This is a genomic window from Citrobacter sp. Marseille-Q5395, assembly GCF_947057495.1.
In the GTDB taxonomy this organism is placed as follows: Bacteria; Pseudomonadota; Gammaproteobacteria; order Enterobacterales; family Enterobacteriaceae; genus Citrobacter; species Citrobacter murliniae.
Window position 1 is genome coordinate 115343 of record NZ_CAMSEL010000007.1, and the last position, 57671, is coordinate 173013.

The 57671-nt window shown below is 49.6% G+C and carries 53 protein-coding genes (2 of these 53 running past the window's edge); 22 read left to right on the plus strand and 31 right to left on the minus strand.

What is annotated here, in order from left to right; translation table 11 throughout:
• Window positions 1-715, minus strand: partial view of a DUF3100 domain-containing protein gene (locus OH663_RS10200; protein ID WP_200012753.1) — the 5' portion only. Its footprint begins 122 nt before the window's first position; 715 of the gene's 837 nt are visible here — the first part of the coding sequence; the start codon lies at window positions 713-715; the stop codon falls past the left edge of the window.
• Window positions 716-1003: 288 nt separating this feature from the next.
• On the opposite strand from OH663_RS10200, the gene tdcA reads away from it, so the two are divergent.
• Together tdcA and OH663_RS10210 are read left to right on the plus strand one after the other, a co-directional pair.
• Window positions 1004-1942 (plus strand): transcriptional regulator TdcA, encoded by a 939-nt coding sequence (tdcA, locus tag OH663_RS10205; protein WP_200012754.1) that lies wholly within the window; start codon window positions 1004-1006, stop codon window positions 1940-1942.
• 170 nt (window positions 1943-2112) lie between these two features.
• Window positions 2113-2445 (plus strand): RcnB family protein, encoded by a 333-nt coding sequence (locus OH663_RS10210; protein WP_200012760.1) that lies wholly within the window; start codon window positions 2113-2115, stop codon window positions 2443-2445.
• Window positions 2446-2512: 67 nt separating this feature from the next.
• On the opposite strand, the gene OH663_RS10215 is transcribed toward OH663_RS10210, so the two are convergent.
• From OH663_RS10215 to apbC, 6 genes are all read right to left on the minus strand, one after another.
• Window positions 2513-3496 carry a fimbrial protein gene (locus OH663_RS10215; RefSeq protein ID WP_200012761.1) on the minus strand — a complete coding sequence of 328 codons (984 nt, stop codon included), beginning with the start codon at window positions 3494-3496 and terminating at the stop codon, window positions 2513-2515.
• An 11-nt stretch (window positions 3497-3507) separates the two neighbouring features.
• Window positions 3508-5991, minus strand: a complete 2484-nt coding sequence (locus tag OH663_RS10220; protein WP_200012762.1) for a fimbrial biogenesis outer membrane usher protein — start codon at window positions 5989-5991, stop codon at window positions 3508-3510.
• Between the two features lie 14 nt (window positions 5992-6005).
• Window positions 6006-6686 carry a fimbrial assembly chaperone gene (locus tag OH663_RS10225; RefSeq protein ID WP_200012763.1) on the minus strand — a complete coding sequence of 227 codons (681 nt, stop codon included), beginning with the start codon at window positions 6684-6686 and terminating at the stop codon, window positions 6006-6008.
• A 65-nt stretch (window positions 6687-6751) separates the two neighbouring features.
• The gene (gene yehD / locus OH663_RS10230) at window positions 6752-7288 is read right to left on the minus strand and encodes a fimbrial protein YehD (protein WP_200041991.1); all 537 of its coding nucleotides are present in this window, start codon (window positions 7286-7288) and stop codon (window positions 6752-6754) included.
• A 274-nt stretch (window positions 7289-7562) separates the two neighbouring features.
• On the minus strand, window positions 7563-7844 hold the full coding sequence (locus OH663_RS10235; RefSeq protein ID WP_045444945.1) for a DUF2574 family protein: 282 nt from the start codon (window positions 7842-7844) through the stop codon (window positions 7563-7565).
• 261 nt (window positions 7845-8105) lie between these two features.
• Window positions 8106-9215, minus strand: coding sequence for an iron-sulfur cluster carrier protein ApbC (apbC, locus tag OH663_RS10240; RefSeq protein ID WP_200041992.1), 1110 nt, complete (start codon window positions 9213-9215; stop codon window positions 8106-8108).
• A gap of 164 nt (window positions 9216-9379) precedes the next feature.
• On the opposite strand from apbC, the gene metG reads away from it, so the two are divergent.
• The gene (gene metG, locus OH663_RS10245) at window positions 9380-11413 is read left to right on the plus strand and encodes a methionine--tRNA ligase (RefSeq protein WP_045444951.1); all 2034 of its coding nucleotides are present in this window, start codon (window positions 9380-9382) and stop codon (window positions 11411-11413) included.
• A gap of 66 nt (window positions 11414-11479) precedes the next feature.
• On the opposite strand, the gene OH663_RS10250 is transcribed toward metG, so the two are convergent.
• Genes OH663_RS10250 through OH663_RS10260 form a run of 3 tightly spaced genes read right to left on the minus strand, consistent with a single transcriptional unit; the run spans window position 11480 to window position 14398 of the window.
• Window positions 11480-11950 carry a YehS family protein gene (locus OH663_RS10250; RefSeq protein WP_045449699.1) on the minus strand — a complete coding sequence of 157 codons (471 nt, stop codon included), beginning with the start codon at window positions 11948-11950 and terminating at the stop codon, window positions 11480-11482.
• A 46-nt stretch (window positions 11951-11996) separates the two neighbouring features.
• On the minus strand, window positions 11997-12716 hold the full coding sequence (gene btsR / locus OH663_RS10255) for a two-component system response regulator BtsR (RefSeq protein ID WP_045444954.1): 720 nt from the start codon (window positions 12714-12716) through the stop codon (window positions 11997-11999).
• Window positions 12713-14398 carry a sensor histidine kinase gene (locus OH663_RS10260; RefSeq protein ID WP_045444957.1) on the minus strand — a complete coding sequence of 562 codons (1686 nt, stop codon included), beginning with the start codon at window positions 14396-14398 and terminating at the stop codon, window positions 12713-12715. The genes btsR and OH663_RS10260 overlap by 4 nt, the downstream gene beginning before the upstream one ends.
• Window positions 14399-14623: 225 nt before the next feature.
• Here OH663_RS10260 and mlrA point away from each other — a divergent pair, with 225 nt between their 5' ends.
• On the plus strand, window positions 14624-15355 hold the full coding sequence (gene mlrA / locus OH663_RS10265) for an HTH-type transcriptional regulator MlrA (RefSeq protein WP_045449701.1): 732 nt from the start codon (window positions 14624-14626) through the stop codon (window positions 15353-15355).
• 51 nt (window positions 15356-15406) lie between these two features.
• A complete protein-coding gene (locus OH663_RS10270) occupies window positions 15407-15514 on the plus strand; it encodes a protein YohO (RefSeq protein ID WP_003027354.1) in 108 nt (35 codons plus the stop codon).
• Here the strand turns inward: OH663_RS10270 and OH663_RS10275 are convergent.
• The 5 genes from OH663_RS10275 to bglX all read right to left on the minus strand — a co-directional run bounded on the left by OH663_RS10275 (window position 15495) and on the right by bglX (window position 21744).
• Window positions 15495-16226, minus strand: coding sequence for an ABC transporter permease (locus OH663_RS10275; protein WP_200012769.1), 732 nt, complete (start codon window positions 16224-16226; stop codon window positions 15495-15497). The genes OH663_RS10270 and OH663_RS10275 overlap by 20 nt on opposite strands.
• Window positions 16210-17157, minus strand: a complete 948-nt coding sequence (locus OH663_RS10280; RefSeq protein ID WP_200012771.1) for an ABC transporter ATP-binding protein — start codon at window positions 17155-17157, stop codon at window positions 16210-16212. Before OH663_RS10280 ends, OH663_RS10275 begins: the two co-directional genes overlap by 17 nt.
• Complete coding sequence (locus OH663_RS10285; protein ID WP_200012780.1) at window positions 17150-18259, minus strand: ABC transporter permease; 1110 nt, start codon at window positions 18257-18259, stop codon at window positions 17150-17152. The genes OH663_RS10280 and OH663_RS10285 overlap by 8 nt, the downstream gene beginning before the upstream one ends.
• A 72-nt stretch (window positions 18260-18331) precedes the next feature.
• Window positions 18332-19249 (minus strand): glycine betaine ABC transporter substrate-binding protein OsmF, encoded by a 918-nt coding sequence (gene osmF / locus OH663_RS10290; protein ID WP_045444969.1) that lies wholly within the window; start codon window positions 19247-19249, stop codon window positions 18332-18334.
• Window positions 19250-19446: 197 nt separating this feature from the next.
• Window positions 19447-21744, minus strand: coding sequence for a beta-glucosidase BglX (gene bglX, locus OH663_RS10295; protein ID WP_200012772.1), 2298 nt, complete (start codon window positions 21742-21744; stop codon window positions 19447-19449).
• 231 nt (window positions 21745-21975) lie between these two features.
• Between bglX and dld the strand changes: the two genes are divergently transcribed.
• Complete coding sequence (gene dld, locus OH663_RS10300; RefSeq protein WP_200012773.1) at window positions 21976-23715, plus strand: D-lactate dehydrogenase; 1740 nt, start codon at window positions 21976-21978, stop codon at window positions 23713-23715.
• 66 nt (window positions 23716-23781) lie between these two features.
• Here dld and pbpG read toward each other — a convergent pair whose 3' ends face one another.
• Window positions 23782-24729: a D-alanyl-D-alanine endopeptidase gene (pbpG, locus tag OH663_RS10305; RefSeq protein WP_045444975.1), complete on the minus strand. Its 948-nt coding sequence runs from the start codon at window positions 24727-24729 to the stop codon at window positions 23782-23784.
• A gap of 179 nt (window positions 24730-24908) precedes the next feature.
• Complete coding sequence (locus OH663_RS10310) at window positions 24909-25496, minus strand: Yip1 family protein (RefSeq protein WP_045444978.1); 588 nt, start codon at window positions 25494-25496, stop codon at window positions 24909-24911.
• Between the two features lie 163 nt (window positions 25497-25659).
• Here OH663_RS10310 and OH663_RS10315 point away from each other — a divergent pair, with 163 nt between their 5' ends.
• Complete coding sequence (locus OH663_RS10315) at window positions 25660-26229, plus strand: DedA family protein (protein WP_045444981.1); 570 nt, start codon at window positions 25660-25662, stop codon at window positions 26227-26229.
• Between the two features lie 37 nt (window positions 26230-26266).
• Here the strand turns inward: OH663_RS10315 and mdtQ are convergent, their stop codons facing one another.
• Complete coding sequence (mdtQ, locus tag OH663_RS10320) at window positions 26267-27706, minus strand: multidrug resistance outer membrane protein MdtQ (protein WP_200012774.1); 1440 nt, start codon at window positions 27704-27706, stop codon at window positions 26267-26269.
• 169 nt (window positions 27707-27875) lie between these two features.
• Between mdtQ and OH663_RS10325 the strand changes: the two genes are divergently transcribed.
• Together OH663_RS10325 and yohP are read left to right on the plus strand one after the other, a co-directional pair.
• Window positions 27876-28610, plus strand: coding sequence for a class I SAM-dependent methyltransferase (locus tag OH663_RS10325; RefSeq protein WP_200012775.1), 735 nt, complete (start codon window positions 27876-27878; stop codon window positions 28608-28610).
• A 71-nt stretch (window positions 28611-28681) separates the two neighbouring features.
• Entirely contained in the window at window positions 28682-28765 is an 84-nt protein-coding gene (gene yohP, locus OH663_RS10330; protein ID WP_015572324.1) for a small membrane protein YohP, read from the plus strand.
• Window positions 28766-28887: 122 nt separating this feature from the next.
• Here the strand turns inward: yohP and dusC are convergent, their stop codons facing one another.
• A complete protein-coding gene (dusC, locus tag OH663_RS10335) occupies window positions 28888-29826 on the minus strand; it encodes a tRNA dihydrouridine(16) synthase DusC (RefSeq protein ID WP_045444989.1) in 939 nt (312 codons plus the stop codon).
• Between the two features lie 217 nt (window positions 29827-30043).
• Here dusC and OH663_RS10340 point away from each other — a divergent pair, with 217 nt between their 5' ends.
• From OH663_RS10340 to preA, 7 genes are all read left to right on the plus strand, one after another.
• Window positions 30044-30442 (plus strand): CidA/LrgA family protein, encoded by a 399-nt coding sequence (locus tag OH663_RS10340; RefSeq protein ID WP_045444991.1) that lies wholly within the window; start codon window positions 30044-30046, stop codon window positions 30440-30442.
• Complete coding sequence (locus OH663_RS10345; protein WP_045444993.1) at window positions 30439-31134, plus strand: CidB/LrgB family autolysis modulator; 696 nt, start codon at window positions 30439-30441, stop codon at window positions 31132-31134. The genes OH663_RS10340 and OH663_RS10345 overlap by 4 nt, the downstream gene beginning before the upstream one ends.
• Window positions 31135-31282: 148 nt before the next feature.
• Window positions 31283-32167 (plus strand): cytidine deaminase, encoded by an 885-nt coding sequence (gene cdd, locus OH663_RS10350; RefSeq protein WP_048221050.1) that lies wholly within the window; start codon window positions 31283-31285, stop codon window positions 32165-32167.
• Between the two features lie 130 nt (window positions 32168-32297).
• On the plus strand, window positions 32298-33017 hold the full coding sequence (gene sanA, locus OH663_RS10355; RefSeq protein ID WP_045449709.1) for an outer membrane permeability protein SanA: 720 nt from the start codon (window positions 32298-32300) through the stop codon (window positions 33015-33017).
• 2 nt (window positions 33018-33019) lie between these two features.
• Window positions 33020-33259: a DUF2542 family protein gene (locus OH663_RS10360; protein WP_048221049.1), complete on the plus strand. Its 240-nt coding sequence runs from the start codon at window positions 33020-33022 to the stop codon at window positions 33257-33259.
• A gap of 245 nt (window positions 33260-33504) precedes the next feature.
• On the plus strand, window positions 33505-34746 hold the full coding sequence (locus tag OH663_RS10365) for an NAD(P)-dependent oxidoreductase (protein WP_200012776.1): 1242 nt from the start codon (window positions 33505-33507) through the stop codon (window positions 34744-34746).
• Window positions 34740-35975 carry an NAD-dependent dihydropyrimidine dehydrogenase subunit PreA gene (gene preA, locus OH663_RS10370; RefSeq protein WP_200012777.1) on the plus strand — a complete coding sequence of 412 codons (1236 nt, stop codon included), beginning with the start codon at window positions 34740-34742 and terminating at the stop codon, window positions 35973-35975. The genes OH663_RS10365 and preA overlap by 7 nt, the downstream gene beginning before the upstream one ends.
• Window positions 35976-36034: 59 nt before the next feature.
• On the opposite strand, the gene mglC is transcribed toward preA, so the two are convergent.
• The 6 genes from mglC to folE form a co-directional block, all read right to left on the minus strand.
• Window positions 36035-37045, minus strand: coding sequence for a galactose/methyl galactoside ABC transporter permease MglC (gene mglC, locus OH663_RS10375; protein WP_003027393.1), 1011 nt, complete (start codon window positions 37043-37045; stop codon window positions 36035-36037).
• Between the two features lie 15 nt (window positions 37046-37060).
• Complete coding sequence (gene mglA / locus OH663_RS10380) at window positions 37061-38581, minus strand: galactose/methyl galactoside ABC transporter ATP-binding protein MglA (RefSeq protein WP_045445012.1); 1521 nt, start codon at window positions 38579-38581, stop codon at window positions 37061-37063.
• Between the two features lie 195 nt (window positions 38582-38776).
• Window positions 38777-39775: a galactose/glucose ABC transporter substrate-binding protein MglB gene (gene mglB, locus OH663_RS10385; RefSeq protein ID WP_045445015.1), complete on the minus strand. Its 999-nt coding sequence runs from the start codon at window positions 39773-39775 to the stop codon at window positions 38777-38779.
• 296 nt (window positions 39776-40071) lie between these two features.
• Window positions 40072-41094 (minus strand): HTH-type transcriptional regulator GalS, encoded by a 1023-nt coding sequence (gene galS / locus OH663_RS10390; RefSeq protein ID WP_045445018.1) that lies wholly within the window; start codon window positions 41092-41094, stop codon window positions 40072-40074.
• Between the two features lie 144 nt (window positions 41095-41238).
• Window positions 41239-42396: a DUF418 domain-containing protein YeiB gene (gene yeiB, locus OH663_RS10395; protein ID WP_048221045.1), complete on the minus strand. Its 1158-nt coding sequence runs from the start codon at window positions 42394-42396 to the stop codon at window positions 41239-41241.
• 15 nt (window positions 42397-42411) lie between these two features.
• Window positions 42412-43080 (minus strand): GTP cyclohydrolase I FolE, encoded by a 669-nt coding sequence (gene folE / locus OH663_RS10400; RefSeq protein WP_043000121.1) that lies wholly within the window; start codon window positions 43078-43080, stop codon window positions 42412-42414.
• Between the two features lie 321 nt (window positions 43081-43401).
• Here folE and fghA point away from each other — a divergent pair, with 321 nt between their 5' ends.
• Both fghA and OH663_RS10410 read left to right on the plus strand, forming a co-directional pair.
• Window positions 43402-44238 carry an S-formylglutathione hydrolase gene (gene fghA, locus OH663_RS10405; protein WP_045445026.1) on the plus strand — a complete coding sequence of 279 codons (837 nt, stop codon included), beginning with the start codon at window positions 43402-43404 and terminating at the stop codon, window positions 44236-44238.
• Between the two features lie 460 nt (window positions 44239-44698).
• Window positions 44699-46684, plus strand: coding sequence for a ligand-gated channel protein (locus tag OH663_RS10410; RefSeq protein WP_048221043.1), 1986 nt, complete (start codon window positions 44699-44701; stop codon window positions 46682-46684).
• A gap of 106 nt (window positions 46685-46790) precedes the next feature.
• On the opposite strand, the gene lysP is transcribed toward OH663_RS10410, so the two are convergent.
• Window positions 46791-48260, minus strand: coding sequence for a lysine-specific permease (gene lysP, locus OH663_RS10415; protein ID WP_045445033.1), 1470 nt, complete (start codon window positions 48258-48260; stop codon window positions 46791-46793).
• Window positions 48261-48467: 207 nt separating this feature from the next.
• Window positions 48468-49349: a DNA-binding transcriptional regulator YeiE gene (gene yieE, locus OH663_RS10420; RefSeq protein WP_045445036.1), complete on the minus strand. Its 882-nt coding sequence runs from the start codon at window positions 49347-49349 to the stop codon at window positions 48468-48470.
• 131 nt (window positions 49350-49480) lie between these two features.
• Between yieE and OH663_RS10425 the strand changes: the two genes are divergently transcribed.
• Both OH663_RS10425 and nfo read left to right on the plus strand, forming a co-directional pair.
• Window positions 49481-50530 carry a YeiH family protein gene (locus tag OH663_RS10425; RefSeq protein WP_048221042.1) on the plus strand — a complete coding sequence of 350 codons (1050 nt, stop codon included), beginning with the start codon at window positions 49481-49483 and terminating at the stop codon, window positions 50528-50530.
• 65 nt (window positions 50531-50595) lie between these two features.
• Complete coding sequence (nfo, locus tag OH663_RS10430; protein ID WP_048221041.1) at window positions 50596-51453, plus strand: deoxyribonuclease IV; 858 nt, start codon at window positions 50596-50598, stop codon at window positions 51451-51453.
• Between the two features lie 47 nt (window positions 51454-51500).
• Here the strand turns inward: nfo and hypT are convergent, their stop codons facing one another.
• On the minus strand, window positions 51501-52406 hold the full coding sequence (gene hypT, locus OH663_RS10435; protein ID WP_075261762.1) for a hypochlorite stress DNA-binding transcriptional regulator HypT: 906 nt from the start codon (window positions 52404-52406) through the stop codon (window positions 51501-51503).
• 339 nt (window positions 52407-52745) lie between these two features.
• Here hypT and cuyB point away from each other — a divergent pair, with 339 nt between their 5' ends.
• Window positions 52746-53465, plus strand: coding sequence for a cysteate racemase (cuyB, locus tag OH663_RS10440; protein ID WP_045445049.1), 720 nt, complete (start codon window positions 52746-52748; stop codon window positions 53463-53465).
• Window positions 53466-53542: 77 nt separating this feature from the next.
• Complete coding sequence (locus OH663_RS10445; RefSeq protein WP_045445052.1) at window positions 53543-54841, plus strand: anaerobic C4-dicarboxylate transporter; 1299 nt, start codon at window positions 53543-53545, stop codon at window positions 54839-54841.
• A gap of 109 nt (window positions 54842-54950) precedes the next feature.
• On the opposite strand, the gene fruA is transcribed toward OH663_RS10445, so the two are convergent.
• The 3 genes in view from fruA to fruB are tightly spaced (at most 16 nt apart) and all read right to left on the minus strand, a layout consistent with a single transcriptional unit that may run on beyond the window.
• On the minus strand, window positions 54951-56639 hold the full coding sequence (gene fruA / locus OH663_RS10450) for a PTS fructose transporter subunit IIBC (protein WP_045445055.1): 1689 nt from the start codon (window positions 56637-56639) through the stop codon (window positions 54951-54953).
• A gap of 16 nt (window positions 56640-56655) precedes the next feature.
• Window positions 56656-57594: a 1-phosphofructokinase gene (gene fruK / locus OH663_RS10455; RefSeq protein ID WP_003027446.1), complete on the minus strand. Its 939-nt coding sequence runs from the start codon at window positions 57592-57594 to the stop codon at window positions 56656-56658.
• On the minus strand, window positions 57594-57671 hold the 3' end of the coding sequence (gene fruB, locus OH663_RS10460; RefSeq protein WP_048221038.1) for a fused PTS fructose transporter subunit IIA/HPr protein. It continues 1053 nt past the right edge of the window; 78 of the gene's 1131 nt are visible here — the last part of the coding sequence; the start codon falls outside the window, past its right edge; it ends in the stop codon at window positions 57594-57596. Before fruB ends, fruK begins: the two co-directional genes overlap by 1 nt.

A 57671-nucleotide genomic window follows, 5' to 3' on the forward strand; every position in this document is an offset into this window, starting at 1 on the left:
TTGCAGCGAATGCCAGAATTTGCGAGGACATTGCAGGTACGGCGGCGGCAAGTGAGGCGGAAGCTGCGGCCATCATACTTCCGGAGCCCAGTCCACAAGCGACAGCCAGAGATAAGGGGTTCAGTCCAATTTGCAGCCCTAATGGACTAATGATCCCGAAATAGACTGTTCCGATAACCGAGCCGACGAGGTAAGTACCAAGAACACCAGTGCCTTCCGGACTCTCGATACCATATTTTTCGCCAATAACGCCCAGTGAAGGTTCACGAGAAATACTTGAGCAAGCACCAATAGATTCCCGGCGCATCCCTAGCATCAGGGCAACTGGCATGGCGATTAACACTGAACCAAGGTTGCCAATTTCCTGGAGGATAAGAGCAGGCCCCGCATTAATCACCGCCCTAATGTTTGGTCCCACCAGAGTGCCATATTTAACGCCCAGGGGAAGCAATGCCAGCATCACCACATTGCCGGTGATGCTTATTTCTTTACGAGAAATAAATTTCCCGAGTGGTTTTATATAGTTGCCCAACAAATCAGGGGTTATTATAACGCCAAGGATAACGGCGTAGAGCATCGGTAAAAAATTAATAGTTGTTTTACCGATGTGTATTGAAGTCACTCCAATCCATTCAGATACAACCACGATAATTAACACTGCGATTATTATTTTAACCAATGAACGTTCATTTTCACTTTTATCATATGAACTCATGATCAGACTCCATGATAGAGAACTAAGGGGTACGGGTTTATCATGAAGTCAAATAATCCAGAGCATAAGACTGTGAAAAACTATAGTGATAAAAAAAAGTTATCACTGTTTCCGTTATTTTGATTTAAGTCAAAAACGAAGAAAAAATAGATATTATTTTACGAACAAAATCAACACTATAAAGCAAATCGTTATCTGTATCACAAAATAAAAAAAGCCATTTTTGCTTAGTCTGCGCATTTGTTTTATGGGAATATAAGTATAATTACTTTGTATGAGAGCTTATTTATGCATGCCCTGCCAAAGACACAATATTTTATCGTGTTTCAGGAAGTCGTTCGCTGTGGGAGTATCCGGGCTGCAGCAAGATCGTTGGGACTCACACAGCCCTCGGTTACTAAAACCATTCATGATATTGAAGACTATTTTGGTACAGAGCTAATAATCAGAAATAACACCGGCATTGAATTAAGTGATGCTGGCAAAATATTACTTCCGCATGCCAGAACGGTTCTTAAAGATTTATCGCTGGCCGTCAATGATATGCGCAGGATCCTCGATGAACCGGTTATGGAACTCGCTTTTGGATTTTCATCTCTGATCGGTTTTACCGCAATGCCGGATATTATTACGCAGTTTACCCGGCGCTATCCGATTGCTCAGATATCAATGAAGGAAGCCCAACTCTCATCCCTGCTACCGGATTTGCGGGAAGGCAGACTTGATTTCGCTATTGGAACAGTGACATCAGATATGCCAGTTCAGAATTTGTATGTCTGGCCACTCTTTAGTGCAGAGTTTGCATTCATTTCCCGGCAAGATCACCCCCTTGCAGCATGTGAAACATTGAACGCTCTGCGACAAGCTCGCTGGGTATTGCCCCAGACAGATATGGGATACTACCAGGCGTTGTCCGAGTTGTTAGAGCATAACGTCGTCAACACTGACCGGGTAATACATACTGACTCAGTGATCACTATTTTTAATCTGGTGATGCATGCTGGGTATATCACGGTACTGGCGCGAGCAATGTCATCCCCTTTCGAAGGATTTCAGTTGCGGGAGCTACCTGTCAGGGAAATTCTTCCTCAGGCCCGTTACGCCCTGGTTTGTCCCCGGAATAAAAGAATGAGTTCAGGTGTTGAGGCACTGGTTTCCGTTATCCGAAATTATGACTGGTCGCGGTTTGCTGGACTCAATGTTACGGAGAATTCTCCCTCATCCTGATTAGCCCGATTCAACGCCTTACCGACCTACATCATGAGTGGCGTATCTCTACGTTTTTATTTACACTTTTTACGAAATTCTGGGAGTCATAACAAAATAGTGCTTGTCAGAAGCCCTGTACGATGAGAATGATACACGACTGATTTTGACGACCCGAATAAGTAGAGAGGATGGGTATGAAGAACAAAACGTTGTTGGGTGCATTATTACTCACGACCAGCGTTGTTTGGGCCGCGCCAGCCGCAACAGCTGCCCCCAAGGGGATTGATAAGTATGAGCTAAGTGGTTTTATTGCCGACTTTACCCATTTCAAACCAGGAGACACAGTCCCTCAGCTGTACCGTACTGATGAGTACGCCATTAAGCAGTGGAATCAGCGCAACCTGCCAGCACCAGCCGCAGGCACACACTGGACCTATATGGGTGGCGCATATGTACTGATTAATGATGCCGACGGGAAGATCATGAAAGCCTATGACGGCGAGATTTTTTATCACCGGTGATAAAATACATACACGTACTTTCGGAATGAAAGTACGTGAGTTCACCAGACTGTCATAATAATATTAATTAATCATAGGATACAGCAAATATCACTTTGCTCTGCATTTCACCTGGTTGCAATGGTTCCTCTGCGACTCGCACGTACTTTGCGATAATCGGAAACGTGTACTGATTACTGATTGCTGCCATTTTAACAATCCTGTTCATTAATATATCTCCGCGTCTTAATGGCGTAGTCGCAGTGCTATTATATATTTGGAAGCCAACGCCTTTTGCACCATTAATGAAGGTATTTTTCAATATTGTACCACTCTCGTTCCAGTCACCACGTGAAACGATAAAACTTACCGGATTAGTAGTAACGTTGTACACACTATCGCAGTTCAATACCAGATTTGCAGTACCTGATTTGGTATTAGTCGTGCCTACTATGTCATTTAATGTGGTCTCTGGCATTTGGATTTTGTATGTAGATTCTGAAAACCGGCAGGTTGTAGGTTTGTGTGTCACAGTAAAATTAATATTCTGAGTAAAGGCTGAAGAGTTTGACAATCGTCCTGTAATCCAACAATAGAGATAACTTAACCAGTTGGATGTACAGGTGTTTTCTGAGGTAATGCTCACAGAGGGATCGCTCAGATTAAATGCATTGCCAGATACCGTCTGCTTTGCAGTTCCTGAATTTACATAAGATGCCGTCACTGTAAAAACTTTATCATTCAGTATTTCTCCGGCACTAACCGTTCTATTTCCTATGCTTACAGGAAAACCATCTCCGGTTAAGTTAATCTTAATTAAAACTCTATTACCACTACTACCCTGAAAAGCAACAATATAGTCCTGCAATGGCGTGGCGTAATATAAATTATCACTATTGGCATTGCATTTTATATTACCAGTAGCGTTGATATTTAGTTTCACTACCGCAACTCCTGTGGTCATATCCAGATTAACTACTGGCGTTGCCGCGTTTGAATTATCAAAAGTACACTTCGCCTGTAACCCAAAGGATGACAACAGCAAAAATATTAGACATATATACTCTTTCATATTTATCATCCTTACTGGCAAATATAGACTTTGCTCTCATCAATCATCTTCTCAAAGATAATTGTGCAGAATTGTCCCTGTTGTTTATTAACCGCAACACGCACAGAAGCAGGAATGTCGTCGGTGCGAATAAATAATCGACTGCCCTGGCCGACCAAACCAACGTAATTGCCGGTATTATCCTCCACTTCATAGCCAAACGATAATGGAGAACCATCCGTCCGTTGAGCACGGAAGTTCCAGGATTTACGCCGGTCAGTTTCAAACTCCGCCATCACAACCGCGCCACGATAAGGCACTGTGCCTTTGTGATTTCCCAGTAATGTCACATCGCTGTTGCTGTCGGAAAGATCAAGCATCAGCATATTTTCGCGGTATGGAGTCAGACTGTCATAAACAGCATAGCCTTTGCTGTCCGTCGTTAAATAACGCTGTCCCTGCACCGCCGCACCCTGCAGGCCTGGGGCTTTTATAATGGCGAAAGTATCTGAAAGTCGGGGAGTTAGGGCGACACCGTCAGACCACGCCACAATCCCTCCCTGAATATTGCCGCTGACCTGTTGATATTGATTCGATTGACTGTAACTGCCGCCGAGCGTCGCCACTGGCATGCGCCATACTAAACTGCCGCTCGCCGCGGTCTCACTTCCCTGCTGCTGATGACTGAAATTAGCACCGTAGCTGAATTGATCACGGTTACCCACTACCCCACTTAAGCTGGTGTTATTCGACTGATAACCGTCATCATCGAACGTCGTTGAATTGGAAACAAACAGATCGCGCCGCCGAGTGGCAATCCCATCGCCCCAGGAGAATGGAATAGAGATATACAGGTTAAAACGTTTATCCTGACGGTTTTCTTCATCATACGTCTGGCTGGCAGATAAGGTATAACTGATACGTTGCCAAGTGTTCGAGTAGCTCAACTGATAATCTTTACCGGTTCCGCTACGGCCCCAGTAATCGCGCCACAGGCCGCTAACGGCCAGAAATCCCCAGCTATCAGGTAATGCCTGGTTGATGTTGAGGGAAAAGCTATTCTTACGACCAAAGTCATATTGGTAGTAGTCTGCAATGTCATACGCATCATTTTCGTCTCGATCATAACTATTTTTGTTATTCGCCCACACATGATCGTTGAAAGTACGGTAATCCCGCGAAGAGTAGCGATAGGCCGCCAGCGCAAACTGAGTTCCGGTCTGCGCGACATATTTGTTCCACGCGACCTGATAACTCTGCCCGTCAAAAACGCCGTTATCCTGTTCACTGTGTGAGCGAGTTCCATCTACCGAGATCGCACCAATCGGCGTATTCCATCCAGTACCGAGCACAAATGAATAGTAGTTCTCCGACAACATTGAACCACCATATGCAGTTAGCAGATTATTCAATCCATACTGATAACTACCCTGGATAAAATCAGACTGATTGCTCGCACCTTCAATATTGCTACGTCCGGCAGCGAAATCATATTTCGCTACCCCAGCCTGCAACATATTGGGTACCGATGAATAAGGCACCAGATAATGTCTTATCGAACCATCGGCCTCTTTCACACTAACATCCAGATCCGCGCCACCACCGGCAAGCTGCAAATCATCAATAGCGAAAGGCCCCGGAGAGACCTCTTTCTGATAAATAACAAAACCGTTTTGTTCAATAGACACCAGCGCGTTGCTCTGCGCTATGCCACGAACCACCGGTGTAAAGCGCTGTTTCGAGTTTGGCAACATTTGCATATCACGCCAGATACGTACGCCGCGAAACCGTACAGCGTCAAAAATATCCGAACTGGTATACATGTCTCCAGCGCGCAACGTGCTAAGGATCGACGGAATACCACGTTCCACATATAAGGTATTACTTTTCCACTCACCTCTGCCCTCGTTGCCTTTCGTATAGTTAGCATTCGAATGCAGTTGCCAGTCCAGTACGTTCAATCCGCTGTTCAGACTCACATAACTGCTTTTATCATCGCCACCATGCTTATAATTACTGTAATACTGGCTGGCATAATAAGAAGTGTAAAATGCGTTAATCCCTCGTTCCCAGGTTTCGGGAGGCATATAACCCGACTCATATTCATTCACATATGCCTGAGGCACGTTCAAATTCAGTACAAATTGCCCGATATCATACCCAATGCTACCACCCTGTACTGCCGCACGTAGCGGTACGCAATCTTCATTTTTATCAGCTTTAATACCTTCAGTACGAATACCAATTTGCTGCAACTGCTCCCATGATAAGCATGTCATCTCCGGGTCAGCTTTAATATTGATATCGTAATGCCCGCGCCACTGCTTATTTAGATAGACATCCATTTCATACATGCCGGGCATCGGCTTATCGCCATCAATCTGATAGTGAGAAATTTTCTCACCATTTAAACCACCGATCATAAAATGAGTATCAAACGATTCCTCTTCAGCCCATACGGCTGGATTCGTTAGCACTGACAAAATGGCCAGTGTAATAGAATTTATCTTTGACATAGCCAGTCCTTGAGCTATTTATCGACTTTTATATTTTCACTCAAGTAATTGCCGTGATCATCAATAAGAGTAACTTTGTAATAATTAACAATAGTGGTGGTATTCAGCGTTTTATCCGACCATGGCGCCAGCATCAACGTTTCTGTATTGATTTTTTTATTTCCCATTAACTCTGGAATAGTTATCCAGTTAGCCGAATCATTTTTTATATTTAAACCACCACCGATATACCTGATCTTCAGATGGGCAAAACTATCTTTAGTTACACCAGCAACACTTTGTGGACGGTAAATAAATTTAATACGATTTTGCATAGCAAATTTAATTATATTCTTATTTTCGGAGCCTGATGAATTAGGAGGAATATCTAATACATTAAGGAAAAATAAGCTTTCTCGATCTTTCGGTAGAGTATTTGCCAGTTGTTTAATTTTCAGTTGCTGACCGGAACCGCCACTGACACGAACTACCGGCGGAGTCATCACAAACGGCACCTGAATTTTCTCTGGTGGCAGACTGGTATCACCATCGTCAATCCACGACTGGACAAGTGCGCTGCGATTACCTTCATTCATTAACTGTACAATAATCTCTTTTTTTTGCGCCGGATAAATAACACGGGTGCCGTAAATATAGATGCCCCCCCACGCTGGCAATACTGTGCCAAGCAACAATAAGACTAGTATTTTTTTCATTATAATTATCCTTGCTACAGAAATAACCGGCGGCCATAGCCGCCGACAAAAAGGATATTAATCAATTAATCAGTAACAACGGTCATTGTCAGTGAAGAAGCAACATCACCAGCAGTAACAGCATTGCCAGCTTTCGCATAACGGGCTTTAAAGTTCAGAATATATTTGTTATCACTTGTCTTGGTTAAATTAATACCCGTACCAGGGTTAACCTGTTGAGTAAAATCATTACCATAGTAAACTGCAAAACCAGCACCATTACTCGATGCCGTATTCCGTGTAATGTACTTATTTGCGCTGTCGAATTGAGAACTGGAGAAAGTAATTCTTGGCGCTTCAGTACCCGTACATTCAACTGTCAGAGGTGTTGTTGTCTGATTAGAATATCCATCATAAACTCCCCCCGGAGTCAGAGCATTCAACCGGTCAGCACCAATCTGGTTCATGCCGATTGTCGCAGTAGTATCTCCCACAAATTTACATGTCGTTCCTGTTACCTTACCGGTAATAACCAACTCGCCCTGGTCAGAATCAACAGCAAAAGCCCCAGCGCTCATAAATACAGCAGTCAGCACAGCAGCAGAAATAACTGAACGTTTCATAGTATCTTCCTTAATGAATTAATTTCTATTTGTAAGAGCTGTTAACTCCGGGAATTAAATTCTCATAGGAAGATCGTTAACGCAATGTAAACGCATTGTTTTATTGATTTAAAACAAATGAAATCCAGCAATATAATTGCAACAAATAAATTTCATTTAACAATATATTAAGAATTAATAAATCGATGCAATTAACTGTTCGTAATTATCCATTAAGCAAATAAAAAATACACACATTATTCATTGAAATAATATGTGCTGAATAAAATAGATATTAGTCATAACGATTTAGCACAATCTGTCGCGTTGCATCACCCTGGACGGCAACGACTTCGGTCATCACGCCTCTGGCTGGCGCTGAAACCACATCGGATGTACTGGAAAGGTGGGTGGTATTACCACATCGCTGTTGGAGTTGATTTTCCACAACATCGGTACTGCAGGTGGGAGCGGTGACCGTTCCGCTAATGGTTAATGTCGCAGTATCAGAAGCAAAGGCAGGTGAGCCTATTCCATAACCCAGAACTATTATCCCCATCAGCAAACGGTTTTTCATTTTTAACGTTATTCCTGTAGTTAACGTAAAACGGCATAAACACAGTTTGTTCAGTGTCCTGTGAGCGAAAGTATCCGCCCCGACCAATAGAAATTGTAGATTAAGGGAATAGATTTGATCAATTTAAATGATGGGTTACAGATTTATTTTTGGATAAAATTGAGGTTTATTAACTCAGGGTAAACAATAAATCGCGACTATTTATTTAAAATATTCACCGCATCAATAATTTATTAATGCGGTGAATATGTGCAGCGTAAATTACACGGCGCGGAAAGCAATCTCACCCGGGATCACTTCTCCCTGCCAGTAAAGCTGTGCTGCCACACGTCCCGCCAGGTCGCGGTAAATCGCCGTGAATTCGCTGTCAGGGCGGCTGATAACCGTCGGCGTGCCACGATCGAGATCTTCGCGCAGGGTAATATGCAGCGGCATTTGTCCCAGTAGTTGGGTATGGTACTGTTCTGCCAGTTTCTGCGCACCACCAGTGCCAAAAATCGGCTCGTGATGGCCACAGTTACTGCAGATATGCATACTCATGTTCTCAACAATGCCTAATACCGGCACTTCCACTTTTTCAAACATGACGATGCCTTTTTTAGCATCGATTAGCGCGATATCCTGCGGCGTAGTCACAACAACTGCCCCTGTCACCGGAATGTTCTGCGCCAGCGTCAACTGAATGTCACCAGTACCCGGCGGCATATCCAGTACCAGATAATCAAGATCCGGCCATAAGGTCTCCTGCAGCATCTGCAGCAGCGCCTTGCTGGCCATTGGGCCTCGCCACACCATCGCGTTGTCGTCCGTTACCAGATAACCAATGGAGTTGGTTGCCAGGCCATGAGACATAATCGGCGCCATATGAGTGCCATCTGGCGAGGTCGGACGCTGATTTTCTGCACCGAGCATGGTCGGAATAGAGGGACCATAAATATCGGCATCAAGAATACCGACTTTCGCCCCTTCTGCCGCGAGCGCCAGTGCAAGGTTAACGGCAGTAGATGATTTACCTACCCCACCTTTACCTGAACTAACGGCGATGATGTTCTTCACACCATTAATACCCGGCTGGTTTTTCACGCGCTTCAGCGTCGCAATGTTATGCGACAGCTTCCAGTCAACCGCTTTCGCACCAGTGATACGCAGTAAATCGGCACTGCACTGCTCTTTTAATACCTCAAACGCACTGTGCCAGACGAATGGCATGACCAGCTCTACGTGCAACGTGTCATCCATCCAGGCGACATGATGCAACGCTTTAAGCGTCGTCAGATTATGCTTCAGGGTTGAATGCTGAAAATTCGCCAGCGTCCCGGCGACCATGGCGCGCAGGGTTTCTGGTGATTTGGCCTGGGATTGTGGGTTCATCCCGACTCCTTTTTGTTGTTCTGAAAATACGATTGTCATCGGGTAGTTTACTCCAACCGTCGCAATTATTCATTTGTGGATAAATGTCCTTATCGCTTGGCGCAGTAATTACCATTTTGGTACTATCAAAGCCCTTTTCACTACAAAAGAAGTAATTGCCCACTATGACTCAAGTCGCGAAGAAAATTCTGGTAACGTGCGCGCTGCCGTACGCCAACGGCTCTATCCACCTCGGCCATATGCTGGAGCACATCCAGGCTGATGTCTGGGTCCGTTACCAGCGAATGCGCGGCCACCAGGTTAACTTCATCTGCGCGGACGACGCACACGGTACGCCAATCATGCTGAAAGCACAGCAACTTGGTATCACACCTGAGCAGATGATCGGTGAAATGAGTCAGGAGCATCAGACTGATTTTGCAGGTTTTGACATCAGCTACGACAACTACCACTCAACGCATAGCGAAGAGAACCGCGAGTTGTCCGAGCTGATTTACACACGCCTGAAGGAAAACGGTTTTATTAAGAACCGTACCATCTCCCAGCTTTACGATCCGGAAAAAGGTATGTTCCTGCCGGACCGTTTTGTAAAAGGCACCTGCCCGAAATGTAAGGCTGCGGATCAGTACGGCGATAACTGTGAAGTATGTGGCGCGACCTACAGCCCAACCGAACTTATCGAACCGAAATCCGTCGTTTCCGGCGCGACGCCGGTAATGCGTGACTCCGAACACTTCTTCTTCGACCTGCCGTCGTTCAGCGAAATGCTGCAGGCATGGACGCGCAGCGGCGCGCTGCAGGAACAAGTGGCAAATAAAATGCAGGAATGGTTTGAATCCGGCCTGCAGCAGTGGGATATCTCCCGCGACTCGCCGTACTTTGGTTTTGAAATACCGAACGCTCCAGGCAAATATTTCTACGTCTGGCTGGACGCGCCGATTGGCTACATGGGCTCCTTCAAGAACCTGTGCGACAAGCGCGGCGATACCACCAGCTTTGACGAATACTGGAAGAAAGATTCCGACGCCGAGCTGTATCATTTCATCGGTAAAGATATCGTCTATTTCCACAGCCTGTTCTGGCCTGCCATGCTGGAAGGCAGCAACTTCCGTAAGCCGACCAACCTGTTCGTACACGGTTATGTCACGGTAAACGGTGCGAAGATGTCCAAGTCTCGTGGTACGTTCATTAAGGCCAGCACCTGGCTGAAGCATTTTGATGCCGACAGCCTGCGCTACTACTACACAGCGAAGCTCTCTTCGCGTATTGATGACATCGACCTGAACCTGGAAGACTTTGTTCAGCGTGTTAATGCCGATATCGTCAATAAAGTGGTGAACCTGGCTTCTCGTAACGCAGGTTTTATCAGTAAGCGTTTTGATGGCGTACTGGCGGCAGAACTGGCCGATCCGGCTCTGTACAAAACCTTTACCGACGCCGCAGCAGTTATTGGTGAAGCATGGGACAGCCGTGAATTTGGTAAAGCCATTCGTGAAATCATGGCGCTGGCAGACGTAGCAAACCGCTACGTCGACGAACAGGCTCCGTGGGTTGTCGCGAAACAGGAAGGCCGTGACGCCGACCTGCAGGCGATTTGCTCTATGGGGATCAACCTGTTCCGTGTACTGATGACGTACCTGAAACCGGTTCTGCCAACGCTGAGCGAGCGTGTCGAAGCGTTCCTGAACACAGAGCTGAGCTGGGATGCCATTCAGCAGCCTCTGCTCGGCCACAAGGTCAACACCTTTAAGGCGCTCTACAACCGCATCGACATGAAACAAGTTGAAGCGCTGGTTGAGGCGTCCAAAGAAGAGGTGAAAGCCGCAGTTGCACCGGTTACCGGTCCGCTGGCGGATGACCCGATTCAGGAAACCATCACCTTTGACGATTTTGCCAAAGTTGACCTGCGCGTAGCGCTGATTGAAAACGCTGAGTTCGTTGAAGGTTCCGACAAGCTGCTGCGCCTGTCGCTGGACCTGGGCGGTGAAAAACGTAATGTCTTCTCTGGTATTCGTTCTGCTTATCCGGAGCCACAGGTGCTGATTGGTCGTCTGACCGTGATGGTTGCTAACCTGGCGCCGCGTAAAATGCGCTTCGGTATTTCGGAAGGGATGGTAATGGCCGCAGGCCCTGGCGGGAAAGATATCTTCCTGTTAAGTCCTGACGAAGGTGCAAAACCTGGTCAGCAGGTGAAATAATCCGCATAAAAAAACGCTGCTTCGGCAGCGTTTTTTATATCGCGGTTCAGTACAGATAAATACGCGCTACGCTTTCTTTGCGTGTTCGCGAATCACCAAACCACGCAGGAAATAACGCAGGAACTGATCCCCACACTCACGATAGTTTTTGTGGTCCGGCGCGCGCATCATCGCGGTGATCTCCGGCATCGACACGCGAAACTTCTGCTGGGTCATAATGGCCAGAATGTCATCGGTTTTCAGTGAAAAGGCGATACGCAGTTTTTTCAACACCGTGTTGTTATTAACGCGGCGCTCAAGTGCCAGTTCAGGCGCAGAATCATCTTTACCGCGCTTATGGTAGATAAGGCCGTTTAAAAAACCGGAGAGGATGATATCAGGGCAGCGAACAAAACCCTCTTCATCTTCTTTCGTCATCCAGGTGTCGAAACCTGCGGAGGTGGATTCCATGTCGGCGAGCGCAAGAATACGCACCATGTCATTATTATTCGCTTTCAGGGTGTAGCGCAGGCTACGAAGAATGTCGTTACTTAGCATAGAGTCTTCAACTGTCGGTGATGCAATGGCGCGCAGTGTATCAGTTTTACAGTCCAATCGCCTCTTTTAGACTTTTAAGATAACGACGACTTACCGGGACCGTCAGTCCGTTGCGTAAAATCAATTCTGCCTGGCCGTTATCTTCCAGGCGGATCTCCTGTAATTGCGCCATGTTAACCAGGTATTGTCGATGGCAGCGCAACAGCGGAGTACGGCTTTCCAGTGTTCTCAATGTAAGTTCAGTAAAGCCTTCTTTACCATCGCTGCTGGTGACATAGACACCGCTCATACGACTGCTGATAAACGCCACATCATCCATTTGCAGCAGATAGATACGGCTATGGCCAGTACACGGAATAAACTTAAGCATCTGCTGGTTTTCCGGCAGCAGCGACACATCCTGCTTGGTACGTTCCTGACGTAAACGGATCAGCGTTTTCTCCAGCCGCGTTTCCTCTATCGGCTTGAGCAAATAATCAAAGGCGTGTTCTTCAAAAGCTTTAACCGCATATTCATCGAAAGCGGTCAGAAAAACGATATACGGACGATGCTCCGGATCAAGCATACCGACCATTTCCAGGCCACTAATCCGCGGCATCTGAATATCGAGGAACAATACATCCGGGCGCAATTTATGTACTGCACCGATGGCCTCAACCGCGTTCGAACACTCCCCCACAATCTCAATGTCACTTTGCTCCTGCAACAGGATCCGCAGATTCTCCCGCGCTAACGGTTCATCATCCACAATCAACACCTTGATCATGCCAGTTCCTCCAGAGGAAGTCGTAAAGTGATTCGGGTAAAATGGTCGGGTTCGCAGGCTACGCTGATGCCAAAATCATCACCAAACCGCTCCCGCAGTCGTTTATCTACCAGATTCATACCCAGTCCGCTGGCCTCTGTTGTGGGCTGATACAATCCGGCATTATCTTCGATATCCAGCATCAGATACTGCCCTTCTCGTCGGGCAGTAATCGACACCTCACCGGTATCAAGTAGCTGTGAAGTACCGTGCTTAATGGCATTCTCCACTATCGGCTGCAAGGTAAAAGCCGGTAATTGCTGGTGAGAAAGCTCTTCCGGAACCGTTAGGGTCACCTGCAAGCGTGACTGGAATCGCGCCTTTTCAATTTGTAGATAAGCATTAACGTGCTCAATTTCATCGGCCAACGTCACAATCTCTGATGGCCGTTTTAAGTTTTTGCGAAAGAAGGTCGAGAGATACTGCACCAGTTGGCTGGCCTGTTCGCTGTCGCGTCGAATCACGGCTTTAATGGTATTGAGCGCATTAAACAGAAAATGTGGATTTACCTGAGCATGCAAGAGCTTAATTTCTGACTGCGTGAGCATCGCTTTTTGACGCTCGTACTGGCCGGCCAGAATCTGCGCCGACAGCAGTTGGGCGATCCCTTCTCCCAGCGTGCGGTTAATTGAGCTAAAAAGACGATTTTTGGCTTCATACAGTTTAATGGTCCCCATCACCCGCTGATTTTCACCACGTAGCGGGATCACCAGCGTAGAGCCTAATTTGCATTGCGGATGCAGCGAGCAGCGGTACGGCACTTCGTTACCATCGGCATAAACCACCTCTCCGGTATCAATCGCCCGTTGCGTATACGAGGATGAAATGGGCCGGCCTGGCAGGTGATGATCGTCGCCAATGCCGGTAAACGCCAGGAGCTTTTCGCGATCGGTAATCGCCACTGCGCCGATATCCAGCTCTTCGTACAACACCTGGGCGACCTTCATGCTGTTAACCTCGTTGAATCCCTGACGCAAAATACCTTCCGTCGAGGCGGCAACTTTTAGCGCAGTAGCAGAAAACGCTGAAGTGTATTTTTCAAACATGGCTCGCTTATCGAGCAAAATACGCATAAACAACGCCGCACCCACAGTATTGGTGACCATCATCGGTGCGGCAATGTTACTGACAAGGTGCAACGCATTTTCAAAAGGACGCGCAATCAATAAAATGATCAGCATCTGTACCAGTTCAGCAACAAAGGTAATCGCACCTGCCGTCAGCGGGCTAAATACTTTATCAGTGCGACCGCGGCGGGTAAGCACACTGTGTACCAGCCCTCCGAGCAGGCCTTCCACGATGGTCGAAATCATACAGCTGAGGGCCGTCATTCCGCCCATCGAGTAACGATGAAGGCCACCGGTCAGCCCAACTAAACCTCCGACAACCGGGCCACCCAATAAGCCGCCCATCACCGCACCGATAGCTCGGGTATTCGCAATTGAGTCTTCAATATGCAGACCAAAGTAGGTGCCCATAATGCAGAAGATGGAGAAGGTAACATAACAGAGGAGTTTGTGAGGCAGCCGGATGGTGACCTGCATCAGCGGGATAAACAGGCGTGTTTTGCTCATCAGCCACGCGATAACGAGAAACACACACATCTGCTGAAGCAGCAGCAACACCAGATTAAACTCGTACATACCCGCCAACCACACTTCACTTAAAAGGGCGTAACATACATGGGCTACGCTTAACTTTCTTTGAACTGTTGCAAAAAAAAAAGAATTTGTGAGAACGATCACTCAAAAGCGCCCGTCCGGACACAATATCACCCACATTGTGATCAAAAAACAATCAAAACTACCTGGTTCGCAAAAGAGCGTCTAAAGTAAAACTGGGACCTCGCGAGCATGAGTGAGACAACGATGGCGCTTTACACAATAGGTGAAGTGGCTTTGCTTTGTGATATCAATCCTGTCACTTTACGCGCATGGCAGAGACGTTATGGATTACTAAAACCGCAACGGACAGATGGCGGTCATCGCCTGTTTAACGATGCTGACATCGACCGGATCCGCGAAATCAAACGCTGGATAAATAATGGGGTACAGGTCAGCAAAGTAAAAATGTTGCTCAGTAATGAAAATATTGATGTGCATAACGGCTGGCGTGAACAACAAGAAACCTTATTGAGCTATTTGCAAAGTAATAATTTGCATAGCCTCAGAGTATGGATAAAGGAGCGTGGTCAGGATTATCCCGCGCAGACACTTAACACACATTTATTCATTCCTCTGCGGCGGCGTCTGCAATGTCAGCAGCCTGTACTCCAGGCGTTACTGGGTATCCTTGATGGCGTCCTCATCAACTACATTGCTATTTGCCTTGCGTCGGCGCGTAAAAAACAGGGGAAAGATGCACTGGTCGTCGGCTGGAATATTCACGATACCACCCGATTATGGCTGGAGGGTTGGGTTGCCAGTCAGCAGGGATGGCGGGTTGATGTGCTGGCACATTCGCTAAACCAGCTACGACCGGAACTGTTTGAAGGTCGGACTTTACTCATCTGGTGTGGAGAAAGTCAAACCCCCGCGCAGCAACAGCAACTGGATGAATGGCGGGCGCTGGGCCACGATATTTATCCACTTGGCATTTAATATTCTATTAACAAACGTGTACAATCCTTTAATCAACATAAGGAGTGCATAATGAGCGCAGCTAAAATCGGTGTAATAACCCTCTTCCTGCTGATGGCCATCGGCGGTATCGGCGGTGTAATGCTGGCAGGCTATACCTTTATTTTACGTGCCGGGTAAGGTAGTGCGATAAGCGCTCAAACCCGCGATCGACAATGACTGCGGCCAACGCGACCAACAGCGCTCCCTGAATTACATAAGCAGTATTGAATCCGCTTAGTCCGATGATAATCGGCGTTCCCAGCGTGTTTGCCCCAACGGTCGAAGCAATTGTCGCGGTGCCAATGTTAATAATCACCGACGTGCGAATTCCCGCCAGAATGACCGGAGCCGCCAGCGGAAGCTCCACTTTACGCAGTCTCTGCCCATCGCTCATCCCCATTCCGCGGGCGATATCCATCACGCTGCCAGAAATTCCCCCCAACCCCGCCAGCGTTGCCTGTAAAACTGGGAGCACGCCATACAAGGTCAGCGCAATAATGGCAGGCTCCGGACCAAAACCCATTACGGGTACGGCGATCGCCAGTACAGCTACCGGTGGAAAAGTTTGCCCCACGGCGGCGATTGTTTCCACCAGGGGGCGAAACTCAGTCCCCCATGAACGGGTTACCGCTATCCCCGCACCTGTACCGATGATCACGGCAACCAGGCTGGAGCTCCCCACCAGCGCAAAATGGGCCAGCGCCAGTGCCATAAAACTTTCCTGCTGATAAACAGGACGAGGTAACTGTGGAAACAGCGCGCCAAACAGTGCCTGGCTGTGCGGTAAGCCTGCCAGCAGGAACAGAAAAAGCGCAATAAGCCAGAGCAGCGGGTCAGACAGACGTTTCACGGTACGGTATCTCCGTAAGCAAATCGTGAAAATGAAGCGTACCGCAGGCAACGCCCTGTGAATTAACCACCGGTAAGACTTCACAACCGCGAGCCACGAAAACGGAGAGCGCATCACGTAACGTCATCTCATCGACCAGTGGTTCCCCGCACAGTTGCGTATCATGTCGCATAAAATCGCCCACAGTTCGCAGCGACAGGAGCCGCACGCCAAGTTCGCTGCGACCAAAAAATGTTTGAACGAAATCATTAGCCGGAGCGGTCAACATCGAAAGCGGTGTTCCTTGCTGCACGACCTCCCCCGCATCCATCAATACCAGATGTTCCGCCAGCTTCAATGCCTCGTCGATATCGTGTGTCACCAGCACAATAGTGCGACCAAGCAAGCGATGAATACGGGTCATCTCTTGCTGCAAGGCACCGCGCGTCACCGGATCCAGCGCGCCAAAAGGCTCATCCATCAAAAGAACCTGAGGATCCGCTGCCAGAGCACGTGCCACCCCCACCCGCTGCTGCTGCCCACCGGAAAGCTGATGCGGATATCGGTGACGCAACTCTGCTTCCAGTCCCAGTAAAGCCATCAGTTCTTCTGTTCGTTCATCAATACGCGAACGCGACCATTTTTGCAGTTGTGGTACGGTGGCAATATTCTGCGCGACAGTCCAGTGTGGAAACAATCCGATAGATTGAATGGCGTACCCCATACGCCGTCTTAACTCCAGCACCGGCAGACTGCGGATCTCCTCCCCAGCAAAGCGGATCTGACCGCTGTCATGTTCCACCAGTCGATTTATCATTTTCAACGTGGTGGATTTCCCCGAACCTGACGTGCCAATTAATACTGAAAAGCTGCCTTCGCGAAAATGCAGGTTAAGATCGTTGACCGCCGTTTGTTGACCATAGGTTTTACTGACATGGCTAAATTCAATCATCGTTTGTCACCTTCAGCAGAGCTAAGCCTAAATCAAACAACGCATCAATCAACACCGCCAGCACAACTACCGGAATCACGCCCAACAGCACCAAATCTACAGCGCTACTGAGTAGTCCCTGAAAAACCAGCGCGCCAAATCCCCCCGCGCCAATCAGTGCGGCAATGACGGCCATCCCCACCGTCTGCACCATCACCACGCGCAAACTGCGCAAGAAAACGGGCAGCGCCAGCGGGAGCTGTACCGCGCTAAAACGTTGACGCGAACTCATCCCCATTGCCCTGGCGCTTTCCAGTACATCACGAGGAACCTGGTTCAGTCCTGCCACGACACCGCGCACCAGCGGTAATAATGCGTACAACACCAGAGCAATGAGCGCCGGTGTCAGACCGGTTCCCGCAATCCCAAGCCTGCCTAGCCAGGGAAAATGATTAACCAGACCGGCGAGCGGTGCGATCAGCAGGCCGAACAACGCCACAGAAGGAATGGTTTGAATGATGTTCAGTACGGCAAATACCGGCCCCTGCCGCGATGCAGATAAAGCGCACCAAATCCCCAGCGGCACGCCAATCAACAGCGCAGGAACAACGGTTCCAACCAGGATAGTCAGATGCTGCGCCAGTGCATCATCGAAGACGTCCTGGCGATTGGTATACTCTTTGAGCAGAGAAAGATCGTTGAATGTGCCGAAGAACAGCAGCGCCAGCGGTACAACAGCAATTTGTGTATGCAGAATCCAACGCCAGAGTGGCTGAGATGTGATACGGCGAATGGCGTCACTGCATGCCAGCAGCATTAACCCCAGTCCAAGCCAGAACCCACTACCGAGGCTGGTTCTGGCCAGCGGGCTTCCCGTCTGAGCAAGCCAGGTTGCTATTTTCCCGGCGGTCATGAGTGCAGCAATCACCAGCAGTTGCATGACGACAAGCGTGAATACGCTGCCGGACTTACCGGGTTGCAAGCACAAAAAAAGCAGCAGTAAAAATAGAACCACCAGCCCCCACGCACTTGCGGGCCAGATATCCCAGAGCTGGCGACCTTCGCCGGAGACCAGGCGATTAGGGGCATAGCTGATGAAAGGAAGCGCCGCGGCAGCCATCATAAGAAGAACCAGCAGCAACAGCACCCGGTTGACTGATATCTTTGACACGACACTCACCTGCTGCAAAATCCGTTACTTCACCCATCCTTTTTGCTTCAGGTAGTCTGCTGCAACTTTTTTCGCATCCAGCCCTTCAACGGCGATACTGGCATTAAGTTGTTGCAGCGTTTTTTCATCCAGGCTGGCAAATACCGGTCGCAGCCATTCCTCTATTTGCGGATAAGTCTTCAATACCGATTCACGCACGACCGGCGCAGGAGCATAAATTGGCTGAACACCTTGCGGATCACTTAAAGTTTGTAATCCCAGTGCGGCTACGGGACCATCGGTTCCATAGGCCATTGCTGCATTAACGCCCGATGTCTGCTGCGCAGCGGCTTTAATTGTCACCGCCGTATCTCCCCCAGCCAGCGATAAAAGCTGGTTCTGATTAAGCTTGAAGTCATACGCTTTTTCAAAGGCGGGAAGTGCGTCAGTCCGTTCAATAAATTCCGCGGAGGCAGCCAGTTTGAATGTTCCGCCCTCTTTCAGGTAGCGCCCCAGATCGGCCAGTGAAACGAGTTTGTTCTTTTCAGCAACGTCCTGACGTACCGCGATGGTCCAGGTATTGTTAGCAGGCGCTGGTGTTAACCAGACCAGTTTATTCTGTTCTGCATCCAGCTTTTTGACCTTTTCAAATCCAGCCTGAGCATTTTTCCAGGCCGGATCATTTTCATCTTTAAAGAAGAAGGCACCATTTCCGGTATATTCCGGGTAAATATCCAGCTCACCAGACGTTATTGCCCCACGCACCACTGGTGTGGTACCCAGTTGCACTTTATTGACAGTTTTCACGCCGTGGCTTTCAAGTACCTGCAAAATAATATTGCCGAGCAGCGCCCCTTCGGTATCAATTTTTGAACCGACCGTTACGGGTGACGCGGCCTGCAAGGGTAAGCTCACCGCAGCTAACAACACCAGCGATCCCGCCCATACCTTTGAGATTGTCATGCTGCTCTCCTCATCCTTTTATTGCCCTTTTCAGAGACTTGAGGAAAAAGCATAGACGAAAAATCTGGCATTAACCTGCCAGCTAAGAGGTCACGAAGGAAATTATTCGCACTAACCCGGTGATTCATCCCCCCCTGACGCAATATCTGCGCCCATAAAAAAGGCCGGTTTCCCGGCCCTTTATTCATCTCTAATGTTTACAGTAGCTCAAACTCACCCTGTTTCACCCGGGCGGAATCAACGCCGATGAAGACGTTAAATTTGCCCGGTTCAGCATCATATTTCATGCGCTGGTTCCAGTATTTCAGTGCCTCAATATCAATCGGGAAACTGACGGTCTGAGTTTCGCCAGGTTTAAGGTTCACTTTCTCAAACCCTTTCAGTTGTTTTACCGGACGGCTCATTGACGCGGTAACATCCTGTAAATACATCTGGATCACCGTCGCACCTTCGCGCTTACCGGTGTTGGTCACCTGCACGCTGGCCGTTACTGTTCCGTCACGTTTCATCGTCGGCGAAGAGAGCTTCACATCAGAAACCGTAAACGTGGTGTAGCTCAAACCATAGCCAAATGGATACAACGGGCCATTCGCTTCATCAAAATAGCGCGAAGTATATTTATTTGGCTTATCAGCGTTATATGGACGCCCGGTATTCAGGTGGCTGTAATAGACCGGGATCTGCCCGACAGAACGCGGGAAGGACATCGGCAATTTGCCAGACGGGTTGTAATCGCCAAACAGCACGTCAGCTATGGCGTTACCGCCTTCCGTTCCGGCAAACCAGGTTTCCAGAATCGCATCGGCCTGCTGATCTTCCTTCACCAGCGCCAATGGACGACCGTTCATCAGCACCAGTACCAGCGGTTTACCGGTTGCTTTCAGCGCAGTAATCAGATCGCGCTGACTCTGCGGGATAGTGATATCGGTACGACTGGATGCCTCATGCGCCATACCCTGCGCCTCGCCGACCACTGCGACAACCACATCGGACTGCTTCGCCACATTGACTGCTTCATCAATCATCGCCTGCGGCGAGCGCGGGTCAATTTTCACCGCCTCTTCATACAGATTGAGGAAGTCGACAATACCTTTATCGTTGGTGATATTCGCCCCTTTGGCATACACCACTTTGCCCTTCTCACCCAGTGCATTTTTAATACCTGTCAGCACCGTCACGGACTGATCGGCAACACCGGCAGCGGACCAGCTTCCCATCACGTCACGTTTGCTGTCCGCCAGCGGCCCGATAACAGCAACGGTACCTGATTTTTTCAGCGGCAACGTTTCCAGACGATTTTTCAGCAGCACCAGGCTTTCACGCGCCACGTCACGCGCTTCTTTACGGTGTAAACGACTTTCGGCGTTTGTGTCCTGCGGGTCTGACTCTTTTGCCCCCAGATGGCTGTAAGGATCGTTAAACAACCCCATATCGTATTTCACATTCAGCACGTGACGCGCAGCATCATCCAGTTCTGCCATAGTGACTTTTCCTGATTTAATCAGGCCTGGCAGATACTTACTGTAATACTCATCGCTCATGCTCATGTTAATGCCGGACTTGATCGCCACGCGCACAGCATCTTCAGGATCGGACGCGGTGCCGTGCTTTATCAGCTCTTTAATTGCACCGTGGTCGGAAACGGTGATGCCTTTAAAGCCCCAATCGTCACGCAGTACGTCTTTTAGCAGCCAGGCATCGGAAGTCGCAGGCGTGCCGTTAAGTGAATTAAGTCCCACCATCACTGCACCGCTCCCGGCGTCAAGTCCGGCTTTGTACGGCGGCATATAGTCGTTAAACAAACGCTGCGGACTCATATCCACGGTGTTGTATTCTTTGCCGCCCTCTACTGCACCATAGGCGGCAAAGTGCTTGACGCTGGTCATCACGGAATAGCGATCGGCCGGGCTTTTACCCTGCATCGCTTCCACCATGGTTTTCCCCATCGTGGCGGTTAAATAGGTATCTTCCCCAAAACCTTCAGAAGCGCGTCCCCAACGTGGATCGCGCGAAACATCGACCATCGGCGCCCAGGTCATATTCAGGCCATCGTCTGCGGCTTCATAGGCGGAAATACGCCCCACCGTTCTGACGGCATCCAGATTAAAAGACGATGCCAGGCCGAGGCTTATCGGGAATACGGTACGTTGGCCATGCAATACGTCATAGGCGAAAAAGAGAGGGATTTTCAGGCGACTGAGTTCCATCACTTGATCCTGCATTTTGCGGATATCCTGGCGCGTAACGGTGTTAAAAATCGCCCCTACCTGCCCGTCTTTGATCATCTCGCGGATGGCTTCTTTCGGGTTATCAGGCCCGACGCTTATTAAACGTAATTGCCCGATCTTCTCATCCACGGTCATCTGTTTGAGCAAATCGGTAACAAAGGCATCCCGCGCGTCAGGCGTCAGTGGATGGTTACCAAACAGGGAGCTCGCCAGCGCTGGCTGCAACGCCAGGCTCACCGCGACACCTACAGAACATAGCCATTTCATGTTGATTCTCTCTTTATTTTTTCCCGATGAGGCAGCGAAAATATAACAAAAACCGCAGTTTGCCGTAAGCCTAAACGTGAGAGGCAAAGAAAGCTAAGGTTATTCTCTGAATTTTCAAAACCGTGGTGAATGAACACAGCCAACCCAGAGACAAGCTGAATGAGAAAGCGTATTGTCATACAAAGCGCTATGCTTGTTCCTGATATTGAGTCCCACCACAAGGAGTGGAGAATGTCTTCCATTACAACAACTGAAAATAAAGCTTTTCTGAATGAACTAACCCGCCTGGTGGGTCATTCTCACCTGCTCACCGAACCTGCTAAAACCGCCCGCTATCGCAAGGGCTTTCGCTCCGGTCAGGGCGACGCATTAGCCGTTGTCTTTCCGGGTACGTTATTAGAACTGTGGCGTGTCCTGAACGCCTGCGTCAACGCCGACAAAATTATTCTGATGCAGGCCGCCAATACCGGTCTGACAGAAGGCTCTACGCCGAGTGGTAATGACTACGATCGCGACATTGTCATTATCAGTACCCTGCGCCTCGACAAGCTACACGTCATTGGCAAAGGCGAGCAGGTGCTGGCCTATCCGGGCACCACGCTTTACTCGCTGGAAAAAGCGCTTAAGCCTTTTGGTCGTGAACCGCATTCGGTTATCGGTTCTTCGTGCATTGGCGCATCTGTTATTGGCGGCATCTGCAACAATTCCGGCGGCTCGCTGGTGCAACGTGGTCCGGCATACACTGAAATGTCGCTGTTTGCACGCATTGATGAGCAGGGAAAATTACAGCTGGTAAACCATCTGGGTATCGAACTGGGCCAGACACCGGAACAGATCCTCAGCAACCTTGATGATGAACGCATCAAAGATAACGATGTACGTCATGATGGCCATCATGCACACGATCATGATTACGTCACTCGCGTCAGAGATATTGAGGCCGATACCCCGGCACGTTATAACGCAGATCCGGATCGTCTGTTTGAATCATCCGGCTGTGCGGGAAAACTGGCGGTATTCGCCGTGCGTCTGGATACGTTCGAGGCCGAGAAAAATCAGCAGGTCTTTTATATCGGCACCAATCAGCCAGAAGTGCTGACAGAAATCCGCCGCCATATTCTGGCAAAGTTTGAGCATCTGCCGGTCGCGGGTGAATATATGCACCGCGATATTTACGACATCGCAGAGAAGTACGGCAAAGATACGTTCCTGATGATTGACAAGCTCGGCACCGATAAAATGCCGTTCTTCTTTACTCTGAAGGGCCGTACCGATGCGATGCTGGAAAAAGTGAAAATTTTCCGCCCGCACTTCACCGACCGGGCGATGCAGAAGTTTGGCCATTTATTCCCCAGCCATTTACCGGCAAGAATGAAAAGCTGGCGCGATAAGTACGAACACCACCTGTTGCTTAAAATGGCAGGTGGCGGTGTAGCAGAAGCGCAAAACTGGTTGACCGAGTTTTTCAAAACCGCCGAAGGTGACTTCTTTGCCTGTACACCGGAAGAAGGCAGCAAAGCCTTTCTGCATCGCTTCGCGGCGGCTGGCGCGGCAATCCGCTACCAGGCCGTTCATGCGGATGAGGTGGAAGATATTCTGGCGCTGGATATTGCATTGCGCCGTAATGACACCGAATGGTACGAACATCTGCCGGCAGAAATTGACAGTAAGCTGGTACACAAACTCTATTATGGTCACTTTATGTGCTACGTCTTCCACCAGGATTACATTGTGAAGAAAGGCGTGGATGCTCATGCGTTGAAAGAGCAAATGCTTGAATTACTGCATGCGCGCGGGGCGCAGTACCCGGCAGAGCATAATGTGGGACATTTGTACAAAGCACCGGAAACACTGGCTCGTTTTTACCGCGAAAACGACCCTACCAACAGCATGAATCCGGGTATCGGTAAGACAAGTAAGCAGAAGTTCTGGAAAGAAAACGTTTCGGACGAAACAAAACTTTCTGATTGATTTTTCTGTAAAAAGGCCTGGCAGCGTTATGCTATCAGGCCTCTTTTTATTACCATCCCACGCTATTTAATCGTTCTGCGCAGTTTGCTCGCCCGTTGCCGAACCAGTTGCCGCCATCTGTGCGGCTTTCTGTTTTTTATAGCTCAGCGCCGCCGCCGGAACCGGCATCACTTTACCGGTCTCGATCCAGGTACGTAAGCGGCTGGCATCGGCAAAGTGGGTATATTTACCGAAGGCATCCATCACCACCAGCGCAACCGGTTTGTTATTGATAACCGTACGCATCACCAGACAGTGGCCTGCCGCATTGGTAAAACCTGTTTTGGTTAACTGAATATTCCAGTTATCGCGATAAACCAGATGGTTAGTGTTGCGGAACGGCAACGTATAAGCCGGATTAGCAAAGGTCGCCATGTCTTCACGCGTCGTACTTAGCTGACCAATCAGCGGATATTGTTTGCTGGCAATCAGTAGTTTAGTTAAGTCACGGGCGGTCGAAACGTTGTGAATGGATAACCCTGTAGGCTCCACAAAACGTGTCTGGGTCATACCCAGCGCTTTTGCTTTAGCGTTCATCGCTTTGATAAATGCGTTATACCCGCCAGGGTAATGATGCGCCAGGCTTGCCGCCGCACGGTTTTCTGATGACATCAGCGCCAGCAGCAGCATGTTTTTACGGCTGATTTCACTGTTCAAGCGCACGCGGGAATAGATACCTTTCATTTCCGGCGTCTGGCTGATATCAACTTTTAGCTTTTCATCCAGCGGCAGTCGTGCATCAAGCACCACCATCGCCGTCATTAATTTGGTAATCGACGCAATCGGACGCACAAGATCCGGGTGGTTCGAATAGATCACTTTGTTGGTATTCAGATCGACAATCATCGCACTACCAGACGCAATCTCAGGTTGAGAGGCGCTCGCGGTAGTCGCCGTTTTCGCCACGGCTTGAGGTGCAAAAGGAACGGCCAGCACCAGGGCAAGACTTAATAATGAAACTCGGAATTTCAGCATGATGAGATTTCTGATAATGGTTCACGCACGTCACAACGCACACCGCCAGAAGTAAGGGTTACCTCTGGCTAGCTCAGGCATCATAACGACCCGACAGCGTCACCGCTACTGGATAATCATCTCGAAATGCTGCGTTGCTGGCTTTTACAGCAGCAACGCAGCGTAGACAGGTTTGAACGTCAGAATAACCGATAGCCGTAACCCCACAGGACCACCGTAATCGCCAGCAGAACTTCCAGCACCAGCACACCAATCGCCAGTGTCGAACTGGAAAAACTTAGACCTTCCTCTTTGCTGATATTCAGGAATGTTGGAATACCGAGATACAGTAAATATCCGGTGTAAAACAGCGCGATAGTCCCAATTAAGGCGCACAACCAGACCAACGGATAAAGCGCTACAAGCCCGCTTAAAAACAGCGGCGTGGCAACATATCCGGCAAAGACCATACAGTGCGCCAGCGATGGACGCTGCGGATAATTGCGCGCCATCCACCAGATCACCCGCCCCATAACGGCCACGCCCGCCAGCATCACACCGTAGAACAGAATTGCCATCGCAAATCCGGTAAACAGGGATAGTTGCAGTATGTTTCCGTCGCCAAAATTCCAGCCGATCTGTGTCGTACCAATAAAGGCACAAATAACCGGGATTGCCGCCATCAGCAGTACATGGTGAGTATAGTGATGCGAAACACTTTCGTTTTCGCTGTTGATCACGTGCATTTCACGATCGGGATGGGAAAACAGCCCCCAGACATGGTTCATACCGCCCCCTTCTTGTCAGCTCCGGACCTCAACACTTCAAGTATAATTCACCTTTTGATTATTTTATGTACACAACAAAAATACCGATGCGCTACGCTGAGGCTTTTCCGGCATCAACAATTTATAGGGTGTATGCTAAGAGTTGTGGAGGTCATACAGACGTATGGATATAAATAGTCTTATCGCGCAGTACGGCTATGCGGCGCTAACTATTGGCAGCCTGGCCGAAGGTGAAACAATTACCCTGTTAGGTGGCGTTGCAGCGCATCAGGGATTACTCAAATTTCCACTGGTTGTCATCTCCGTCGCGCTGGGTGGGATGATAGGCGATCAGTTACTTTATTTACTTGGACGGCGTTATGGCGGCAAAATTTTACGTCGTTTCTCGCGTCATCAGGCAAAAATTCATTACGCACAGAAAATGATCCAACGACGTCCCTACCTCTTTGTGGTCGGGACACGTTTTATGTACGGATTCCGCGTCATTGGTCCCCTGCTGATTGGCGCCAGCCACCTGCCACCAAAAATCTTTTTACCGTTGAATATTCTGGGAGCGCTCGTCTGGGCACTGCTGTTCACTTCGCTCGGTTACGTGGGTGGTGAAGTGATTGCCCCGTGGCTGCACAGCCTCGACCAGCATATTAAACACGGAATATGGCTGGTTCTGGTTGTCGGCCTGGTGGTGGCTGCCCGTTGGTGGATGAAGCAGCGAAATAAACAAAAAACGCAATGAAACTGGCCCGACAACAAATATCTGCCGGGCCGGAAAGTCAGGAGGCGTGGTATCCGCCACCCAGGGCGCTGGTTAACTGAATAGAAGCATCCAGCCACTGACCTTGTAAAATCAGAGCGTTACACTGCTCACGTAATGCCGGAATTTTTGCCTCGCTGACGCGGGACCCCGCAATGATACCGGCATTAAACCGTGCCTGGGCGAGTCCCACTATACGCTGCGCGTCATGTTCAATCTTTTGCTGTTGCTGATTCTTCTGCGCCAATGTTTCCACCTGCGTTGCCGCACGTGCCACATCATTCACCGCGTCCACTACGGCTTTGTTGTAACTGGCAACCGTCAGATTGCTTTGCGCGGTGGTCATATCGAGATTTGCATTCAGTCTGCCACTATCAAAGACAGGCAACGTCAGCCCGGCAGACACCCCCATTTGTTGCGCGGAATGACGGAACAGATCGCTCAGATGTAACGCGTCCTGCTGTAAAAATGCCATCAGGTTAACGTCGGGATAAAACGCAGCTTTCGCCGCATCAATACTGCTCATCGACGATTCAATATACCAGTGTGCAGCCTGTAAATCAGGGCGGCGAGCCAGTAGTGAGTAACCTAACCGGGACGGCAACCGGCTTTCCACCACCGGCATAGTCGCGGCATTAAGCTTCAGGGAGGTGGATTGTGTATTGGTCAGGGCGAGCAGTCGCGCCTCGATCACCTTCATTTTTCCACTAACATCGTTCAGTTGCTGCTCTGTTTTGCTGGAATCGATATCGGTTTCTACCCCCTCCACCGAAGAGGTAATACCGTTTTGATACAGTTGGCGATCCGCTGTGATGACATTCTGTTGCTCATTTTTAATCTGCGTTAGCACGGTTTTCAGCGCCGCCTGTGTCTGCCACTCCCAGTACAGACGAGACACACTGCTTGCCAGCAGTTGTCGGGTTTGCTCACGCTCGGCCTCACGCGCTTTAACCTCACCAATGCGCGCCGCGACTTCTGCCCGGTTTTTGCCCCATAGATCCAGGTCCCAGCCAGCGGTTAAACCAAATGTTCCATTGGTGTACCACGGCCCCGTAGTACCAGCAGCGGGATCGGTAATGGCAAACGGTCCCATCACACCTTCGGCGGACATTTTCTGACGCTCAACGCCTGCGGAAAAATCAATCTGCGGTCCATCCTGCGCTTCTATGGCCTGAGCCTGCGCTTCCGCCAGCTGAATACGCTGCTCCGCCACTTGCATATCAGGAGAGTTCTGTAACGTACTGTCAATCAACGCATTAAGCTGTGGATCGTGATACGCCTTCCACCACTGGCTATCTGGCCAACCGTTTTTCAATGCCGCTGGTAATGTGGAATCAACGTTTGCAGAGGGGGTCTGCTGTGACAGTAGCTGGCGGTTATCGTGCATAGGGGCGCAGCCCGCCATCAGAATAAAAAGCGGCAAACATGCCGTAGCGACAAGAACAGAATTACGATTCATGGAGGTACGCAGATAAGAAAAGAGGTGCAGAGATTACGACTTGTCGCACTCGCTTTTTTAGTTACGCGTGGCAATACATCTTTGGAAATTAAAATATATAATCAGAAAAATATATGCCAGTTAAATATTATGGATAATATTATTCTAATAATTTATGAATGGAGCCGATATGTCACAAAATATCTATGATGATCCTGAGTTCTTTGCCGGATATGCCACACTGGATCGTTCAGTAAAGGGGCTCGACGGTGCACCAGAATGGCCAACAATACAAACGCTGCTTCCTCCGCTACAGGGTAAAAATATTCTTGATTTAGGCTGCGGATATGGCTGGTTTTGCCGCTACGCGAGAAATAACCACGCTGCAAGCGTTGTGGGTCTGGATATTTCAGAGAAGATGTTAGCCAAGGCGTGCAGTATGACCCATGGCGATGGGATCGTGTACCAGCGCGAAGATCTTGAAACACTCACGCTCTCGCCGGGTTCATTTGATCTGGTCTATAGCTCACTCGCCCTGCACTATTTGCAGAATATTGAACGATTACTGACAACGATTTATCAGTCACTAACACCGGGCGGAATGCTGGTATTTTCTGCTGAGCACCCTATTTATACCGCACCACTGACCCAGGGCTGGATCAAAGATAAAACCGGTCAACAATCCTGGCCGGTTAATCACTATCAGCAGGAAGGCGAACGCATCAGCAACTGGTTCGCCGAAGGCGTCAAAAAACAACACCGTAAACTGGCCACGTGGATTAATGCGCTGATTGCCGCCGGTTTTCAGATCATAAGCCTTAATGAATGGGGTCCGTCTGCTGAACAGATTGCCGCTAACCCGGCGCTGGATGAAGAGAAAGAGCGTCCAATGATATTTCTTCTCAGCGCACGTAAGCCGGAGTAATGAAACCGCCAGGCAGAATTGCTGATGCTTTCCTATACTCAACCTGAACTTACCAAAAATAAGGAAAGTTAATGAAAATTCTGCTGTGGGTTATTTTAATTATTTTTCTGATTGGGCTGTTGGTGGTGACGGGTGTGTTTAAGATGATTTTCTGATGTCGATTCCGGATCCAACACGCCTGATAAGCGAATTGCCATCAGGCAATATCTCAACTCTGATGCCGGATGGTGGCATAACCGCCATATCCGGCTTACTAAACAGAGGTATCAGCGCTCAGTTAACACTCAATGGCCTGAATCGCACGCGCGATATCCGGTGAATTATTTAATGCGCGAATTTCCTGAAACAGCGTTGTCGCCTCTGAATACTCTTTACGTAAATATCCCAGCCACTGTTTGATACGCGCCACGTGGTATAGACCGGTATCGCCCTGTTTTTCCAGCCGGGTATATTTTTTCAGCAACGTCACCACATCAGGCCACGGCATACGCGGTTCGTTGTATTTCACCACACGACTAAGATTAGGGATGTTGAGTGCACCACGTCCTATCATCACGGCGTCACATCCGGTAATAGCCATGCAATCCTGGGCACTCTGCCAGTCCCAGATTTCTCCATTAGCGATAACCGGGATAGTGAGACGTTTGCGAATTTCACCAATAGCCTGCCAGTTAATGTGCTCAGCCTTGTAGCCCTGCTCTTTGGTTCGGCCATGAACCGCCAGCTCGCTGGCACCTGCCTGCTGAACGGCATCGGCAATTTCAAACTGTCTGTCGCTGCTGTCCCAGCCGAGGCGTACTTTTACCGTCACCGGCAAATGGTCCGGAACGGCCTCGCGCATCGCTTTTGCCCCCCGGTAGATAAGCTCCGGATCCTTTAATAACGTTGCGCCGCCGCCACTGCCGTTAACCAGTTTCGACGGGCAGCCACAGTTCAGATCGACACCAAACGAGCCCAGTTCAACCGCGCGGGCCGCATTCTCCGCCAGCCACTGCGGATACTGCCCCAGCAGTTGTATGCGCACCCGTGTGCCGGATGTCGTACGGCTGGCGTTGAGCAACTCAGGACAAATGCGATGGAACACTTTTACCGGCAGGAGTTGATCCACCACCCGGACAAATTCGGTGATACAGAGATCATAGTCATTGACTTCAGTCAGCAGCTCGCGAACCAGTGAGTCGAGCACACCTTCCATCGGCGCCAGTAAAACACGCATATTGTTACCCGCAAAAAAGAGAGGCGCTATGGTAACTTCTCTGAGATAGGGTTTAAAGCACAGAGAAGCTGTTACTTACCGCTATTCTGTATTCAGCGCAGAGTTTAGCCGATGTTCCCGTTATCTATTTCCACTATGCTTAGAATTCATGATGTGATCGGTAGCACGTTTTAAAGTTTAATTGTATGATGAATCAGTCTCGTCAAGGGTTTCTACTATGAGCAAGTCACTGAATATTATCTGGCAATATATACGCGCTTTCGTACTGATTTATGCCTGCCTCTATGCAGGTATTTTTCTTGCTTCCCTGCTCCCCATAACTATTCCGGGCAGCATTATCGGCATGCTAATCCTGTTTGTCCTGCTGGCGCTGCAAATCTTGCCTGCGAAATGGGTTAATCCGGGTTGCTATGTCCTGATTCGCTATATGGCCCTTCTGTTTGTCCCAATTGGTGTAGGGATCATGCAGTACTTTGACTTGCTCCGTGCGCAATTTGGTCCGGTGGTGGTGTCCTGCACCATTAGTACACTGGTCGTTTTCCTGGTAGTGAGCTGGAGCTCGCATCTTGTGCACGGTGAACGAAAAATCGTTGGGCAGAAAGGATCTAAAGAATGATGTCGTATATCTGGTGGTCGTTACCCCTCACGCTGGCGGTATTTTTTGCCGCTCGTAAGCTGGCTATGCGGATCAAAATGCCGCTGCTGAATCCACTGCTCGTCGCCATGGTGGTCATTATTCCCTTTCTGATCCTGACCGGTATTCCCTACGATCACTATTTTAAAGGCAGCGAGGTTCTCAACGATTTACTGCAGCCTGCGGTGGTCGCGCTGGCCTATCCGCTGTATGAGCAATTGCACCAAATCCGCGCCCGCTGGAAGTCCATTATTGCTATCTGTTTCGCAGGCAGCGTAGTGGCGATGGTTACCGGCACATCTATTGCTTTGCTACTGGGGGCTTCACCGGAAATTGCCGCGTCTATCATGCCTAAATCAGTGACAACACCTATCGCCATGGCGGTAGGTGGAAGTATCGGCGGCATCCCGGCAATCAGCGCTGTCTGTGTTATTTTTGTCGGCATCCTCGGTGCCGTATTTGGCCATACTCTGCTGAATGCAATGCGGATTCGCACCAAGGCTGCACGTGGGCTGGCAATGGGTACTGCCTCGCACGCCCTGGGCACCGCACGCTGTGCTGAGCTTGACTACCAGGAAGGCGCATTTAGTTCTCTGGCGCTGGTCATTTGCGGGATAATCACTTCACTGGTGGCTCCGTTCCTGTTCCCGGTTATTCTGGCACTGTTCGGCTAATCCTGATTTTTAGGTCATTTATTTGCGATGCGTTGCACATTTTTAATTTAAGTTTCATAAGTTGCATACATAATGAGATATGAATCACATATAAAGGCGTAACAGGCCCGTAAACTACGATTCCATTACATTGTTATGAGGCATCGCCATGCATCCACGTTTTCAAACTTCTTTTGCCCAACTCGCGGATAACTTGCAATCAGCCCTGGCTCCCCTTCTGGCGGATGTTCATTTCCCCGCCATGTTAACTGCTGAGCAGGTCTCTGTGCTTAAACGCGAATCGGGACTGGACGAAGACGCGCTGGCATTCGCTCTGCTGCCGCTGGCTGCTGCCTGCGCTCGTACCGATCTCTCCCATTTTAACGTTGGCGCAATTGCGCGTGGTATCAGTGGTACCTGGTATTTCGGTGGGAATATGGAGTTCCTTGGCGCGACGATGCAGCAAACTGTTCATGCCGAGCAAAGCGCCATCAGTCACGCCTGGTTACGCGGTGAAAAGGGACTCGCCGCCATCACCGTAAACTACACCCCTTGCGGTCACTGCCGTCAGTTTATGAATGAACTGAACAGCGGGCTGGATTTACGCATTCACCTGCCAGGACGTGAGCCGCACGCCCTGCGCGACTATCTGCCGGATGCTTTCGGCCCGAAAGATTTAGACATCAAAACCTTGTTGATGGATGAGCAGGATCACGGCTTCGCGCTGGAAGGCGATACGCTGACCCAGGCGGCGATTACCGCCGCTAATCATTGTCATATGCCATACAGTCACTCCCCGAGCGGTGTTGCGCTGGAGTGCAAAGATGGTCAAATCTTCAGTGGCAGCTATGCTGAAAACGCCGCCTTCAACCCAACTCTGCCTCCGCTGCAGGGCGCATTAAACCTGTTGAACCTCAACGGCTATGATTACCCGGACATTCAACGCGCGGTGCTGGCAGAAAAAGCCGATGCGCCATTAATCCAGTGGGATGCCACTTCCGCTACCCTGAAAGCATTGGGATGCAATAACATCAGTCGCGTACTGCTGGGTTAATTTCCTGATGGCTCGACGCTTATCACGGCTGGATTGTTGAAAATCCCCTCAATCAGGTTGCTGTTTCTTGCGCTACGCCGTCGGGTACAGTAGCCTGATTGAAATTCCATCCAATTATCGAGTTTTCCGCATGTTAAAGCGCGTGTTTTACAGCTTGTTAGTCCTGATCGGCTTGCTGCTGTTAACTGTGCTTGGTCTCGACAGATGGATGAGCTGGAAGACAGCACCTTACATCTACGACGAATTGCAGGATTTACCCTATCGCCAGGTCGGCGTGGTATTAGGCACAGCGAAATACTACCGTACCGGCGTCATTAACCAGTATTACCGCTACCGCATTCAGGGCGCATTAAACGCTTATAACAGCGGTAAGGTGAATTACCTGCTACTCAGTGGCGATAACGCACAGCAAAGCTATAACGAACCGATGACGATGCGTAAAGATCTGATTGCCGCAGGCGTCGATCCTGCCGACATCGTGCTCGATTATGCCGGATTCCGCACGCTCGACTCCATTGTGCGGACCCGCAAAGTGTTTGATACCAATGATTTCATCATCATTACCCAGCGATTCCACTGTGAACGCGCCTTGTTTATTGCACTTCATATGGGCATTCAAGCCCAGTGCTACGCGGTGCCTTCACCTAAAGATATGCTGACCGTACGGGTACGTGAATTCGGCGCCCGTTTTGGGGCGCTGGCCGATCTCTATCTCTTTAAGCGCGAGCCTCGTTTTTTAGGCCCGCTGGTGCCGATCCCGACAATGCATCAGGTACCGGATGATGCTCAGGGTTATCCGGCGGTAACGCCAGAACAGTTACTTGAATTACAAAAGAAACAAGGAAAATAAGCATGGATGTGCAAACACTCTTCGTCGTTTTGGCCTTTCTTCTCATCCCTGTGTTTTGCTTTCGTGAAGCATGGAAAGGCTGGCGCTCTGGGGCCGTTGATAAAATAAAGAAGAACGCACGTGAACCGGTATATGCCTACCGCAATGAAGATCCACTGCAATTCTGGTGTTACGTTCTTGTTTATGCCGGGTGCGGATGCTTATCTTTTGGGATGGTTATTTATTTAGTCTTTTATCGATAAGGACATTTATGTAATATTAGCGTTTGAGAATAACTAATATTATGAGAACAATTGTTATTTCAATATAAGGGATAAATGCTGTCCACCAGCATTTCCCTGACACTGTCCTCTATTTGTGAATCCTTTCACAGAATACTCTTCCTGCAGTGCTAGCCTTGAGAATAGCCTTAGAAATTATTTTTTCTAATTTTATATTTTGTTATTAACGGTTCGCCTTAATTTACTCAAGCATTAAGGAAGAAAATATGCCACAACAAAATTATCTGGATGAGCTGACGCCTGCTTTTACGCCATTATTAGCAATAAAAGAGGCCTCCCGCTGTTTATTATGTCACGATGCCCCCTGTAGCCAGGATTGTCCGGCGCAAACCGATCCCGGGAAATTTATTCGCTCTATTTATTTTCGCAATTTTAAAGGCGCAGCCGAAACGATCCGTGAAAATAATGCGCTCGGAGCCGTATGCGCCCGGGTATGTCCAACCGAAAAATTATGTCAACGCGGGTGTACGCGTTCAGGAATTGATAAACCTATCGATATCGCACGTCTGCAACGTTTTATTACCGATTTTGAACAGCAGACGGCAATGAAAATTTATCAACCCGGAACGAAAACGCTGGGCAAGATTGCCATTATCGGCGCAGGCCCGGCAGGGTTGCAGGCCAGTGTAACCTTGAGCAATCTGGGTTACGACGTGACAATTTACGAAAAACAGCCTCAGCCAGGCGGCTGGCTGCGCTATGGCATTCCTGAGTTTCGGTTGCCGCAATCTGTTCTGGATGTCGAGATTGCTCGTATCGTTGAAATGGGCGTCACCATTAAATGCCATTGTGAAGTCGGCAACACCCTCTCTGTTGAGCAACTTAAAGCGGAAAATCGCGCTGTGCTGCTTACCGTAGGCATGTCCTACGGCTCGACCCTGCCACTGTTTAACAATGCAAATAATGTCGAGATTGCCGTCGATTTCCTGCAACGTGCCCGACAGTCCGGCGGCGATATTGCCGTACCGCAAAGTGCGTTGATCATCGGTGGCGGCGATGTGGCAATGGATGTCGCCAGTACGTTAAAACTCCTTGGCTGTCCGTCAGTCACCTGTGTCGCACGTGAAGAACTCGCTGAATTCCCCGCCAGCGACAAAGAGTTCACCAGTACGCAAGCGTTAGACGTATCGATCATTGACGGCTTCACACCCGTAGAGGTTACCGGGAATAGAGTCACCTTTAAGCATGTTCGTCAGCCAGGAGAACTCACGTTTGAAGCCGAAAAGATTATTCTCGCCGTTGGCCAACACGCTCAACTTGATGGTTTCGCGGCATTAAAGCCAGAGCGTAATCTTATCGATACGCAAAATTATCAAACCGCCGATCCGGTTCTGTTTGCCGCGGGCGATATCGTTAAAGGCGATAAAACCGTCGTCTATGCCGTGAAAACCGGGAAAGAAGCCGCTCAGGCTATTCATCACTATTTAGAGGGAGCTTGCTCATGTTAACAAAAGATCTTTCTATTACTTTTTGCGGCGTAAAATTTCCCAACCCGTTTTGCCTCTCTTCTTCTCCGGTGGGTAACTGTTATGAGATGTGCGCCAAAGCCTACGATACCGGCTGGGGCGGAATTGTTTTTAAAACAATTGGTTTCTTTATCGCCAATGAAGTCTCCCCACGCTTTGACCATCTGACCAAAGAAGATACTGGCTTCATTGGCTTCAAAAATATGGAGCAAATTGCTGAACACCCACTGGAAGAGAATCTGGCCGCCATTCGTAGGCTGAAGCAAAATTACCCAGATAAAGTGCTAATTGCATCGATCATGGGGGAAAATGAGCAGCAATGGCAGGAGCTGGCACACCTGGTCGAAGAAGCGGGTGCGGATATGATCGAGTGCAACTTCTCGTGTCCGCAGATGACATCTCATGCGATGGGCAGCGATGTGGGACAAAGCCCGGAGCTGGTCGAGAAATATTGTCGGGCAGTTAAACGCGGTTCTTCACTGCCAATGTTAGCCAAAATGACACCCAATATTGGCGATATGTGTGAAGTGGCTCTGGCGGCTAAACGCGGAGGTGCCGACGGTATTGCCACCATCAATACCGTAAAATCTATCACCAATATCGACCTGAACCGGAAAATCGGCATGCCAGTAGTCAACGGCAAATCCAGTATTTCCGGCTACTCCGGCAAGGCAGTAAAACCCATCGCCCTGCGTTTTATACAACAACTGCGTACCCACCCTGAACTACAAGATTTTCCGATTAGCGGCATTGGTGGCATTGAAACCTGGGAAGATGCTGCTGAATTCTTGCTCCTGGGTGCTGCTACGCTGCAGGTGACTACCGGGATCATGCAGTATGGCTATCGGATTGTGGAGGATATGACCAGCGGGCTGTCGCACTATCTTGCCGATCAGGGCTTTGATTCGCTGGAGGATATGGTTGGCCTTGCCAATACCAATATCATTCCCGCCGAGGATCTTGACCGCAGTTATATTGTCTACCCACATATCAACCTCGATAAATGCGTTGGCTGCGGGCGCTGCTACATCTCCTGCTATGACGGTGGACATCAGGCGATGGAATGGAATGAAGAAACCCGTACACCACACTGCAACACCGAAAAATGCGTGGGTTGTCTGCTGTGCGGTCACGTCTGCCCGGTAGCCTGTATCGATTTAGGGGAGGTAAAATTTAAAGCCGGTGAGAAAGAACATGCGCTAACGCTGTAACACGAAGAACAGAAAAGCCCGGGGCAGATTTCTCTGCACCGGGCTTTTGCATAGTTACGTTACTTCTTACGTGCGTATTTCAGTGAGTCCAGCGCCACCGCGAAGATGATAATGCCGCCCTTAATAATGTACTGCCAGTAAGGGTTCACGCCGATATAGGTCAGACCGTAGTTGATAACGGTGAAGATAATAACACCGGTCACAACACCAAATACGGTACCGACACCACCACTGAACGACACGCCGCCGACCACGCACGCCGCAATCGCATCCAGCTCATACATAAAGCCGAGGTTGTTGGTCGCAGAGCCGATACGTCCGGCTTCCAGTAAGCCACCGAAAGCATAGAACACGCCAGACAGCGCATAGATAATCAGCAGGTTCAGCGCGACGTTAACGCCAGATACTTTCGCCGCTTCGGGGTTACCGCCGATAGCGAAAATGTTTTTACCAAAGCGGGTCTTGTTCCAGAGTACCCAAACAAAGGCCACTGCAATCAATGCGTAGAAAGTGATATAGGAGAGTCGGAAACTACCCAGCGCAATAAAGCCCTGCGCAAAGGTGGAGAATCCGCTGTCAAAGCCAGAAATTGGCGAGGCCCCGACAAAGTCGTAATACAGTGAGTTGATACCGTAAACGATGATCATCGTACCGAGAGTGGTAATAAACGGGGTCACATTCAGGTACGCAATGATGATACCGTTCACCAGACCAATAATGGCACCGATAACACAGACAATCAGCACCACCACGATGATCGGCATGGTGGCCATTTCCGGGAACACCTTATTGGCATTCTCCATCGACTGCAGCAAAGTAGCCGCGACCACCGCAGCCAGACCAACCTGACGACCTGCAGACAGGTCTGTCCCCTGGGTGACAATCAGTCCGGCAACGCCCAGTGCGATAATAATACGCACCGAGGATTGCGTCAGAATATTACTCAAGTTCAGCAAACTTAAGAAAGTAGGGTCCTGGAAAATAATAATCGCCAGCAAAACTAAAAGAACAACGTAAATTCCGCCTTCTTTCAGGTAAGTAAGAAAACTTTTCTTATTTAACGCACTCATGAGGAGCCCCTAATCTTAAAGGTGCAAAGACGCAAGACGGAGAATTTCGTTTTGCGTTGTCGTTTTAGTTTCAACAATTCCAGCCACAAGACCATTGCTCATAACCAGAATACGATCGGTAATACCTAACAGCTCCGGCATTTCGGAGGAAATAATGATAATCCCCTTCCCTTTTTTCGCCAGCTCCGCAATTAACTGATAAATTTCAAATTTTGCACCAACATCGATCCCACGTGTTGGCTCATCCAGCATCAGTATTTCTGGCTGTGTTAACAACCAACGGCCAATAACAACCTTTTGCTGGTTGCCACCGGACAGTGAACCAATTTGTGTACGGTGACCTGGTGTTTTCACCCTCATGGAGTCAATTACCCATTGGGTATCGCTTTTCATACGGGTATTATCCAACAGGCCAACTTTATTTTTATAGTTTTGGATATTGGATATTAACGAGTTAAAACCGATATCCAGATAAGCATAAATGCCCGTTGAGCGACGTTCTTCCGTCACCAGCGCAAAACCATGGTTAATGGCTTCATTCGCACTGTGGTTATTAATTTTTTTGCCGTGTAGCGTAATCGTACCTGATGATTTCTCACGAATACCAAAAAGTGTTTCAACAATATCTGTGCGTTTTGCACCAACCAGACCGGCAATGCCAAGGATCTCCCCTTTATGCAGGTCAAAAGAGATATCACGAATCGACGGCTGACGCAGAGATGTCAGGTTACGCACTTCCAGAATCACTTCGCCAGGCTTGTTCTCTTTATCCGGGAAACGTTGGTTCAGCGAACGTCCCACCATCATGGCGATGATCTTATCCATATCCAGCCCTTCCAGTGGCTGGGTCGCAATCCACTGACCATCACGTAGCACGGTAATTTCATCGCACAACTGGAAGATTTCTTCCATTTTGTGAGAAATATAAACGATGCCGCATCCACGCTCTTTCAGTTTACGAATAATCGTGAACAGATGATTAACCTCTTTCTCCGTCAAAGACGAGGTAGGTTCATCCATGATGACGATTTTGGCATCGTACGAAAACGCTTTAGCAATTTCTATCATCTGCATTTGCGAAACTGACAATGTACCGACGCGCGCACGCGGATCGATATCAATATCCAGTTCATCAAATATCGCTTTGGTATCCCGGTACATTTTATCCTGGTCGACAAACATGCCTTTGGTGGGATAACGCCCTAGCCACATGTTGTCCATTACGGAACGTTGTAATACCAGGTTCAATTCCTGGTGTACCATCGAGATACCATTTTCAAGCGCTTCTTTAGCAGAATGAAAATCGATTTCTTTACCCTGAAATAAAATACTACCGGAATCTTTTTGATAGATTCCAAAAAGACATTTTAATAATGTTGACTTTCCAGCTCCATTCTCCCCCATTAAGGCGTGAATAGAATGTGGGCGGACTTTTAAATTGACATTATCAAGAGCCTTAACGCCGGGAAAGGACTTGTTGATGCCGCTCATTTCCAACAAGTATTCGCCTGACGACTGAGTATTAGTGCTGACCATAATTATACCTTGTTGGCCTTGCTGAGTGCGTAATTGAGGGCGCAACAGAATTGCGCCCACAGACATATACACTAAAAAATTCGAGTTGCAGGAAGGCGGTGAGTGAGTGAGTCCCCAGCCACATAGATAACTATGTAACTGGGGTGAACGAGCACAACCAACGCACAGGCAACTTGATGTATGGTGTGTATAGACTTATTTATTGGTGAACTCAGCCAGATTGTCTTTATCGACACCTACATACGGAACGCGAACAATTTTGTTCTCAATTTTCCAGGTTGTGCCGTCTGCCGCACCTTTGCCTTCAGCCAGGTTTTTCGCCAGATCGAAGGTTGCTTTCGCCTGGTTATTGGCGTCGTTCAGCACGGTACCGGCCATTGCGCCAGATTTCACCAGAGCCAGAGCTTCAGGCAACGCATCCACGCCAAATACCGGAACGCTGGTTTTGTTGTGTGCTTTCAGCGCTTCAACTGCACCCATTGCCATTGCGTCATTATTCGCAATCACAACTTCAATTTTGTTGGCGTTTGGACCGGACATCCACGCATCCATTTTATCTTTCGCCTGAGCGGTATCCCACATGGCGGTATCTAACTGCAGCTGCTCAGTTTTAATGCCTTTGTCGTTCAGCTCTTTAATCACGTAGGTAGTACGTGCCTCAGCATCCGGATGTCCCGGCTCGCCTTTCAGCAGAACAAACTGAATTTTACCGTCTTTGTTCAGATCCCAGTTCGGGTTTGCTGCCCAGTGTTTAGCAATCAAATCACCCTGGATGATGCCAGATTCTTTAGAGTCGGTACCGACATAGAAGGCCTTGTCATAGCTGTCCAGCGCTTTACGTGAAGGTTCTTTGTTGAAGAACACAATCGGTACGTTCTGGCCACGAGCTTTCTCAATTACCGTGCCTGCTGCAGCCGGGTCAACCAGGTTGATAGCCAGTGCTTTAACGCCTTTTGCCAGCAATACATCAATCTGATCGTTTTGCTTGGATTGATCGTTCTGGGAGTCGTTCATCAGCAACTGGACATCTGGCGCCGCTTTGGCATCTTTCTCAATAGCCTTACGCACCACAGACATAAAGTTATCGTCATACTTATAAATCGTCACACCAATGCGGGTATCAGCAGCGTGCGCAGCCGCGCCGAATAACATGCTTGCCATTACAGCAGACAGGGTCAACACCTTCTTATTCATGGTATCTCCGGTTTTATTATGCAGGGTAGTACTTGAGATAAATGCTCGGCAGGGCAGAACGTTACTAAACTGTTACTGAACGCCGAAGCTCACTTTTAAAAATATTTCTTCCGTGTCTGGCAACGCTCCAAAAACAGGCTTTAATTTTTGTTTAAGACGCCTATACCTCGATGAAAGTGATTATTCACCGTTACATAGTAGTTACAGCGCAACAAACAGTGTCATCATAGCTATGGCATTGTTAAGATACTGTGAATTTACTCACATATTGAAAACGGTTACATCGAGTGACATTATCAGTTAGTGATCGGTGCCGCATTCTGCCGCAACGCCACAGAATGACGACGCACCAGCGTTGGCATAAAGCAATGGGTCGCCGCAGGATCCAACGTACCCGCAGCGCCTTGTAGTGCGAGCTCTGTCGCCATTTTTGCCATTGATGCAATAGGATAGCGCACGGTCGTCAGCTGCGGATCGGTGTAACGCGCAATAGGGATATCATCGAAACCAATGATAGACAGATGTAACGGAATGGCGATGCCGTTGTCTTTTAGCGCAGTAAGCGCCCCGGCGGCCATATTGTCGTTGTAAGCGAAGACCGCCGTCAGTTGCAAATTACGTCCCAGCAGTTCCACCATCGCTGATTCTCCGCCCTGCATATCGGGCGAACCGGTGCCAACCCAGCTTTCTGCCGGAGTAATTCCGTTTTCTTTCAACGCGCTTAGCCACCCTTCTCTACGCATCGCGTCATCTTCAATACGATGACTTGACGCCAGATACCCTATGCGTTGGTGCCCGTTATTGAGCAGCATGCGGGTCGCCATTTTGGCCCCGCTGATATTGTCCAGGCAGACACAACGGTGGGCGTAGCCCGGCACAATACGGTTGATCAATACCATTCCGGGGATCTGATCCATAAACTCCCCCAGTTCCTGGTCACTCAGCGCTTTTGAGTGAACAATCAGCGCGTTGCAACGCTGACGGATCAGGACTTCGATGGCATGACGTTCTTTTTCTGCTTCATGATAACTGTTACCAATCAGCACATACTTCTGATGCTGCTGGGCAACCATATCTACGGCTTTCACCAGCGCACCAAAGAACGCATCTGAAACATCCATCACCACTACACCAATAGTGTCACTCACCTGCGTGGCCAGCGCTTGCGCATTAGCATTGGGCCGATAGCCTAGCTGAGTCACTGCCTTCATTACCGCTTCGCGAGTATCTGGACTCACCAACGCGCTGTTATTCAGTACGCGGGAAACGGTCGCCACAGAAACGCCAGACTGACGTGCCACATCACGTATGGTGATCATATTCACTACCCTGTTTGAGATTGCGGTTGCCCACAGACACCCTGGATTGTGTATTTTGTCAGCACGATGAATAGCACTGCGTGAGTCATGTCACAGGAATGAAAACGCTTACATCCATTTTGTTAATGAATGTGATCCAGATCGTTATCTGGATGTTCCCGGCAATGACGCCCCTGAGGCACGCAGGGTTAGTTGACGCCACAGCCACTCCACCGGACCTTGCCGATAAAAACGTAGCCAAATGACGGAGAAAAGAAGGTTTATAGTCCAAACAGGGATAACGAAATACAGCAGTTCCAGCCGGTCAAACTTCATAAACAGACCAAACTGATAGAACAGTGTGGTGCAGATGAGCGTTTGCAGAAGATAATTGGTCAATGCCATGCGTCCTACGCAGGCAATGGCAATAACAAATTTAAAGCGGTTAAGTTGCGGCCAGAAACCAAACATCAATGCGGCGTAACCGATAGTCTGAAACGGTGCGCTCAGTTCTCGCGGGGCTTGTAACAGAAAAGCACACCAGCGATATGCCCACTCCAGATGCCATTGGGCGACGATAGCCGGCAGGTTAATCGCCATTCCGATGATGACCAACAACGCGCCTGTACGACGATAATGCGACAAACTGTATTGTCCTTTCAGCCAGCCGCTGCGCATCAATGCCGCGCCGAGCAGCATCATTCCCGCAAGCTGCCAGCCGTACTGCGCCCCCAGTGCCAGCAGGCTGTTCGACAGCATATCCACGCGGTTACTGACCGCTTCCATACCGCCGTTAATCTTCCAGAACTTTTCATACAGCAGTGCAGAGGCATCCGGCGTCCAGGCCCGGCTGGTTTCGCCCCCGGAAATAACGCCAAGCAGCAGCAATACGCCGATACCTACGAGGTAGAGCAGCACACCGGTATTAAACAGGCTTTTGACCGAAGGAGCGTCGCGGATCAGCCGCCAGCAGATAAGACCAATTAAGCCGTATGCCAGCAGGATATCGCCATCCCATAATAATAAGCCGTGAATAAAACCCAGCAAAACTAGCAGAGTGAGTCGCGACTGGATCCAGCGTTTGCCGCGCGGCAACAGCATTTGCAGGCCTGCGCCGAACAACAGCGCAAAAAGAGTAAGGAACTTCACCTGCGCGAAGAGATCAAGCACCGCCCAGGTCCAGGCATCCGACAGGGTAATGTTGCCGTACCAGGCAGGGTTCAGGTATGCCGCCTTCGGCAAACCAAAGGCGCTAATATTGAGAAGCAGGATACCAAGGATGGCAACGCCACGAATAAAATCCAGCGTGACATTACGCTCCATGGTTCCCTGCCCTAATCAGTTGTGGTGACGCACGGCGCGCAGGAATTCCTGACGCGTATTCTGGCTGGACTTAAACAGCCCGCCAAGCGAGGTGGTAGTGGTCGCACTGGTCGCATCACGGATACCGCGCGCTTTCACGCAATAATGCACCGCATCAATTGAAACCGCCACATTATTAGTACCGAGCAGCGTTTGCAGCGCGGTCAAAATTTGCTGAGTCAGACGTTCTTGTACCTGTGGACGCTGCGCAAAGAATTGCACAATGCGATTAATCTTCGACAGGCCAATCACAGACTCTTTCGGGATGTACGCCACCGTCGCTTTGCCATCAATTGTGACAAAGTGATGCTCACAGGTGCTGGTCAGCGTGATATCACGAACCGTGACCATCTCATCAACCTTCATTTTATTTTCAATGACGGTAATTTTCGGGAAGTTCGCGTAATCGAGACCGGAGAAAATCTCATCAACATACATTTTAGCGATGCGATGTGGGGTTTCCATCAGACTGTCATCGCTCAAATCAAGATTGAGCAATTGCATAATCTCGGTCATATGGCCGGAGATAAGACGTTTGCGCGTTTCGTTATCCATCTCATGCACGGGCGGGCGCAACGGGGTTTCGAGACCACGTGCGACCAGCGCTTCATGAACCAGGGCCGCTTCTTTACTGAGTGATGACATTTCTTCTTCTCCTGCAGGTGTGGCGCCTCTGCCCTGCGTGGGGCAAAGTTTTTAGGCTGTGTCACAGCCAGAACATTGTGCGTGAGGCGGCGCACATAATCCAGTATTCACCGCGATAATTATTGAAATTGGTGCAGCCTGTTAATGCACAGATCCTACTTGCCGTTCAACCCGGTGAGTATGAGTGTTAATGTAAAGTTATATAGATGATGAAGTATGTTTGCCCAATGCGGAAGTGAAAGTTACTCACAGTGCAATGAATAATCTGTATTATGATTGGTTCGCAAACACATTCAGATTCGACACAACAAGGAGCCACGCATGGAAATGCTTGAAGAGCACCGCTGTTTTGAAGGCTGGCAGCAACGCTGGCGTCACGACTCCGCTACGTTAAATTGCACCATGACTTTCAGCATTTTTCTCCCTCCGCCGCGCGATAACACCCCGCCTCCGGTACTGTATTGGTTGTCGGGTCTGACCTGCAATGATGAGAATTTTACTACCAAAGCAGGCGCGCAGCGTATTGCAGCTGAGTTGGGGATTGTTCTGGTGATGCCAGATACCAGCCCGCGCGGTGAACAGGTGGCCAATGATGACGGGTACGATTTAGGTCAAGGTGCCGGATTTTATCTCAATGCCACACAGCAGCCATGGGCTTCGCATTTCCGCATGTATGACTACTTGCGCGATGAGCTTCCGGCGCTGGTTCAGTCACAGTTTAACGTCGGCGATCGCTGCGCCATCAGCGGACACTCCATGGGCGGTCACGGCGCACTGATTATGGCGCTGAAAAACCCCGGTAAATACACCAGTGTTTCCGCGTTTGCGCCAATCGTAAACCCATGCCGTGTTCCGTGGGGAGAAAAGGCATTTAGTGCCTATCTGGGCGATGATAAGACGACCTGGGCCGCATGGGATAGCTGCGCGTTAATGTTAGCCAGTAAGCCAGAAGATGCCATTCCAACACTCATCGATCAGGGTGACAGCGATCAGTTCCTTGCCGATCAACTTCAACCTGCGGTGCTGGCAGAAACGGCTCGTCAGACGGCGTGGCCGATGACGTTACGCATTCAGCCCGGATACGATCATAGCTATTATTTTATTGCGTCGTTCATTGAAGATCATCTGCGCTTCCACGCACAATATCTGTTGAAGTAACGCACTGAGGGCGTCCGCCCTCTTTGTTTCTCCATCATTTCCTCATTTTTTCTCCATTTTTATTTTGCCGCTATCTCATTGACTGAAAAAGATTTTCCTTGCCAATCATATCAAACACAAATGATTCCAATTATCATTTGTGTTTACAAACATTCACACTTTTGTACAATCTCCTAGCTTCTTTACTTAAAAGAGTCCTTAAAAGACAAATACATATAATTGTCATGGCCTTTGTCATGACGAGTTGATCGTTACCCTAAGAATTCGAGTTGTAGGACAAAATGCAATTGCATTTTGAACAGTGCTGGCCCCGAAGGGGTGAGGCTCTCTTGCCGGATCATGCGGCAGGGGAGTAAATCCCAGGAACGCACATAAGTACGTTCCTGGGGTGAACGAGCTTAGTCAGCACACCTGCAACTTGAAGTATTACGGGTAAATTCATTTAAATGGAATGATACAAATGACTATACCTCACGTTAAGGCTGTTGCTGCCGCAGTATGCGTCGCCAGTCTCCCATCACTCGTCTATGCTGCTGACCAGGATACCGTCGTTGTTACAGCCACCGGGTTTGAGCAAAAAATTCAGGACGCCCCCGCCTCTATTTCTGTGATCACCAAGCAGCAGATAGAGGATAAAGCTTACCGTGATGTCACCGATGCGCTAAAAGATGTACCTGGCGTCGTCGTAACAGGTGGGGGTAGCAGCAGCGATATCAGCATTCGCGGGATGGCTTCGCAATACACGCTTTTCCTGGTAAACGGTAAACGTATCAGCACGCGTGGTACACGTCCCAACAGCGATAACTCTGGCATTGAGCAAGGCTGGCTCCCGCCGCTGGAATCCATCGAACGTATCGAAGTGATCCGTGGCCCTATGTCTTCGCTCTACGGCTCTGATGCGATGGGCGGCGTCATCAACGTAATTACCAAAAAAGTCTCGAATACCAAAGCCTGGACCGGCTCCTTGCATGGCGATGCCACTTTCCAGGAAGACCGGGATTCTGGCGATATTTACCAGACTAACGCTTATGCTTCCGGGCCGCTGATTGACGGGTTACTCGGCGCAAAAGTCACCGGTTTATTCTCTCACCGTGCGGAAGATGAAATCGTCAATGGTTACAATGAGCAGCGTATGCGTAGCGGGGGATTAACCCTGAACTTTACGCCGGATGATAAAAACGATATTGACTTCGATTACGCACGTGAACTGCAGGATCGCGACAGCACGCCAGGCAAGTCAATGGCCGCAGAGAGCTGCCGCAACGGCACCTGTAAGCCAAACAGCAAAAGCGAAAGCAAGTATGTGCACACCACCTATTCATTAACCCACAGCGGTTACTATGACGACTTCAATACCACCAGCTATGTTCAGCAGGAAGAGAGCGAGAATCCCGGTCGCCAGATGAAGTCCTACAACACCATCTTCAATAACCAGAACCAGATCTTCCTCGGGGCACATACCCTGACGGCGGGTGGACAGTACCGTTATGAAAAACTGCGCGATAACGGTAACCAGTTGCAAGCGGCAGATGGTCTGAACAAGCTAACTCGCTGGAGCTGGGCGCTGTTTGCCGAAGATGAATGGGCCGTTACCGATACCTTTACGCTGACCGGTGGTCTGCGTATGGACAAAGATGAAAACTACGGTGATAACTGGACACCGCGTGGCTATGGCGTATGGCATCTTAGCGATCAATGGACCTTAAAAGGCGGTGTTTCAGCAGGCTATCGTGCACCAGACCTGCGTCAGTCATCTGCCAGTTGGGGACAGGTCACCGGCGGTGGTCGCCTGAACGGTATCATTGTAGGCAACCCGGATCTGAAACCGGAGAAAAGCCTGAGTGAAGAAATCGGGTTGCTGTGGGACAACGGTAACGACCTCAACGCAGGCGTCACTCTGTTCAACACTGACTTCAAAAACAAAATTACCGAAGTTCGCCGCTGTAACAGCAGTTCCGATCCTGCCTGCACCATCGGCACAACCAGTTACGATTTTGTCAGCGATCGGGTTAACGTTGATAAAGCCAACATGCGCGGCGTAGAGTCCACCTTCGGCTGGAAGATTACCTCTGACCTCAACTGGACAGCTAACTACACCTACACCGAGTCTGAGCAGAAAAGCGGTCAGTTCTCTGGTCAGCCGCTGAATAAAATGCCAAAACATATGTTTAACACTACGCTGGACTGGCAGGCTACGCAGGATATCGGCTTCTGGAGCCGTCTGAACTTGCGCGGTAAAACATCCGAGTACCTGAGCCGTACCTCAATGGCACAAGGAACCCCTTCCTATACTCAGGTTGACGTCGGCTTGCGTTACTACGCCAACAAAGATCTGTTGCTGACTGCTGGCGTGTATAACGTTCTGGATAAGCAAATCAATTACGATACCTACGACACCGTTCTCGATGGTCGTCGCTATACCGTTGGCCTGACTTACAACTTCTAAGTACAGTGCAATAAAAAACCCCGGCACGAATAATGCCGGGGTTTTTGTTATTTTGTCTGCCGGATGACGGCATAAATGCTGGATCCGGACAGGTCTGTCTAACAGGTTATTTCTTCACTCGCCCCGGGAAGTGCATTTCGCTGTAGCGAACAAAATGGGTTCCTTTTGTCAGCTTGTAGCCAAACCAGATAATCAGGAACAGCGGGATACCGATATAGGTTGCCATCACACCGCCCCAGTCAATGGTATCTTTCAGGAATGCTTCGTAGTTTTGTCCCAGCGTAATAATCAGGCACAACACGAAAGCAAAGATCGGACCCAGCGGGAAGAAACCTGAACGATACGGCAGATCCTTCACATCATGCCCCTGCAGCACATAGCCACGACGGAAACGATAGTGGCTAATGGCAATCCCCAGCCAGGCGATAAAGCCCGTCATCCCGGAGGTATTCAGCAGCCACAGGTACACAGTCTGGTTGCCAAACATTGAAGTCAGGAAGCACAACCCTGCCACCACCGTGGTCGCATATAACGCATTACGCGGTACACCGCCACGAGACAGCTTAGCGAAAATACGCGGCGCTTTACCATCACATGCCAGGGTATAAAGCATACGCGTTGACGCATACATCCCGGAGTTACCCGCCGACAATACCGCTGTCAGGATAACGGCGTTCATCACCGCCGCCGCAGAAAGCAGGCCGGCGTGCTGGAATACCAGCGTGAACGGACTGACGCTGATGTCTTTAACATCATTGCGCAGCAGGCTTGGGTCAGTGTATGGAATAATCAGGCTGATGATCAAAATAGCGAACACATAGAACAACAGGATTCGCCAGAACACCTGACGCACAGCGCGAGGAATGTTCTTCTCAGGATCTTCAGATTCGCCTGCAGCGATACCAATCAACTCGGTGCCCTGGAAAGAGAAACCGACGATCATCGCCACGCCAATCATCGCCGCAAAACCACCGGCAAAAGGAGCCTCACCTGTCGTCCAGTTGCTCCAGCCCACCGGTTGAGCGCCTTTAAAGATACCGACGATCATCATCACGCCAACCACAATGAAGATAATAACGGTGGTAACTTTGATCAGCGAGAACCAGTACTCCGCTTCACCAAAACCCCTGACCGAGATGTAGTTCAGCAGGAAGATGACGCACAGGAACAACGCACTCCAGATCCAGCCGGGCGTATCCGGGAACCACCAGCTCATCACCAGTTGTGCAGCCACAAGGTCAACGGCAATGGTTACCGCCCAGTTGTACCAGTAGTTCCAGCCCAGCGCGAAGCCAAAGCCTTCTTCTACATAGTTCTGACCGTAGGTGGAGAACGAACCGGAAACCGGCATATACGCGGCTAATTCACCAAGACTGGTCATCAGGAAGTACACCATCAGACCAATCAGAATATAGGAAAACAGCGCGCCGCCAGGACCCGCCGCAGAAATGGTTGCACCAGATGCAACAAAAAGACCCGTACCGATGGAGCCACCAATGGCAATCATCGTCAGGTGACGCGCTTTCAGTTCACGACGTAGCGTGGGCGCTTCTGTGGTTTTAGTTTCGGAAACCATGTGAAAATGCTATCCATCCAAAAAATGAGGCGCGATTGTAGCAGACGAAACGGCATTCTTCCGGCACAAATGCGCTGTTATAAGAGACCTTCATGACTGGCCGCGGATTATAAGTAAAGCAGAGATTTGAAAGCGTGCAGGCCAGATAAACATAGCCCCATCAGGTAAGAGCATGTCGGCACTACCTGCTTCCGCCACACCTGCGCCTTACCCGGCCTGTTCCACCTGATCGCTATAACGTAAAAAACGCAGCAGCGCATTGGAGAGGTGTTTTTGACGATGATGGACACGCCAGAGGGTGCGAACTAACCGCGGTAGTGGCACGGGAACTTCGCTCAGCGTTCCGGCCCGCAACTGTTCCTCAATGACACGACGCGACAGACAGCTAATACCTAATCCATGACGCACAGCATGTTTAATCGCTTCTGAATTACCCAGCTCCATGGCCATTTGAAACCTCGGCAAATGCGACAACAGCAGGTAATCAACAAGCTCACGCGTACCGGAACCACGCTCGCGGAGGATCCAGGGCGACGCTGCCAGTTGTTCCAGCGTAACGGGCCCCTTCGTTAATGGCGAAGACGGCGCAGCAAAGACCACCAGCTCATCTTCCAGCCACGGTTCAGAGATAATTTCCGTGCTGTGGCAAGGGCCTTCGATAAGCCCAATGTCTACCCGAAAATCCAGTACGGCGTTGATAACATCCTGACTGTTGCCCACGCTCAGCTCCAGTGGCAAATCAGGAAAATCCTGCCGGTAGCGGGCGATCATGGCAGGAAGAATGTAATTACCAATGGTGCTGCTGGCGTATACGCGAATAGCGCCATTATCTTCACGAAAAAGCTGTTCAATTTCAGTTGTTTGCTCAAGCAGCGCCAGCGCGCGAGGATAGAGTAATCGCCCGTGCTCATTAACGACCAGGCGCTTACCCACGCGGTCAAATAGCTGGACACCAAGTTGCCCCTCTAAATCGGTAAGCGCGGCGCTAACCGCCGACTGCGACAATGACAACATCACAGATGCCTGAGTCGTCGAGCCGCTTTTCAGTACCTCAGCAAACACTTCAAGTTGTCGTAGGGTGATATGCATAGTCATTTTCCACCAGGTAGCCGTGCTTACCACTTATAAAGATTAATTATAAATATATAATCAATTTTATTTTTAAGCCACTTCACCTTACTATTTTGTCAAAGATTTCATTCCAATTCACAGGAGGGGTCATGACAGAACTCGCCCTACAGAATCATCGACGTACAGTGTGGCATTTTATTCCGGGGCTTGCCCTGAGTGCAGTTATCACCGGGGCCGCTTTGTGGGGTGGTTCCATTCCCGCCGTAGCGGGTGCCGGGTTCAGCGCCCTCACCTTAGCCATTTTATTGGGGATGGTTCTCGGTAATACCGTCTATCCACACATCTGGAAAAGCTGTGACGGTGGCGTACTGTTTGCCAAACAACATTTATTACGCCTGGGGATAATCCTCTACGGCTTCCGCCTCACATTCGCGCAGATTGCTGACGTTGGCGTCAGCGGTATCGTGATCGATGTGTTGACGCTGACCAGTACCTTTATGCTTGCCTGTTTCCTTGGGCAGAAAGTGTTTGGCCTGGATCGGCACACCAGCTGGCTCATTGGTGCCGGGAGCAGCATTTGCGGTGCAGCCGCGGTGCTGGCAACAGAACCGGTAGTCAAAGCAGAAGCCAGTAAAGTGACAGTCGCTGTCGCAACTGTGGTTATCTTCGGTACGATTGCAATCTTCCTGTACCCGGCAATGTATCCACTGCTGGCACACTGGTTTAGCCCGGAAACCTATGGGATTTACATTGGCTCTACCATGCATGAAGTAGCACAGGTTGTCGCCGCCGGACATGCAATTACCCCGGACGCAGAAAACGCGGCAGTGATTGCAAAAATGTTGCGCGTTATGATGCTGGCTCCATTCCTCATCATCCTGGCTGCCCGTGTGAAACAGCTGTCTCCGGCGACCGGAGGGGAAAAAAGTAAAATCACTATTCCGTGGTTTGCCATCCTGTTTATTGTGGTTGCGATTTTCAACTCGTTCCACCTGCTACCGAAATCCGTAGTGGACATGCTGGTTACGCTGGATACAGTTCTGCTGGCGATGGCGATGGCCGCACTTGGGCTTACCACTCACGTCAGTGCACTGAAGAAAGCAGGTGCTAAACCCTTACTGATGGCGCTTGTTCTGTTTGTCTGGCTGATTGTGGGCGGCGGTGCGATTAACGTTGCCATCCACGCGCTGATGGCATGATCGATCACGACTAACCCTTGTTAACCCGCTATACTCTCCCCTTTTGAGTATGGCGGGTTTAACTTATGAAATATATTGGAGCGCACGTAAGCGCCGCTGGCGGTCTGGCTAACGCCGCTATTCGAGCCGCGGAAATCGAAGCGACCGCATTCGCCCTGTTCACCAAAAATCAGCGCCAGTGGCGCGCCGCGCCGTTGACGACCGAAGTCATAGATGACTTTAAGTCAGCCTGCGAGAAGTACCATTTTTCTCCGGCACAAATCCTGCCTCACGACAGCTACCTGATTAACCTCGGACACCCGGTGAGCGACGCGCTGGAAAAATCACGCGATGCCTTTATTGATGAAATGCAGCGCTGTGAGCAGCTTGGCTTATCTCTGCTTAACTTTCACCCTGGTAGCCATTTGATGCAGATCCCGGAAGATGAGTGCCTGGCGCGGATCGCGGAGTCGATCAATATTGCCCTCGCTCAGACTCAGGGCGTGACGGCAGTCATTGAAAATACCGCCGGACAGGGCAGTAATCTTGGGTTTAAGTTTGAGCATCTGGCGGCCATTATTGATGGCGTAGAAGATAAAACCCGTGTCGGTGTCTGCATCGATACCTGCCACGCCTTCGCTGCCGGATACGATCTACGCACTACTGCCGAGTGCGAAAAGACCTTTGCGGAATTTGAACGCATCGTCGGCTTTAATTATTTACGCGGGATGCATCTCAACGATGCCAAGAGCACATTTGGCAGCCGTGTTGACCGCCACCACAGCTTAGGCGAAGGCAACATCGGTCACGATGCCTTCCGCTGGATCATGCAGGACAAGCGTTTTGACGGTATTCCACTGGTACTTGAGACCATCAACCCTGATATCTGGGCAGAAGAGATAGCCTGGCTGAAAGCCCAGCAAACAGAAAAAGCAGTCGCGTAACATCGTTCCCGCGCGCCAGACTAACTGGCGCGCCTCAGAAGTGAAAATCAAAGCTCTGGCATATGGTTACGCAAGATGCCCCAGAAATTTTCAGCTGTTTTATTCAACCGGGTATCCATCCTGTAAATATAGGCCTGAATTGGCACCATTAGCTCCGGTACCGCCAGTGAAACCAACCGTTTTGTGCGCAGTTCGTTAACAATCGACCATGCGGGCAACCAGGCGATACCATGTCCATCAAGCGCCATATTTTTCAGCAACTCACTCATCGAAGACATAAATAACGTGCGTCCCGTAATACCGCCCACTTCCGCCAGATGGCGGTTAACCAACCGCCCCATATAAGATGTACTGGTGTAGTTCAATATCGGCACCTGCGGCTGCCAGATATCAAACAACGGTTTACCCTGCTCATCAGCAGCACAAACAGGGTACAGCTCTGATTCAAAAACTTTCAGACCACAAAAAGGTGACTGCATCAGGTCTTCATCGCGAAATGAGATAATAAAATCACTTTTCCCTTCTCGCAGGGTGTTAACCGCCTGCACAACATCAATGGCCTCAACGTGATAAACAAATTCTTCGCCGTAGGCTGCCATCGAGTGAACTAATCTGGGTAGCATGGTAAGCGACAGCGAATGTGCCGCCGCAACTTTAATATTCGGCACTCCTAGCAAGTTATGACCGCTTAGCTCATCCAGATTACATTCCAGCTGTTGCAATAAGCTTCGTGTCTGCGAGTGAAACAACTTCCCCTCTTCCGTAAGTTGCAACGGCGAAGTGGTGCGATCAAATAACATGACTCCTACCGCCGACTCGAGCGCTTTGATCCGTCGGCTAAATGCTGGTTGAGATATATTACGTTGCTCAGCAGCCTGGGAAAAATGACGACAGGCTTCCAGTGTCAAAAAATCATATAACCATTTTGTCTCGATGTTTTTCATATCGGTCACACAGGTATTTAAATATGTCCATGAGCATATAACATCATGCCTGAGAATTTCAGGACATATCATTGACTCTCAGCAATTAGTGATTCGTTTTTTGCATGACACCTTCGTTTTTGACATTAACCTCCTGATGGTTTCTCCCATATGTTCGCGCTCGATTCTGACCAGAACCCATACTCTTTGCCGGGCGCTGGCATTCTGCCCCTGACTCAACACTCACAATCATGCGGTTTTTGCATTACAGCAAACATTATTGCATTTCTCATCGCCGTCATCAGCTGTTAAACATTAGCGAAAGAAAAAATACAGATTATTTATTAACGGTTAAATGAGGTATAAATCGTGAAAGGTTTAATTGGCGTACTTGGCGGAATGGGTCCTGCTGCAACCGTCGATCTTTTTAATAAATTTGTCACTTATACGGCAGCACAGTGCGATCAGGAACATATTCCATTAATTATTTCATCTATTCCTGATATTCCCGACCGGACCGATGCTCTGATGCATCATGGTCGCTCCCCTCTTCCCGCTATGCGTGATTATCTGCATAAACTGGAAGATGCCGGGGCGGAGTGTATTGTGATTCCCTGTAATACCGCCCATTTTTGGTTCAACGAATTAAAAGATTCCTGCCATATAGACCTGCTAAGCATTGTTGATACAACGATGAATGAGGTTGAAAAATGCAGAAAAACCCGTATTGGGCTGCTGGCAACCAACGCCACACTCTACATGGGACTTTATCAAAAAGGTATAGAATCTCTTGGCTTAAGCTGCATCAGTCCTGATACGTCCAGTCAGGAAAAAGTGATGGAAAGTATTTATTGCTTAAAAGCAGGTGATCTTAAGCACGCGCAAAAAATGATGCTTGAACAAGCCGAAATACTTTTCTCACGCGGTGCTGAAGTTATCGTTCTGGGCTGTACGGAAGTTCCTGTGATCCTTGCCGAAGCGGTTAAACAGTCACCGGATAAATATATTGATTCAACCGGATCATTAGTTCGTGCAGGTATTAAGTGGTACGAAAAAAGAGTAGGAAAGCACCATCTCCTGGCGCAATAAAAAACAAACCTAACTAAATAAACATATTAACTAAACACTCACCTTTAACGACAAATTATTGTCTGGCGGAGATCATTATGATTTGGCTAGAAATTATCGTGGTATTAGGATCAATATTTTTTGGTATTCGTCTCGGCGGGATTGGCATTGGTTTATGCGGTGGACTGGGACTGGCAATTCTGACGCTGGGATTTGGTCTTTCCATCGGTTCCCCGCCCGTAGATGTTATTCTTATTATTATGACGGTTGTTGTAGCAGCATCTGCACTACAGGCCGCAGGAGGCATGGATTATCTGGTACGCATCGCCGGCAATTTTATGCGACGAAATCCAAAATATATTAATATTATTGCGCCAATTATTACCTGGTCGATGACCATTATGGCGGGAACCGGGTTTATCGTCTTTTCTACCTTGCCGGTAATTGCAGAAGTGGCAAAAGAATCCGGCATACGTCCCTCTCGCACGCTAGCTGGCTCCGTAGTCGCCTCCCAAATTGCGATATCTGGCTCGCCGATTAGCGCCGCCATGGCCGCGATGCTGACGATCATGGAAGGGAATGGCGTCAGCTTTATTCAGGTAATGGCGGTTTGTCTTCCGGCCTCATTCGTTGCCGCGATGGTTGCCGCATTAATCGCTTCACGCCAGGGATGCGAGCTGGAAGATGACGAAGTATATCTGGAGCGTCTGCAAAAAGGTCTGGTCCGTAAATATGAAGGGCAGCACAGCACTACGCCGGGAGCTAGGCTTTCTGTCGGCCTGTTTATGCTGGCAACAGTCGTCATCGTTATTCTTGCCGCATGTCCTCAGCTACGCCCCGGCTTCGACATCGGTAGCCCAATGAATACGCGGGATATCATTATTATCTGCATGCTGTCCGCCGCTTGCCTGATGGTGGTGTTGTGTAAAACATCCACAGATTCCATTGTGCTGACATCCACTTTTCGCGCGGGCATGAGCTCACTGGCAGTAATTCTCGGGATCGTAACGCTGGGCACAACATTTATTGATGCGCATCTGGCGGAGATTAAAAGTATCGCGGGCGATATTCTGCAGGCCTATCCGATGCTGTTGGCACTGGTACTCTTTGGTACCTGCGCGCTCCTCTATTCACAAGGAGCAACCACGCCACTGATTATCCCTCTTGCCGTCGCCCTCGGTGTACCAACCTGGGCCATACTGGCTTCGTACGTCGCGGTAACCGGGGTGTTTGTTCTGCCAACTTACCCCACGTCGCTGGCAGCAATGGAATTCGACACCACAGGGACAACGCGGGTTGGCAAGTATGTCTTAAACCATCCGTTTATGTTGCCAGGGTTAGGCGGCATTATTGCTGGTGTTGCCTTTGGCTTTATCATTGCACCCATGATTGCCTGAACCGCATAGCAAAAGGATTCGTTATGCCTCGCCCCATAGAATTTCAATGGATAACGCTTTAAGCATAAAAAAAGGGCAGAGAAATCTCTGCCCTTTGATGAGAGGAGGGTTATGCCGCTTTAGCGACAGCGTCCTCTTCCGGACGTTTCAGGAACGCATAGGCCAGACCCGCAACCAGCGTACCTGCGATAATTGCCAGCAGATATCCAAGAACCGGTGTAATTGCGCCAGGAATCAGCAGTACGAACAGACCACCGTGCGGAGCCATCAGCTTAGCACCTACCGCCATGGAGATTGCTCCGGTCAACGCACCACCGACGATACAGCACGGCAGAACACGCATCGGGTCACGGGCTGCGAACGGAATCGCCCCTTCGGTAATGAAGCACAGACCCAGAACCAGAGCGGCTTTCCCCCCTTCCTGTTGTGCTTTGTCGAATTTACGACGCGCAACAAGGGTAGACAGACCCAGTGCCAGCGGTGGCACCATACCCGCCGCCATGATTGCAGCCATTGGCGCATACGTTTGTGTACTCAGCAGACCCACACCGAAAGCATATGCGGCTTTGTTTACCGGTCCCCCCATGTCAGTACACATCATACCGCCAAGAATTGCACCGAGTAGTACCGCATTCGCCGTCCCCATGGTTTGCAGCCAGTGAGTCAGACCTTCCAGGATGCCAGCAACCGGTTTGCCAATGAGGTAAATCATCGCCAGACCCACCACCAGGCTCGAGAGCAGTGGAATGATCAGGATCGGTTTCAGCGCTTCCATACTTTGCGGCAGTTTCAGCTTAGTGCTGATTAACTTCGCCAGGTAACCCGCAAGGAAACCGGCAATGATCCCGCCGATAAAACCGGAACCGGTGCTTACCGCCAACATACCGCCGATAAGACCCGGCGTCAGGCCAGGACGGTCGGCAATAGAGAACGCAATGTAACCCGCCAGAACCGGAACCATCAGCGCAAAGGCTGAGCCACCGCCAATCTGCATCAACGCTGCTGCCAGCGTGTTAGGCTCTTTAAATGCTTCAATACCAAACGCGAAAGACAGCGCAATACACAGGCCACCGGCAACCACCATTGGCAGCATGTAAGAAACGCCCGTCAGCAGGTGACGGTATGCGCCAGCACTCTCTTTCTTACCCTGTGTCGCTGTAGACTGTCCTTTCCCCGCAGGCTGGTAGAGGGTCGCTTCGTCGACGGCTTTATCCAGCTCTTGCTTCGTTTTCTTCAGTGCCAGACCGGTCGAGGTACGGTACATCGGTTTTCCGGCAAATTTCGCCAGATCCACTTCAATATCAGCAGCCACGATCACCAGATCAGCTTCGGCAACTTCTTCCGGGGTTATGGCATTACCCGCCCCAACAGAGCCACGGGTTTCAACCTTCACCCACCAGCCGCGTTTTTTGGCCTCGGTTTCAATGGCTTCAGCAGCCATAAAAGTATGCGCTACGCCCGTTGGACAGGCCGTTACCGCAACCACACGTTTCGGACCACTGCTTGCCACAGGTGCGGCAGCAGCTGGCGCGCTGTAGGGTTTTGCATGACTTTTCGCTTCGCTAAGGAATAACTCAGGATGAGCAACCGCACGACCAATATCACCCAACCAGACATTTTTTCCGTTCAGCGAAGTGTCATTCGGGAGTTTGTCGCCCAGAACAATCGCCAGCTCAGCATCATTAGGATTATCAATAATATCCAGATGCGCCTTATGCGCCGCCGCTCCAAGCAGGGTTTTCGCCATGTAAGCACGAGCCTGGCCGAGATTAGCGTCAATAATCAGCAGCGTTTTCATTATGCCTCTCCTGCTGTCAGTTAAACGGTTTTAAGTCGACACGCGCCATCATTGCGGCCAACTGAGGACGATCGGTAATACCCACATTACTTTGACTTACGGCCAGTGCAGCAACAGCGGTTGCCAGACGTAAGGTGTGTTCACTGGACTCACGCATCAGCAGGCCGTAAATCAGGCCGCCGACCATTGAGTCTCCCGCACCTACGGTGCTGACCACCTCAACGGATGGCGGTTTCGCAATCCATTCGCCTGAAGCGTTAACCCACAGCGCACCTTCCGCACCGAGTGAAATCACCACATGAGCGATACCCTGCTCGCGCAGTGCATGTGCAGCATCAATAACATCTTTCATTTCCGGCAGTTTACGGCCAGCCCAGATCTCCAGCTCGCGGCGGTTAGGTTTTACCAGCCACGGAGCCGCTTTCAGACCCGCGACCAGTGCTTCACGGCTACTATCAAAGATAATGCATGGACACTGGCTGCGCAGGCGCGTCATCCAGTCGGTGAATGCTTCCGGACTAACACCGGTCGGCAAGCTGCCGCTGACACACACCATGTCGAACTGCCCCAACCAGCTCAAGGAGTCATTCACAAAGCGTTCCCAGTCGGCTGGGGTGACTTCAAAACCAGAGAAATTGAAGTCTGAAACTTCGCCGTCTTTTTCAGTCAGTTTGACGTTAATACGGGTACGCCCCTGCACCACCTGAAAACGGTTAGCAATACCCAATTCGCTGAACAGTTGCTGAAAGCCATCCTGGTTGTCTTTACCCAGGAAACCGCCAACCGTAACGTCGATACCCAGATCTTTCAGAACTTTCGCGACGTTGATGCCTTTTCCAGCCGCGTGCAGACCGGTCGTTTTAACCAGGTTAACTTCACCGCGTTCAATTTCCGGGCAAAAACCGACAAGGTCGTAAGCCGGGTTCAGGGTGATAGTTGCAACACGTCTGCTCATTACGCGCCCTCCCCAAGACCTGCCGCGATAGCATCGCCAATCGCTTTCAGCGCCTGTTCAGCATCATCACCCTGTGC

Coding starts and splice junctions, on each gene's coding strand:
- tdcA (WP_200012754.1), top strand. CDS start 1,004: ATGCATGCCCTGCCAAAGACACAATATTTTATCGTGTTTCAGGAAGTC.
- OH663_RS10210 (WP_200012760.1), top strand. CDS start 2,113: ATGGGTATGAAGAACAAAACGTTGTTGGGTGCATTATTACTCACGACC.
- OH663_RS10215 (WP_200012761.1), bottom strand. CDS start 3,496: ATGAAAGAGTATATATGTCTAATATTTTTGCTGTTGTCATCCTTTGGG.
- OH663_RS10220 (WP_200012762.1), bottom strand. CDS start 5,991: ATGTCAAAGATAAATTCTATTACACTGGCCATTTTGTCAGTGCTAACG.
- OH663_RS10225 (WP_200012763.1), bottom strand. CDS start 6,686: ATGAAAAAAATACTAGTCTTATTGTTGCTTGGCACAGTATTGCCAGCG.
- yehD (WP_200041991.1), bottom strand. CDS start 7,288: ATGAAACGTTCAGTTATTTCTGCTGCTGTGCTGACTGCTGTATTTATG.
- OH663_RS10235 (WP_045444945.1), bottom strand. CDS start 7,844: ATGAAAAACCGTTTGCTGATGGGGATAATAGTTCTGGGTTATGGAATA.
- apbC (WP_200041992.1), bottom strand. CDS start 9,215: ATGAACCCACAATCCCAGGCCAAATCACCAGAAACCCTGCGCGCCATG.
- metG (WP_045444951.1), top strand. CDS start 9,380: ATGACTCAAGTCGCGAAGAAAATTCTGGTAACGTGCGCGCTGCCGTAC.
- OH663_RS10250 (WP_045449699.1), bottom strand. CDS start 11,950: ATGCTAAGTAACGACATTCTTCGTAGCCTGCGCTACACCCTGAAAGCG.
- btsR (WP_045444954.1), bottom strand. CDS start 12,716: ATGATCAAGGTGTTGATTGTGGATGATGAACCGTTAGCGCGGGAGAAT.
- OH663_RS10260 (WP_045444957.1), bottom strand. CDS start 14,398: ATGTACGAGTTTAATCTGGTGTTGCTGCTGCTTCAGCAGATGTGTGTG.
- mlrA (WP_045449701.1), top strand. CDS start 14,624: ATGGCGCTTTACACAATAGGTGAAGTGGCTTTGCTTTGTGATATCAAT.
- OH663_RS10270 (WP_003027354.1), top strand. CDS start 15,407: ATGAGCGCAGCTAAAATCGGTGTAATAACCCTCTTCCTGCTGATGGCC.
- OH663_RS10280 (WP_200012771.1), bottom strand. CDS start 17,157: ATGATTGAATTTAGCCATGTCAGTAAAACCTATGGTCAACAAACGGCG.
- OH663_RS10285 (WP_200012780.1), bottom strand. CDS start 18,259: ATGATGGCTGCCGCGGCGCTTCCTTTCATCAGCTATGCCCCTAATCGC.
- osmF (WP_045444969.1), bottom strand. CDS start 19,249: ATGACAATCTCAAAGGTATGGGCGGGATCGCTGGTGTTGTTAGCTGCG.
- bglX (WP_200012772.1), bottom strand. CDS start 21,744: ATGAAATGGCTATGTTCTGTAGGTGTCGCGGTGAGCCTGGCGTTGCAG.
- dld (WP_200012773.1), top strand. CDS start 21,976: ATGTCTTCCATTACAACAACTGAAAATAAAGCTTTTCTGAATGAACTA.
- pbpG (WP_045444975.1), bottom strand. CDS start 24,729: ATGCTGAAATTCCGAGTTTCATTATTAAGTCTTGCCCTGGTGCTGGCC.
- OH663_RS10310 (WP_045444978.1), bottom strand. CDS start 25,496: ATGAACCATGTCTGGGGGCTGTTTTCCCATCCCGATCGTGAAATGCAC.
- OH663_RS10315 (WP_045444981.1), top strand. CDS start 25,660: ATGGATATAAATAGTCTTATCGCGCAGTACGGCTATGCGGCGCTAACT.
- mdtQ (WP_200012774.1), bottom strand. CDS start 27,706: ATGAATCGTAATTCTGTTCTTGTCGCTACGGCATGTTTGCCGCTTTTT.
- OH663_RS10325 (WP_200012775.1), top strand. CDS start 27,876: ATGTCACAAAATATCTATGATGATCCTGAGTTCTTTGCCGGATATGCC.
- yohP (WP_015572324.1), top strand. CDS start 28,682: ATGAAAATTCTGCTGTGGGTTATTTTAATTATTTTTCTGATTGGGCTG.
- dusC (WP_045444989.1), bottom strand. CDS start 29,826: ATGCGTGTTTTACTGGCGCCGATGGAAGGTGTGCTCGACTCACTGGTT.
- OH663_RS10340 (WP_045444991.1), top strand. CDS start 30,044: ATGAGCAAGTCACTGAATATTATCTGGCAATATATACGCGCTTTCGTA.
- OH663_RS10345 (WP_045444993.1), top strand. CDS start 30,439: ATGATGTCGTATATCTGGTGGTCGTTACCCCTCACGCTGGCGGTATTT.
- cdd (WP_048221050.1), top strand. CDS start 31,283: ATGCATCCACGTTTTCAAACTTCTTTTGCCCAACTCGCGGATAACTTG.
- sanA (WP_045449709.1), top strand. CDS start 32,298: ATGTTAAAGCGCGTGTTTTACAGCTTGTTAGTCCTGATCGGCTTGCTG.
- OH663_RS10360 (WP_048221049.1), top strand. CDS start 33,020: ATGGATGTGCAAACACTCTTCGTCGTTTTGGCCTTTCTTCTCATCCCT.
- OH663_RS10365 (WP_200012776.1), top strand. CDS start 33,505: ATGCCACAACAAAATTATCTGGATGAGCTGACGCCTGCTTTTACGCCA.
- preA (WP_200012777.1), top strand. CDS start 34,740: ATGTTAACAAAAGATCTTTCTATTACTTTTTGCGGCGTAAAATTTCCC.
- mglC (WP_003027393.1), bottom strand. CDS start 37,045: ATGAGTGCGTTAAATAAGAAAAGTTTTCTTACTTACCTGAAAGAAGGC.
- mglA (WP_045445012.1), bottom strand. CDS start 38,581: ATGGTCAGCACTAATACTCAGTCGTCAGGCGAATACTTGTTGGAAATG.
- mglB (WP_045445015.1), bottom strand. CDS start 39,775: ATGAATAAGAAGGTGTTGACCCTGTCTGCTGTAATGGCAAGCATGTTA.
- galS (WP_045445018.1), bottom strand. CDS start 41,094: ATGATCACCATACGTGATGTGGCACGTCAGTCTGGCGTTTCTGTGGCG.
- yeiB (WP_048221045.1), bottom strand. CDS start 42,396: ATGGAGCGTAATGTCACGCTGGATTTTATTCGTGGCGTTGCCATCCTT.
- folE (WP_043000121.1), bottom strand. CDS start 43,080: ATGTCATCACTCAGTAAAGAAGCGGCCCTGGTTCATGAAGCGCTGGTC.
- fghA (WP_045445026.1), top strand. CDS start 43,402: ATGGAAATGCTTGAAGAGCACCGCTGTTTTGAAGGCTGGCAGCAACGC.
- OH663_RS10410 (WP_048221043.1), top strand. CDS start 44,699: ATGACTATACCTCACGTTAAGGCTGTTGCTGCCGCAGTATGCGTCGCC.
- lysP (WP_045445033.1), bottom strand. CDS start 48,260: ATGGTTTCCGAAACTAAAACCACAGAAGCGCCCACGCTACGTCGTGAA.
- yieE (WP_045445036.1), bottom strand. CDS start 49,349: ATGCATATCACCCTACGACAACTTGAAGTGTTTGCTGAGGTACTGAAA.
- OH663_RS10425 (WP_048221042.1), top strand. CDS start 49,481: ATGACAGAACTCGCCCTACAGAATCATCGACGTACAGTGTGGCATTTT.
- nfo (WP_048221041.1), top strand. CDS start 50,596: ATGAAATATATTGGAGCGCACGTAAGCGCCGCTGGCGGTCTGGCTAAC.
- OH663_RS10445 (WP_045445052.1), top strand. CDS start 53,543: ATGATTTGGCTAGAAATTATCGTGGTATTAGGATCAATATTTTTTGGT.
- fruA (WP_045445055.1), bottom strand. CDS start 56,639: ATGAAAACGCTGCTGATTATTGACGCTAATCTCGGCCAGGCTCGTGCT.
- fruK (WP_003027446.1), bottom strand. CDS start 57,594: ATGAGCAGACGTGTTGCAACTATCACCCTGAACCCGGCTTACGACCTT.